Annotated in this window: 53 protein-coding genes and 1 other RNA gene (2 of these 54 only partly in view); 19 read left to right on the top strand and 35 right to left on the bottom strand. The window is 48.3% G+C overall.

The genetic code is table 11. From position 1 onward, the window contains the following. Positions 1-523: the 5' portion of a M24 family metallopeptidase gene (locus BFC18_RS08220; RefSeq protein ID WP_170826578.1), read on the bottom strand. The gene continues 764 nt to the left of window position 1, outside the view; 523 of the gene's 1,287 nt are visible here — the first part of the coding sequence; the start codon lies at positions 521-523; the stop codon falls past the left edge of the window. 143 nt (positions 524-666) lie between these two features. Between BFC18_RS08220 and BFC18_RS08215 the strand changes: the two genes are divergently transcribed. Beyond that, the gene (locus BFC18_RS08215; protein WP_211481019.1) at positions 667-930 is read left to right on the top strand and encodes a hypothetical protein; all 264 of its coding nucleotides are present in this window, start codon (positions 667-669) and stop codon (positions 928-930) included. Positions 931-970: 40 nt separating this feature from the next. Here the strand turns inward: BFC18_RS08215 and BFC18_RS08210 are convergent, their stop codons facing one another. From BFC18_RS08210 to BFC18_RS08195, 4 genes are read right to left on the bottom strand one after another with little or no spacing between them, the layout of a single operon-like run. After that, positions 971-2,143 carry an FAD-dependent monooxygenase gene (locus tag BFC18_RS08210; RefSeq protein ID WP_083272972.1) on the bottom strand — a complete coding sequence of 391 codons (1,173 nt, stop codon included), beginning with the start codon at positions 2,141-2,143 and terminating at the stop codon, positions 971-973. Positions 2,144-2,153: 10 nt separating this feature from the next. After that, positions 2,154-3,350: a 2-octaprenyl-6-methoxyphenyl hydroxylase gene (gene ubiH / locus BFC18_RS08205; RefSeq protein WP_070125068.1), complete on the bottom strand. Its 1,197-nt coding sequence runs from the start codon at positions 3,348-3,350 to the stop codon at positions 2,154-2,156. A 3-nt stretch (positions 3,351-3,353) separates the two neighbouring features. Beyond that, positions 3,354-4,664: a Xaa-Pro aminopeptidase gene (gene pepP / locus BFC18_RS08200; RefSeq protein ID WP_070125067.1), complete on the bottom strand. Its 1,311-nt coding sequence runs from the start codon at positions 4,662-4,664 to the stop codon at positions 3,354-3,356. 2 nt (positions 4,665-4,666) lie between these two features. Continuing rightward, on the bottom strand, positions 4,667-5,233 hold the full coding sequence (locus tag BFC18_RS08195; protein ID WP_083272975.1) for a UPF0149 family protein: 567 nt from the start codon (positions 5,231-5,233) through the stop codon (positions 4,667-4,669). 331 nt (positions 5,234-5,564) lie between these two features. Between BFC18_RS08195 and ssrS the strand changes: the two genes are divergently transcribed. The 9 genes from ssrS (at position 5,565) to BFC18_RS08150 (ending at position 14,180) form a co-directional block, all read left to right on the top strand. After that, positions 5,565-5,747: non-coding RNA, 6S RNA (gene ssrS / locus BFC18_RS08190), on the top strand. Between the two features lie 21 nt (positions 5,748-5,768). Then, entirely contained in the window at positions 5,769-6,668 is a 900-nt protein-coding gene (locus BFC18_RS08185) for a ribokinase (RefSeq protein ID WP_070125065.1), read from the top strand. Positions 6,669-6,683: 15 nt separating this feature from the next. Further along, positions 6,684-7,625: a nucleoside hydrolase gene (locus tag BFC18_RS08180; protein WP_070125064.1), complete on the top strand. Its 942-nt coding sequence runs from the start codon at positions 6,684-6,686 to the stop codon at positions 7,623-7,625. Positions 7,626-7,703: 78 nt separating this feature from the next. Next, complete coding sequence (locus BFC18_RS08175; protein WP_070125063.1) at positions 7,704-9,308, top strand: GAF domain-containing protein; 1,605 nt, start codon at positions 7,704-7,706, stop codon at positions 9,306-9,308. Beyond that, positions 9,289-9,897: a 5-formyltetrahydrofolate cyclo-ligase gene (locus tag BFC18_RS08170; RefSeq protein ID WP_070125062.1), complete on the top strand. Its 609-nt coding sequence runs from the start codon at positions 9,289-9,291 to the stop codon at positions 9,895-9,897. Before BFC18_RS08175 ends, BFC18_RS08170 begins: the two co-directional genes overlap by 20 nt. A gap of 119 nt (positions 9,898-10,016) precedes the next feature. Beyond that, the gene (rpiA, locus tag BFC18_RS08165; RefSeq protein WP_070125061.1) at positions 10,017-10,673 is read left to right on the top strand and encodes a ribose-5-phosphate isomerase RpiA; all 657 of its coding nucleotides are present in this window, start codon (positions 10,017-10,019) and stop codon (positions 10,671-10,673) included. A gap of 143 nt (positions 10,674-10,816) precedes the next feature. Continuing rightward, positions 10,817-12,046, top strand: a complete 1,230-nt coding sequence (serA, locus tag BFC18_RS08160; RefSeq protein WP_070125060.1) for a phosphoglycerate dehydrogenase — start codon at positions 10,817-10,819, stop codon at positions 12,044-12,046. Positions 12,047-12,253: 207 nt separating this feature from the next. Further along, positions 12,254-13,375, top strand: coding sequence for a porin (locus BFC18_RS08155; RefSeq protein ID WP_070125059.1), 1,122 nt, complete (start codon positions 12,254-12,256; stop codon positions 13,373-13,375). A gap of 1 nt (position 13,376) precedes the next feature. After that, a complete protein-coding gene (locus BFC18_RS08150) occupies positions 13,377-14,180 on the top strand; it encodes a substrate-binding periplasmic protein (protein WP_070125058.1) in 804 nt (267 codons plus the stop codon). Positions 14,181-14,254: 74 nt separating this feature from the next. Here the strand turns inward: BFC18_RS08150 and BFC18_RS08145 are convergent, their stop codons facing one another. From BFC18_RS08145 to ampD, 12 genes are all read right to left on the bottom strand, one after another. Beyond that, complete coding sequence (locus BFC18_RS08145; RefSeq protein ID WP_070125057.1) at positions 14,255-14,998, bottom strand: DUF481 domain-containing protein; 744 nt, start codon at positions 14,996-14,998, stop codon at positions 14,255-14,257. Positions 14,999-15,176: 178 nt separating this feature from the next. Beyond that, positions 15,177-15,998, bottom strand: coding sequence for a DUF481 domain-containing protein (locus BFC18_RS08140; RefSeq protein WP_070125056.1), 822 nt, complete (start codon positions 15,996-15,998; stop codon positions 15,177-15,179). A gap of 60 nt (positions 15,999-16,058) precedes the next feature. Then, positions 16,059-16,877, bottom strand: a complete 819-nt coding sequence (locus BFC18_RS08135; protein ID WP_070125055.1) for an HDOD domain-containing protein — start codon at positions 16,875-16,877, stop codon at positions 16,059-16,061. A 75-nt stretch (positions 16,878-16,952) separates the two neighbouring features. Further along, positions 16,953-17,234, bottom strand: coding sequence for a DUF1289 domain-containing protein (locus tag BFC18_RS08130; RefSeq protein ID WP_070125054.1), 282 nt, complete (start codon positions 17,232-17,234; stop codon positions 16,953-16,955). A 113-nt stretch (positions 17,235-17,347) separates the two neighbouring features. Continuing rightward, entirely contained in the window at positions 17,348-18,058 is a 711-nt protein-coding gene (locus tag BFC18_RS08125; RefSeq protein WP_070125053.1) for an SIMPL domain-containing protein, read from the bottom strand. Between the two features lie 80 nt (positions 18,059-18,138). Beyond that, positions 18,139-18,636, bottom strand: coding sequence for a hypothetical protein (locus tag BFC18_RS08120; RefSeq protein WP_070125052.1), 498 nt, complete (start codon positions 18,634-18,636; stop codon positions 18,139-18,141). Between the two features lie 121 nt (positions 18,637-18,757). Further along, entirely contained in the window at positions 18,758-20,176 is a 1,419-nt protein-coding gene (gene lpdA / locus BFC18_RS08115; protein ID WP_070125051.1) for a dihydrolipoyl dehydrogenase, read from the bottom strand. A 143-nt stretch (positions 20,177-20,319) separates the two neighbouring features. Beyond that, positions 20,320-22,317, bottom strand: a complete 1,998-nt coding sequence (aceF, locus tag BFC18_RS08110; RefSeq protein ID WP_070125050.1) for a pyruvate dehydrogenase complex dihydrolipoyllysine-residue acetyltransferase — start codon at positions 22,315-22,317, stop codon at positions 20,320-20,322. Between the two features lie 20 nt (positions 22,318-22,337). After that, on the bottom strand, positions 22,338-25,004 hold the full coding sequence (gene aceE, locus BFC18_RS08105) for a pyruvate dehydrogenase (acetyl-transferring), homodimeric type (RefSeq protein ID WP_070125049.1): 2,667 nt from the start codon (positions 25,002-25,004) through the stop codon (positions 22,338-22,340). Positions 25,005-25,169: 165 nt separating this feature from the next. Continuing rightward, on the bottom strand, positions 25,170-25,928 hold the full coding sequence (locus BFC18_RS08100; protein WP_070125048.1) for a GntR family transcriptional regulator: 759 nt from the start codon (positions 25,926-25,928) through the stop codon (positions 25,170-25,172). A 380-nt stretch (positions 25,929-26,308) separates the two neighbouring features. Then, positions 26,309-27,175, bottom strand: a complete 867-nt coding sequence (ampE, locus tag BFC18_RS08095) for a regulatory signaling modulator protein AmpE (protein WP_070125047.1) — start codon at positions 27,173-27,175, stop codon at positions 26,309-26,311. 25 nt (positions 27,176-27,200) lie between these two features. Further along, positions 27,201-27,746 (bottom strand): 1,6-anhydro-N-acetylmuramyl-L-alanine amidase AmpD, encoded by a 546-nt coding sequence (ampD, locus tag BFC18_RS08090; RefSeq protein WP_070125046.1) that lies wholly within the window; start codon positions 27,744-27,746, stop codon positions 27,201-27,203. 99 nt (positions 27,747-27,845) lie between these two features. Here ampD and BFC18_RS08085 point away from each other — a divergent pair, with 99 nt between their 5' ends. From BFC18_RS08085 to BFC18_RS08045, 9 genes are all read left to right on the top strand, one after another. Beyond that, positions 27,846-28,352: a retropepsin-like aspartic protease family protein gene (locus tag BFC18_RS08085; protein ID WP_070125096.1), complete on the top strand. Its 507-nt coding sequence runs from the start codon at positions 27,846-27,848 to the stop codon at positions 28,350-28,352. Positions 28,353-28,370: 18 nt separating this feature from the next. Further along, positions 28,371-29,228 (top strand): carboxylating nicotinate-nucleotide diphosphorylase, encoded by an 858-nt coding sequence (gene nadC / locus BFC18_RS08080; RefSeq protein ID WP_070125045.1) that lies wholly within the window; start codon positions 28,371-28,373, stop codon positions 29,226-29,228. Between the two features lie 242 nt (positions 29,229-29,470). Continuing rightward, positions 29,471-29,899, top strand: a complete 429-nt coding sequence (locus tag BFC18_RS08075) for a pilin (RefSeq protein ID WP_070125044.1) — start codon at positions 29,471-29,473, stop codon at positions 29,897-29,899. Positions 29,900-29,960: 61 nt separating this feature from the next. Further along, entirely contained in the window at positions 29,961-31,169 is a 1,209-nt protein-coding gene (locus BFC18_RS08070; RefSeq protein WP_070125043.1) for a type II secretion system F family protein, read from the top strand. 109 nt (positions 31,170-31,278) lie between these two features. Further along, positions 31,279-32,160, top strand: a complete 882-nt coding sequence (locus tag BFC18_RS08065) for a prepilin peptidase (RefSeq protein ID WP_070125042.1) — start codon at positions 31,279-31,281, stop codon at positions 32,158-32,160. Then, a complete protein-coding gene (coaE, locus tag BFC18_RS08060; RefSeq protein ID WP_070125040.1) occupies positions 32,157-32,774 on the top strand; it encodes a dephospho-CoA kinase in 618 nt (205 codons plus the stop codon). The genes BFC18_RS08065 and coaE overlap by 4 nt, the downstream gene beginning before the upstream one ends. A 146-nt stretch (positions 32,775-32,920) precedes the next feature. Further along, positions 32,921-33,673, top strand: a complete 753-nt coding sequence (zapD, locus tag BFC18_RS08055) for a cell division protein ZapD (RefSeq protein ID WP_070125039.1) — start codon at positions 32,921-32,923, stop codon at positions 33,671-33,673. Positions 33,674-33,724: 51 nt separating this feature from the next. Beyond that, complete coding sequence (gene yacG, locus BFC18_RS08050; protein ID WP_070125038.1) at positions 33,725-33,955, top strand: DNA gyrase inhibitor YacG; 231 nt, start codon at positions 33,725-33,727, stop codon at positions 33,953-33,955. 78 nt (positions 33,956-34,033) lie between these two features. Further along, on the top strand, positions 34,034-34,906 hold the full coding sequence (locus BFC18_RS08045; RefSeq protein ID WP_070125037.1) for an aspartoacylase: 873 nt from the start codon (positions 34,034-34,036) through the stop codon (positions 34,904-34,906). A 75-nt stretch (positions 34,907-34,981) separates the two neighbouring features. Here the strand turns inward: BFC18_RS08045 and BFC18_RS08040 are convergent, their stop codons facing one another. The 18 genes from BFC18_RS08040 to lpxC form a co-directional block, all read right to left on the bottom strand. Continuing rightward, positions 34,982-36,247, bottom strand: a complete 1,266-nt coding sequence (locus BFC18_RS08040; RefSeq protein WP_070125036.1) for a hypothetical protein — start codon at positions 36,245-36,247, stop codon at positions 34,982-34,984. Between the two features lie 45 nt (positions 36,248-36,292). Continuing rightward, positions 36,293-36,940, bottom strand: coding sequence for a HEAT repeat domain-containing protein (locus BFC18_RS08035; protein WP_070125034.1), 648 nt, complete (start codon positions 36,938-36,940; stop codon positions 36,293-36,295). Between the two features lie 546 nt (positions 36,941-37,486). After that, a complete protein-coding gene (locus BFC18_RS08030) occupies positions 37,487-38,776 on the bottom strand; it encodes a methyl-accepting chemotaxis protein (protein WP_070125033.1) in 1,290 nt (429 codons plus the stop codon). Positions 38,777-38,784: 8 nt separating this feature from the next. Next, the gene (locus tag BFC18_RS08025) at positions 38,785-39,147 is read right to left on the bottom strand and encodes a response regulator (protein ID WP_070125032.1); all 363 of its coding nucleotides are present in this window, start codon (positions 39,145-39,147) and stop codon (positions 38,785-38,787) included. Positions 39,148-39,161: 14 nt separating this feature from the next. Further along, positions 39,162-39,905 carry a ParA family protein gene (locus BFC18_RS08020; protein ID WP_070125029.1) on the bottom strand — a complete coding sequence of 248 codons (744 nt, stop codon included), beginning with the start codon at positions 39,903-39,905 and terminating at the stop codon, positions 39,162-39,164. Continuing rightward, a complete protein-coding gene (locus BFC18_RS08015) occupies positions 39,902-40,165 on the bottom strand; it encodes a hypothetical protein (RefSeq protein WP_070125027.1) in 264 nt (87 codons plus the stop codon). The genes BFC18_RS08020 and BFC18_RS08015 overlap by 4 nt, the downstream gene beginning before the upstream one ends. Next, the gene (locus BFC18_RS08010) at positions 40,156-42,870 is read right to left on the bottom strand and encodes a chemotaxis protein CheA (RefSeq protein ID WP_070125025.1); all 2,715 of its coding nucleotides are present in this window, start codon (positions 42,868-42,870) and stop codon (positions 40,156-40,158) included. Before BFC18_RS08010 ends, BFC18_RS08015 begins: the two co-directional genes overlap by 10 nt. A gap of 1 nt (position 42,871) precedes the next feature. Further along, positions 42,872-43,240, bottom strand: coding sequence for a response regulator (locus BFC18_RS08005; protein WP_070125023.1), 369 nt, complete (start codon positions 43,238-43,240; stop codon positions 42,872-42,874). Then, positions 43,237-44,109, bottom strand: coding sequence for a CheR family methyltransferase (locus tag BFC18_RS08000; protein ID WP_070125021.1), 873 nt, complete (start codon positions 44,107-44,109; stop codon positions 43,237-43,239). The genes BFC18_RS08005 and BFC18_RS08000 overlap by 4 nt, the downstream gene beginning before the upstream one ends. Then, complete coding sequence (locus BFC18_RS07995; protein ID WP_070125019.1) at positions 44,106-44,735, bottom strand: HEAT repeat domain-containing protein; 630 nt, start codon at positions 44,733-44,735, stop codon at positions 44,106-44,108. Before BFC18_RS07995 ends, BFC18_RS08000 begins: the two co-directional genes overlap by 4 nt. A gap of 9 nt (positions 44,736-44,744) precedes the next feature. Next, positions 44,745-45,800 carry a chemotaxis-specific protein-glutamate methyltransferase CheB gene (cheB, locus tag BFC18_RS07990; RefSeq protein ID WP_070125018.1) on the bottom strand — a complete coding sequence of 352 codons (1,056 nt, stop codon included), beginning with the start codon at positions 45,798-45,800 and terminating at the stop codon, positions 44,745-44,747. A 7-nt stretch (positions 45,801-45,807) separates the two neighbouring features. Further along, entirely contained in the window at positions 45,808-47,337 is a 1,530-nt protein-coding gene (locus BFC18_RS07985; protein ID WP_070125016.1) for a chemotaxis protein CheW, read from the bottom strand. 36 nt (positions 47,338-47,373) lie between these two features. Continuing rightward, a complete protein-coding gene (locus BFC18_RS07980) occupies positions 47,374-49,284 on the bottom strand; it encodes a methyl-accepting chemotaxis protein (RefSeq protein ID WP_070125014.1) in 1,911 nt (636 codons plus the stop codon). Between the two features lie 407 nt (positions 49,285-49,691). Further along, positions 49,692-50,075, bottom strand: a complete 384-nt coding sequence (gene mutT / locus BFC18_RS07975; protein WP_070125012.1) for an 8-oxo-dGTP diphosphatase MutT — start codon at positions 50,073-50,075, stop codon at positions 49,692-49,694. After that, positions 50,075-52,789 carry a preprotein translocase subunit SecA gene (gene secA / locus BFC18_RS07970; RefSeq protein ID WP_070125010.1) on the bottom strand — a complete coding sequence of 905 codons (2,715 nt, stop codon included), beginning with the start codon at positions 52,787-52,789 and terminating at the stop codon, positions 50,075-50,077. Before secA ends, mutT begins: the two co-directional genes overlap by 1 nt. A gap of 152 nt (positions 52,790-52,941) precedes the next feature. Beyond that, positions 52,942-53,823: a peptidoglycan DD-metalloendopeptidase family protein gene (locus BFC18_RS07965; RefSeq protein ID WP_070125008.1), complete on the bottom strand. Its 882-nt coding sequence runs from the start codon at positions 53,821-53,823 to the stop codon at positions 52,942-52,944. 129 nt (positions 53,824-53,952) lie between these two features. Beyond that, positions 53,953-57,024 (bottom strand): ligand-binding sensor domain-containing diguanylate cyclase, encoded by a 3,072-nt coding sequence (locus BFC18_RS07960; RefSeq protein ID WP_170826577.1) that lies wholly within the window; start codon positions 57,022-57,024, stop codon positions 53,953-53,955. A gap of 222 nt (positions 57,025-57,246) precedes the next feature. Continuing rightward, positions 57,247-57,671 carry the final stretch of a UDP-3-O-acyl-N-acetylglucosamine deacetylase gene (lpxC, locus tag BFC18_RS07955; protein ID WP_070125004.1) on the bottom strand. It continues 487 nt past the right edge of the window, so only the last 425 of its 912 coding nucleotides appear in the window; the start codon falls outside the window, past its right edge; it ends in the stop codon at positions 57,247-57,249.

Raw genomic sequence — 57,671 nt, 5'->3', positions numbered from 1 at the left:
TTGTCATTAGCGACATCAGACCATTCAGTACGAAGTAACGGACGGTATTTTCAAAACCGATTTTGCCCTTATCAAGCTTGCGGGCTTTCAGTGCTTCGTTTACCTGAACAAACGGACTTTCGTGCTCCTGCCACACCCGCACCTCGGCATCGATGGCCAGAGATTCTTTCACGCTAGGGGCTTCAAAAAATGGGGTGACAACGGCAGGTTGACCTTCTTGGGGGATAACCAGCGCGGTGAGACGTTCACTGCGCCACCACTGCATGCCACTGAAATAAGTCATAGATGCACCGGGCTCGATAACGAGCGCACTCAGCCCCTGCTTTACCATGAGTTGCTGGGCTTTTTTAATCCGCCCTTCATGCTCTGCTTTGCTAATTGGCTTTACGTTGCCGGTGATGGGTTGCAGTGCGTTAGATTGTTGCCCGGAGGTGGATACAGATGCGTTTGATGCCAGCGCTGAACCCATGGCAGTCATGGCACCGAAACCGGCGGTAAGTTTCATAAATGCGCGTTTGTTCATTGGAATTCCCTTTTTGATTTTTATACTTTTGTCTAAATTACCTGATATTTCCACGCAGTATACTGGATGTCTTCTATTGTCGACGAAGCGCGAGTCTTTAGCGTTCAGTTTTGTCACAAACACCAAACGCGTAACGAAAATTATTGTCTCAGGCAATTACCATGGAAAACAAACTGGAAAGCAATCTGAAAGAGGTTAACTCTATTTTGCTGTCTGCCCTGTCCCGCTATTGTGACAGCAAGCGCTTGTTGATCAAGAGCATAGAGGATGCTTATGATCGTATGCTGGTTGCGGAACTGTACGACAGCTCTGTACTTACCATAAAGCTTATTTCTGAGCTTGAGGCTGAGTACGAAATTTTTCACCCTCAAACCCAGAAACGAACGATGGAAGTCGCTGGGGTTTAATATCCTTTCAGTGCTCGAATTACTGTTCGGTGGCGCCCTGCTACCATCCCATTGCCTGCGCCAACCACTGACGCTTTAGTCCCGGTAGGGAATCGGTCACCACCAGTCCGGCTCCACGAATTAGTTTTTTCAGTGGATTATCACCCGCAAACAATGTTTTAAAACCGTCCATGGCGGCAATCACGGCAGCGGCATCGGCTTTTCTTGCACGTTCGAAACTACGTAACTGTGCCACATCGGTAAAATCCACATCTTGCTGTACACACGTTTTCAATGTGTCAGCCAATGCGAAAGCGTCGCGCATTCCCAGGTTCACGCCTTGCCCAGCAAGGGGATGGATAGTATGTGCAGCATCACCAATGATCACCACACCGGGTTTCACCCATTGTCTGGCATAACGCATGGTTAGCGGAAAAGACATGCGTTCACTGTCGAGGGTTAATACGCCCAACACACTGTCGCTGGTCGCCGTAAGGCGATGGCTGAATGTGTCATTATCCAGAGCGAGAATGTCTTGCGCCACTTCGTTACGTTGAGACCACACAATGGACACTTCATTAGGGTTCGCCAACGGCAACAAGGCCAATGGCCCGTCGGGCGTGAAAACTTGTCTGGCACATTGGCCATGGGGCTTCTCGGTGCGAATGGTGGCGACAATGGCAGTGTGGCCATAATCTTTAAATGCCAGCGGAAACTGGGCTTGTTGACGAATGTAGGAATTGGCGCCATCGGCCCCCACCAGCAATCGACAGGCAATCACTTCGTCGTTGTTCAGCATCAGCATGGTTTCACGCTGGCCGGTGAGCACTTTGTCTATTTTCGCCTCGATCAATTTTACCGAGGCTTGCTGCGCTACTTTTTCTGCCAGGGCGTTGGTGAGTAATTGATTCTCAATGATATGACCAAGCTGCGGCGCGGGGAGATCGTCGTGGCTGAAATCGATACGACCGAAGCTATCTTTATCCCACACGCTCATGGTTTTGTAAGGGCTTAAACGGTTGGTCGGCATGCGTTGCCACACACCCATGTCGGTTAATACTTGCTGATTCGCGCCGTTTATTGCACTTACGCGCAATGTGGGGGCTTCCGGCATCGCTTGTTCGAAAGGCTGATTGCTGATCACGGCCACATTAAGGCCACTGCTGTCTAATGCCGACGCGAGACTTAATCCCACCATGCCGCCACCAACAATGGCGATATCCACATTTTCCACTTAGTTCTCCTTAAGCGCCAGGCGCAAATCCAGTGGTTTGTCTGACAAACGCCTGCTTCAACGACGGACAATTATCCATGGCGACCAGTCCCACATTCCGAAGCCCGGTAAGGCCACGGTTATTATTTGAAAATAAACGCACTAACCCATCAGTAAGCGTAATGGTGGCTTGTTTGTCTTTACTTCGGCTTTGCTGATATTCCCGCAAAACAGAAAACGCGCCGGGGTCGTCGGCTTTTGCCAAGGTTTTCACTAAGCCTATTGCATCCCGTAAGCCAAGGTTGAAACCTTGCCCGGCAATGGGATGAAGGGATTGCGCCGCATTACCACACACCACCGCTCGGTGCGTTACGGGCGTCGTCACTTGTTTAAGTACCAGCGGATAAGCGCTACGTTCACCGACTTGCGTGATAGCGCCCTGTCGCCAGCCAAAAGCTTGCTGCAATAATCGTTTAAAGTCGTTATCGCCAAGCGACATAACGTTATCCACCTTTTCAGGCGGCACTGTCCATACCACAGAAAAACCCTGATCATTTTCTTGTCCGCTCGCCAGCCCAGGGTCATAAGGTAAAAAAGCCAGTGGCCCCTGTGAAGTGAAACGTTCGTAAGCTTTATGATTGTGCGGTTTCTGAGTTAACGCGTTTACAATGACGGCAGTTTGGCCGTAATCGTCTTCCTGGCGTTCAAAACCAAGCTGTTCATCCAGCCCGGAACGCCCGCCGTCTGCCAGCACCACTAATCGGGCCGATACTTGTTGCCCATCGCTAAGAGACAATAAAACGCCATCCTGCTTTCGTTCTACTGTATCCACTGTGAGCGGGCAAAGCAGCGTAAAGTCATCGGTGTCGGGAGCAATTTGAAGCGCCGCACCCAGTTGATGTAATGACACTACTTTGCCAAAGTGATCAACATGAAAATCGGACGCATTGAGCTGGCACAAACCCGCAGCCCCTTTATCCGATACCTGAATATGACGGATAGGCACGGCTCCGGCATGATTAACGTCGATACCTAAACTGCTGAGCTCATCAACGGTGCGTTTCGCCAAGGCGATAACACGGGCGTCGAAGCCAGGATGATGGGCCGACGCTGAATATTGATTGGCTTCGACAAGTGCCACGGAAAAAGAAGTATGGGCAAGCAAACCACGGGCGATAACATGACCCACGGCCCCGCCACCCACAATTACGATATCTGTCTGGATCACCAGTTAAGACTTCCTCATTAATGCTTCAATCTGGTCGATTTCTTTTGGTACATCGGACGTGATTACGTCTGCCCCGGTAGCCGTGATCACCAGGTTATCTTCGATTCGCACGCCTATGCCGCGATACTGCGCATCCACATCAGCATCTGGGGCGATGTAAATACCTGGCTCGATAGTGATCACCATGCCTGGCTGCAGGGGCCGTTCTTCACCATCCAGACGATAATCACCTACATCGTGCACATCCAGGCCGAGATAATGCCCAATGCCGTGCATGAAAAATTCGCGATACGACAACGCCTCAAGATTTTCTGCTACCGAACCAGATAACAGCCCCAGTTTAATCAGCCCTTCGGTGATCACTTCGGCCGCCACATTACCGGCTTCAGTAAGGGTCATTCTTGGTCCGATGCGGTCAAGAATGGCCATTTGTGCATCTAACACCAGTTGGTAAATTTCCCGCTGGGGCTGCGTAAATGTACCCGATACCGGAAAAGTACGCGTGATGTCGCCAGCGTAGCCGAAGTATTCTGCGCCGGCATCGATCAGGATCAAGTCGCCGTCTTTTACTTCATCGGCGTTTTCGGTGTAGTGCAAGATACAGGCGTTGTCGCCACTGCCTACGATGGTGCCGTAAGCCGGACTTCGCGCGCCAGACATAGCAAATTCGTGATGCAGTTCAGCTTCAAGCTGATACTCAAAGCAGCCAGGATGGGCAAATTTCATGGCGCGGCAATGTGCGCGGGCCGATATTTTGCCTGCAGCCTTCATTAACGCGACTTCACAGGAAGATTTAAACAGGCGCATCTCATGAATGAGTGGCAGGATGTCGTGTAGTGCACCCGGAGCGAGATTTTCTTTAGGCGCGGCTGCGAGTGTTGTACAAGCGCGCTGTATTTCTGTACTTGCCGCCATATTGCCGAACGGGAAATACACATGGTCGTGTCCGCCCAGCCATTCTTTCAACACATGGGGCAATTCGTCTGAAACAAACGCTTCGTCGAGAGAAAATTCAGATAACCCAGCATCAGCACCCAGCCTTCTGCCCTGCCAGATTTCAGCCTGTTTATCTTTAGGGCGGAATACCATGGCCCGGTACGGGTCGGAGAATTGGCTATGATTCGATAACAGCAGCCAGGCGTCAGGTTCGGCAAACCCGGTGAGGTACCAGAAATCGCTGTCCTGCCGGAATGTGTATTCGGTGTCGCGACTGCGGGTCACTAAACTCGCCGCAGGAATAACACAAACACTTTCCGGCTCGCACAATGCAAGCAGACGATGCTGTCGAGCTATAAATTCCTGCGGACTAATCATAATTAATGTACCGATGGTTTATCTTTTTGATCTTCAATGAGTGACTGACCCAGCTCATTGAAACACAGCAGTGCGGAAATCTTCACGTATTCCACCACTTCAAAAAGTGCTCGCTCAGATTCTTCATCTTCTGTCATGGGTTCTTCCATGCGCGCGATGTCAGAGAAGTCCTGCAACGCTTCTTTTACATCTTCAGAGCATTGCATCATGTCTTGCTGATACAAACCAAAGCCCAGCATAAAGCCCTGTACCCAATTAATCAGGCCCAAACCGCGATCATTAATAGGCGCTTTATCGTCGGGCAGCATCAGACTGAGGGTAAATTCAGCTTCGACCAACTGCTGACATAAGCTATTAAATACATCGGTGAGCATATTTTCCAGCTCCGGCGGGAACGCCGCGCCCTGGTTCAGCGTGTCTTTTAACACATCCAGCCATTTGCGTTCCGATACCGGCATGCCGCCGCTTAACATACCGCAAAGAATGCCCTGCAGCTCAGCGCCGTCGGCGATAACATCATATTGCGACAGCGTGTTAGTCACGCGGTCATAATCAAGTTGCTTTTCCACGAAAAAATTCCATTGGTTAATTGCCGCCATGCTAACAAAAAGGCGTATTAAAACCCAGTTTAACCCATTTTCGTGCTCAGCGATTGCGCACTTGAATCAATGCCTCTTTCAACCGCAACCGGAATGCTTTAGGATCGCTCCTGTTGATGATACAAACCTGTTTAATTAAGCATCAAGCTTAACCAAATGGTCAGGATGCGAACCCCTTACCACAACAGGCTTTGAGCCAATAATTCAGTGTTTTTTTACAAAGTAATGTAAACTTATGCAGGTGATCCGCTTCACGAAGCCTGTCGTTTGATATACTCTGTTGCGCTGTTTTTATAATCTATGTCTTCTGGAATGTTCGCCAGTTCATTCATGTCCCTGGCCGATGCTTTAAACCTAGGAAGATGACATTGTTGCTATTGTGCAAGCTCGGCGCGTACCGAGAAGCCTACGGCAATGACGAGTCTTCCGCCCTGAATCTTTCGGTTCACGGGCGAACGATGAACAGCGGCATTCTGGAAGGCGCCCTCTTTCGACGGAAGTAGAAATGGCAGTTATCAATTTTGGTTCAATAAACATCGATCACGTCTACCATGTAGAGCATTTCGTACGCCCGGGTGAAACCCTGGCCTCCACAAAATACAGTCAGTTACTGGGTGGCAAAGGTGCCAATCAGTCTATTGCACTGGCCTGCGCTGGCGCAGATGTGAAGCACGTAGGTGCTATTCACCAGTCTGATGCCGCTTTTAAACAAACGCTTATTCGCCACGGTGTGGATTGTCAGTATATGGCTTGCGGTGAAACACCGTCTGGTCACGCGATTATCCAAGTCACGCCTAGCGGCGAAAACGCCATTGTGTTGTTTGGTGGCGCCAATCAAACCATTACCGATGCCACCGTACGTAAAGCGTTAAGCGATACCACGTCTGCTGACTGGGTACTGACTCAGAACGAAACCAGCAGCATTGCAGACATTCTTTCACAGGCAAAAGAGAAAGGTCTGAAAGTGGCGTTTAACCCCGCCCCTATGAGCGAGTCGGTTAAGTCGCTGCCATTGGAATGCGTTGATTTACTCATAGTTAATGAAACGGAAGCCGCAGCGATTACCGGACAAGATGAGTTTGAAGACATCATCAGCTGGTTTAAAGAGAACTGGAAACAGGGCGAAGTGATCCTGACCATGGGTAAAGACGGTGTGATGATGCTGCGTAAGAGCGGCGACATCATCAAAGTGGATGCTTTCACCGTAGATGCGGTTGATACCACTGCCGCAGGCGACTGTTTTATCGGCTATTTTTTGTCGGCCTACAGTAATCACACCGATGCTAAACAGGCACTCGTTCGTGGCTGTGCGGCATCAGCCATAGCGGTTACCCGTGAAGGCGCAGCGCAATCTATTCCACAACAAAAAGAAGTCGATCGTTTTCTGGCTAAGCATGCCCGATAGTTCACAAGGATAATTATGACTCACAAAATTATTCTCGATACCGATCCGGGTATCGATGATGCAATGGCGATATTTTTCGCCTTCCAACACCCTGAAATTGAAGTGCTGGGCCTGACCACCGTATTCGGAAACGTACCGGTAACCATGTCTGCCCGCAACGCGCTTACCCTGTGTGAACTGGCTGGTGAAGATATTCCAGTAACGCAAGGCGTAGGTATGCCATGGGTTGGTCCCGAATCGGGCTATGCCCACTTCGTGCACGGTGACGACGGCTTTGGTAATACTTTCCCGGAAGCGTCGAAGCGCGAACTGGACCCACGCAGCTCTGCACAATTTATTGTCGACATGGCGCGCCAGTATCCTGGTGAAATTACCCTCGTTGCGATTGGCCCACTGGGTAACCTGGCATTAGCACTGCGTCTTGAGCCTGAATTACCCAAACTCATTAAAGGCGTAAGCATTATGGGTGGTGCGGCGTTTGTGCCTGGCAACGTAACCCCGGTAGCTGAAGCGAACATTTGGAACGATGCCCATGCCGCAGCAATTGTTTTTGCTGCCGACTGGAAAGTCACGATGTTTGGTCTGGATGTCACGCTGAAAACGCCATTCACGCCAGCATTTTTGGATGAGCTGGAAGCCCGCAACGACAAACTGGGCGGCTTTGTGAAAAAAGTATCGCAGTTTTATGTGGACTTCTATTCAGCCAACCGCGACGAGCGAGTGTGTTTCTTCCACGACTCGTTCCCGCTCGCTCACCTGGTTCACCCTGAGTACTTTGCTATTACCAGCGGTCACGCCCGTGTAGGTACCGGCGAACTGGATCGCGGGCAAACCGTTATCGCACCGGCTGGCTCTACGCCAAGCCCGCTTTGGAATGAAGCGAACATGGTGGACGTGGCCGTGGATGTTGACCACGAAAAACTGGAACAATTGTTCATCAGCACCTACGCTTTATAAGCTAAGGGGCGATATTTCCATTTTGAAAAGCGCCTCCGGGCGCTTTTTTTTGTGACTTAAGGACAATCACGAGGATTTATGATCCAGCCCCCATTACCGGAAAATGAAGAGGCTCGCCTGGCCGAATTACTCAGTTACGGTGTTCTCGACACCCAAAGCGAAGACCTCCTTGACGATATTACCAGCCTGGCTTCGGAGATCTGCGAAACGCCAATCGCACTTATCAGCCTGGTGGACCCAGACCGTCAGTGGTTTAAATCTAAAGTCGGTTTAGATGTCGACGAGACCCATCGCAATATTTCATTCTGCGGCCACGCGATTTTGAAAGATGAACTGATGGAAGTGAACGATACCCTGCTCGACAAGCGCTTCCATGATAACCCGCTGGTTACCGGCGAACCTAACATTCGCTTTTACGCAGGCACACCGCTTGTTACGCCAACAGGCTACCCGCTGGGCACACTTTGCGCCATTGACCGAGAGCCTCGCACCCTCACCGACTTGCAACGCAATGCACTTGCGACATTAGGGCGTAGTGTTATTGCACACCTGGAACTACGTAAACAAAACCATGTACTGAAACAGGTGAATACCCTTAAAGCCCGATACCTGAGCGATATTAGCCACCGCTTTAAAACCCCGCTGAAATCGATTTGCACATTCAGCAATTTGTTGCAGGAAGAATCTCGTGCATCGGCATTACCACCGTTATTCCGCCATTCACTGGGACTTATTGAACAAAGTGGCCTCGGCCTGATGCGGGCGGTCAACAGTATTCTTGCTACCGAAGCTGTCGCTGGGGGCGTTGAACACGCCGCAACGGACTACACCCCCACCCGGCCTTTTTTCCATCATATTTTTCATAGTCTGGAAGGATTGGCCAAACAGAAGAACATGACGTTTCGCGGTAAGCTCGATGGTAATGTGCCTGAAAGCTTGTTGTTGGATGAAACCCAACTGGGCAAAGTCATCATGAAAGTCACGGGTAATGCATTGCAATATTCGCAAAAGAACATGCCCATTGAGATGAGTGTGCATTACTACCACAATGAATTGATCATTACCGTTAGAGACAACGGTCACGGTATGTCTGATGAGCAGTTGCTCGCTTTTGTGTCGAACCGACAGAATGGGGCGCTACCTAAGCTTGTTGAATCAATGCGCGGTAAGCTTAAAGTAAAGTCCGCACCGGGCGCGGGCACCTTGGTGACTTTCTCCGTTACCGTAGAGCCTGTTCACACGAAACCGGCACCAGGCAACAATGAAGAATTGGATGCTGCATCTTCAGATCCAATACAGAAGATAATGCCGCTACTCATGAAATCGCCACGCATTCTTTTTGTAGAGCAAGACGAAGCACATCAACAGGAAATGGTGACAACCCTGGCAGACGTCCGTTTGCAAGCCGACCTTGCCGACAACGAGCAACAAGCCATGGCGCTGATAGATGCACAACCCTACGATTTAGTAATCATGTCGGCGTCTACCTGTAGTCACGCAACACTGGAAAAGGTACGCAAGCATCATCCCTGCACTCCCCTCGTTGCTGTAAGTGACGAGTTATTTGTGGATGAAACCAACCGGATACCTGCCGATTACGTCACCGCCCGGCCGTTGAATGGTGATACACTATCGCCAATCTTAAGCTTTTACCTTATAGCAGATGGCAAGTTTACCCAGTGAAGGATTATCCCGAGGCGATTTACGCAAGCGCTTACGCACCCAGCGCAATAGCCTGACACCGGAAGCACAGCATGACGCAGCCCACATGCTCGCAGAACAGCTCACCAAGCTACCAGAATGGCAGCGGGCGAATACAGTGGCGGCATACCTGGAGAACGACGGTGAGGTCGGTTTACAGGCGGTGATAAATTCAGCAAATCAGGCAGACAAAATCCTCAGTCTGCCTGTTATCCACCCTTTTAACCGCCAGCATTTGTTATTTCTGCGCTACCACCAAAACACCGTACTCACCCGAAACCGCTTCAATATTCAGGAACCGGTTTTGCGGTGCCCAGACGTGGTGCCTTTTTCCCACCACCAGCTTATTTTAATGCCGCTAGTGGGCTTCGACGCTGATGGGAATCGTTTGGGCATGGGCGGAGGCTTTTACGACAGGGTGTTAGCGCCTTACCGACACCGAGAGAACCGCCCCCTCCTTATTGGTACGGCCCACGATTGCCAACACGTTGATCATCTGCCCATCGAACCCTGGGATTTCCCCCTTGATATGGTGATAACGCCGTCACACGTGTTCAGACCAGCGCGATAATCTTTCACACGCTTTTGGCCCTTGCTCGCCAGGGCTTTCAGTGATGTGCAGATTCAGAACAAAAATAAACAGGTTGCGCATTTTTCGGTTAAACTTCAGCAAAACTTTGGAGAAACCCTATGGATCAGAACGCAAAGAAAAAAGCGGTGGCCGAGGCGGCCGTAAAATACATTAAGGCTGACACCATTGTTGGCGTTGGCACAGGCTCAACAGTTAACTTTTTTATCGATGCACTGGCAGAGATTAAACATACCATCGTTGGTGCTGTTTCAAGTTCAGACGCATCTACCGAACGCCTAAAGGCCCACGGTATTGAAGTGTTTTCGCTGAACGAAGTGGATGCGCTGGATGTGTATGTAGATGGCGCTGATGAAATCACCGAACACAAACATATGATTAAAGGTGGCGGTGCGGCGCTGACCCGTGAAAAAATTGTTGCAGCGGTAGCAAAAACCTTTGTCTGTATTGTGGATGACAGCAAACAGGTTCCCGTACTGGGCAACTTCCCGCTGCCTGTGGAAGTGATTCCAATGGCCCGTTCTTACGTGGCCCGCGAGCTAGTTAAACTGGGCGGCGACCCGGTTTATCGTGAAGGCGTAATTACCGATAACGGGAACGTTATTTTAGACGTACATAATTTGTCTATTGTTAACCCACGTGAACTGGAAACGACTATCAACGGGCTTGTCGGCGTGGTCACCAACGGCATTTTTGCGAATCGCGGCGCCGATGTTGTGCTGGTCGCCACTGAAAATGGCGTACTCACGCTGGATTAATAAATCACAGTCGTTCATCGGAAGACGCTAAAAATTGGCGTTTTCCGACTAAATAGCACTTTTAACCACCAACGATATCTGTTATTTTGCCCGTATAGACGTCCAGATGTCTTTTTGCAACCAACTAACCGAGATGTGAGGCAATGAGTAAAGTATCCCTACCTAAGGACAAAATCCGTATTCTGCTACTGGAAGGCGTTCACCAGAGCGCGGTGGAAACCCTGGCTAACAATGGTTACACCAACGTGGAGTATCTTAAGACCTCCCTGTCCGAAGAAGATCTCATCGAGAAAGTAAAAGACGTACATTTCATCGGCATTCGTTCTCGCACTCAAATCACCGAAGCCGTGGTTGAAGCAGCACAAAAGCTGGTTGCTGTTGGCTGTTTCTGTATCGGTACCAACCAGGTTGATCTGGAAGCCACACAAATTCGTGGTATTCCGGTATTCAACGCACCGTTCTCCAACACCCGTTCTGTTGCTGAGCTGGTACTGGGTCAATTAATTCTGTTGCTGCGTGGCGTACCTGCTCGTAATGCAAAAGCGCACCGTGGTGAATGGCAGAAAAATGCCGAAGGCTCTTACGAAGCGCGCGGCAAAACGCTGGGTATTATTGGTTACGGCCACATTGGTACACAGCTGAGCATTCTGGCTGAACACTTAGGTATGCGCGTACAGTTTTACGATATCGAAGACAAGCTGGTGCTGGGTAACTCGGTACAAATCAAGTCTCTTGATACACTGCTGGAAACGTCTGACGTAATTTCTCTGCACGTGCCAGAAACCGACTCTACCAAAGACATGATTGGTAAAGATCAGTTCGCGAAAATGAAGAAAGGTGCCATCTTCATTAACGCATCCCGTGGAACCGTTGTCGACATCGACGCCCTGGTAGACACCCTGGAAGCAGATCACCTTGGTGGTGCGGCAGTTGACGTGTTCCCCGTTGAGCCGAAGTCTAACAACGAAGAATTTGAATCGCCACTGCGTAAATTCGATAACGTTATCCTGACTCCACACGTTGGTGGTAGCACGCAAGAAGCGCAGGAAAACATCGGTATTGAAGTGGCGGGTAAACTGGCGAAATACTCTGATAACGGCTCAACCCTGTCTGCGGTTAACTTCCCTGAAGTTTCTCTGCCAGATCACCCGGGCCGTTCACGTCTGCTGCACATCCACGAGAACCGTCCGGGCGTGCTGAATCAAATAAACCAGACGTTCGCTGCAAAAGGTATCAATATCGCAGCACAATACCTGCAAACTGTTGCTGACATCGGTTATGTGGTAGTAGATGTTGAAGCTAACAAAGCGGAAGAAGGTTTACAGGAACTGCAACACATCGCGGGTACCATTAAAACCCGTTTGCTGCACTGATCTTTCAGTTAGCCCATTCCCCTTGAAATCCGGTCTGTTGACCGGATTTTTTTGATCTATTCAACGTCATTCTGACCGCTCTCCTCCCAGCGGGTGTGATCTTTCGCGAATTCCACAGAGTACTTTCATCAATAGTAATAAAACCTATTGCCAAGTAAATGCTGCACGATTTGCTTTGCAGATATACACCTTTAGCAAGGACTGCGAATGCTAAAACACACGTCTCTGTATTTTTCTCTCAGTGCGATCACCTTGTCTGCCTGGCCGGTGATGGCTGCCGATGACATGCCGTTCAACTTAGGTGGACACATTCGGGTTAACTATGGTCATCGCGATTGGCAAGCCCCTGCCATACGTGATGGTTTTGAATTCGAATCGTTAAAACTCACCATCGACGGCGAATTCGACGACTTCTCATATAAAGCGGATTATCGCTGGTATGAAAACACCGATTTCAATACTGTGCGTTATGCTGATTTAACCTACCACTACGATGAATACCTCGATGTCACCGCTGGTATCACGAAGGTGCCCTTCGGTTTACAGCCCTTTGCATCAAACAGCTTTTGGTTCTCGGGCAACTACTACCTGGGCTTCGAGGATGATTATGATGCTGGTGTAGTGGCGAAGTACGAACGCAGAAACTGGACCGTTCAAGCGGCCTACTTTCTCAATGATGAATATAACGACGCAGCCAAATTTGGACGCTATTCCTTCGATGTGGCAGACGATGCAGAGTATCGCAATCAGGAAGATGGACAGTATAATCTTCGCGTGAATTACGCCGCACACATCATTCCTCGCACCACAACCGATGTGGGAGTGTCATTCCAACAAGGCGATATTTTTAATTTCGATACCCAGGACGAAGGTGATATGACCGCGTATGCCGTTCACCTTCGTCATAGCCAAGACCCAATAAAAATTGAACTGCAATATCTCGACTACGATTACGACCTCGCTGCCCCAGAGGGACAGTTAACCGACCGGTTAGCCATGTCTTCCTTCGAGGCACCTTTCTTAATGGCCAGTGCGGGTAAATCGTATATGGCAAACCTGGTCTACACGCTCCCCGTAAGCTTCCGCTCGGTGTCTGACATTAAGTGCTACAGTGAATATACCCTCATTGAACCCGACGTGGAAAATGGCCGTGACAGCACGCAGTGGGTTAACGGTTGCAGCTTTGGCTGGTCGAAGCTATTTGTTTATGTTGATAGCATTCAGGGAAAGAACATGTGGTTTTCTGGCGGCTCGGGCATTGGGCTCGACTTTGCAGACGACCCGCAAAGCACTCACCGATTAAATATCAGTATGGGGATCTATTTCTAACATGCTTAAATCACTACTCATTAAGGCAAGCTTACTGACATTGGCTTTCATGCCTGCCCTCTCACAAGCTCACACGTGGATGACAATTCGCATCGCCACTACCGAATACGCGCCCTATACATCTTCTGAGATGGAACATGAGGGCTATATGAATCACATTATCAGCGAAGCCTTTCTGGAAACTGGCGTTGAAGTAGAATTCGTATCCTTAAGCTGGGATGAAGCGTTAGAAGGTGCATTAAGCGGTAAGTTTGATGCGGTGTCTTACGGCAATTATGTTCGAGAGCGGGAAGATGAATTCTGGCACAGCGAACCGATAACCTCTGAAAACCTGGTGTTTTACGCGAATAAGGCGTCTGGCCCGCGGATGTGGTCTGCCTTGTCTGACATGAAAGACTTTAAAATGGGGATCACCGAAGACTACCTGTACAACAACGAATTGGCTGCTTACATCAAAGAAGGTAAAAATGTGGTTGAAGCAAAAACCGATGTAGACAACTTTAATGCTCTCATCGACGGCGACATTGATGTATTTCCTATCGATGAGCTAACAGGCTGGTATTTGCTGGAGCGGGACTTCAACGATGCAGAACGTGACGAAATCAGCGCTATCGAACCTATTCTTTCCACGGTAACCACGCACTTGTTGGTGCCCAACGGCCGGGATAATCGCTTAGTGCTGGAGCTTTTTAATAAAGGTCTGCAAGAGCTTAAACGTGACGGTTCTTTGGACAAATTTAAGCGATTACTGCGAGAAGGCTATTATCAAGATCCGAAAAAGCCCGTGGATTTTGACAGACGCTAAAACGAAATTTCAGGCATGAAAAAGCCCGGTTAACCTAGCAAGGTTACCGGGCTGTTTGCTATTGCTACAACAACTTAGAAGAAGCTGTAAACCAGTGTTACTGCAGTGGCAGTATCCAGCTTTTCAACACCTTCGTTAACCGTAGAGTTGTGGTCAAGCTTAACCGACAACTTCATAGAAAGGTTACCGCTAATGGTTGCTGAAAGCGCTGATTCCGCACGAGATTTAGTATTCTCGCTACCCACCTCGGTACTGACCGTTTGGGTAAATTTAGCGGTATCAGAAATCAACCATTCGAAGGCACCAGAAGCACGAACGATGAAGCTGTTCTGTTCTACGTCTTCCTGTGTTTCAGCCCACGAATAACCCGGACCCACTGAGTATTCAAGAGAGGTTGTATCGGTTTCCCAAAGCTTTTGGTTCCAACCCGCAGCCACTGTTGACTGATAGTTGTAACTGCTGAAGCGGTCGTCTTCGTACGAAGCAAATCCGAACAGACGGTAATCAGGGTTTTCCAGTTTGTAGTTACCCTGGCCTGATGCGAAGAACTTCTGCGCAGACGTGCGGTTTACTTCTTCCTCATCAACCTCTACGGTTTCCTCTTTGTACAACCCTTCCAGCGTATAGTCGTTGCTCCATTTCTCTAACTCCTGGTGGCCCACTAACGACGCGTTAATTGACGTAGTTTCAGTGTTACCTGAAGTAAAGATAAAACCCAGTCCACCTTCAAGTGTGAACGGTTTAACGTCATCCTGTGCCATTACTGAAGTGGAGCCAAGAGCGCTGAGCAGAGCAACTGCTAAAACTTGCTTTTTCATTTGTATTCCTAATATAGGTTTCCATCACGCCGGTTTGTTGTACTTCTCTATCAACCTTTTAAATCCGACTTAGCGTAAATCATCCGTGATAGTGATTGTTCCCCGTCCCAAAGCGAAGTGCCGTTCCGATGGCACTGCTAATAGCGCGCTGTCGTTCAGCGACGTCTTTTATTATTTTTTAAAAAAATCGGTAAACGATTGATACCGAAGTTTCTGTGTTTAGCCCTTCCACATCTTCCAAAGGAGACGTTTCATAGGCCAAGTTGAAAGAAAACTTCATTGCCAGAGAATCAAACAAGTTTGCAGACAACGCGGTAGTTGAACGGGTTTTGATGTTCTCCGCTCCCACCTCAGCACTCAGGAACTGTCGTAACTGGGCACCGGTATTCCACATATATTGATACTCGCATGAAGCCCGGGCGATAAACCCGTTATTCACATTAGATTCAGTGCCATCTTCAACAGAAACGAAGGCATAGCCCGGACCCACGCTGTAAACAAAAGAGCTTTCGTCTTCGTTCCACATACGTTGCGACCAACCAGCTGCCAGTGACGCCCGATAATCGTAACCGTTAAAACGGTCATTCTCATAATCAGCGTACATGAAAGTACGTTGTCCCGGCGTCATAAGTTTATAATCAAATTGCGCAGCGCCAAAAAAACGCTGAGCGGTGACTTCGCTGGTTTCTTCGCCGTCATCATTTTCAGTTTTACTTTGCTTATAAAGTAATTCTGCGGCGTAATTGTTGTTCCAACGCGCGGTTTCATGTTCAGAGCGCAAAGCGGCTTTCAATGAATTCGCGTTGGTATTACCGGTTGCGGCCAGCAAACCTAGTTCACCACCGAGGGTAAAACGCGGCTGTCCACCATCACCGATTTCGCCGAAATCGGTGTGATACAACGTTTGGATCAGGTTTCTATCGGCAGCCTGAGCCGTACACAGGCAGCCCGAAAAGCAGGCAGCCGCCAGAAGAAACCGGGTTATAAACGGATTTAACATGTTATATTTTTTTTATTTAGCGCACTTGTTAAGAACCGTCCCTGGCGATTGATCATATTCTTACAGGATTAATGCAGATACCTTGAAGGTTTCTTGATCCGCGAATGCGATTGCATTACCCAGGGTCTCTCCCTGAACCACTAATTTATTAGCTATCTCAGGTGTGACAAGTTCAATCTCACCGTAATCTGCGTGCAGATTTTGACGAATTGTAACCCGCATTGAAGCGGCCAACAAACCAATATCCACATCTTCAGCTTGTTTATTACTTATGTGAACATTTTTTACCGGGTAATAAAGCGGCAAAGGCAGCTGCCAACGTTCCATAATCTCACCTGAGCATGCCGCAAAGGTAAATCCAAAATGGGTTTGCTGCTTCTCCCATGGCAACAGCGAACTGTCATCTGCGCAGTATTTCAGATAACGCCCGGGATCTTTCTTTGCCACCACTAACTCACCAAAATGCGCCAAAATTCCCAGGGCAAAAAACCGCTCATCCCCTCTCAATCCGGTGTGTCTGGCCAGATACTTTGCCAACATGCCGTTGTACACCGATACCTGCCAATGATTGGCCAGATTAATGTGTTCACTGTTGAAATGACTGAAAGCAGAATTGGCCGTTTCAGCAATAACCAGATTGTACAAGGCTTCACCACCAATAACGTTAACAGCCTTGGTGATAGAATCGATTTGAGACGGAAAACGAAAAAGCGCACTGTTCGCTAACCGGAGAATCTTAGCGGTTAATGATGGATCAATTGCAATCAATTGCCCCACGTCATGCATGTCAGAACGCGCATCATCTAAGACTTCTCTGATTTTTACGCAGACAGTGGGGAATGTGAAGGACTGAGAAGCAAACTTTACATACTTTTCCATAAACGATGCACTTACCTGATTTGTTATTCTGATGCGTTTGCGATTCAACGTCGATTCAGACGCTGTACATGGGTGCTAGTCGCCTTCGGGGAACAAAGACTGTTGCTCTGGCGTATCTACACCGCCTGCGTTACCTGCATCATTAGATTGACGCAGGGCCAACGCTTTGCGACGCTGACAAGCACGAATGATAGTGCGTTTGGCAGCATCGTCTATTTTCAGCCAGTACAAGCGCTCATCCCGGCTGCGATAGCAACCTAAACAATAACCCTTTGGCCCAGACTGGCATACACCCACGCAAGGACTGGGTACCGCAAAGATTTCTAGTTGATCAGGGTGATGTGCTTTTACCGCCATCTTTTACCTATTTGACTCATCAACACGCTTCTCTGCCAGTTCGTTGTGAAACAGTGTAGACGCTAAGCTGCCCGCACCGCAATCAGATGCGGTCTTTATCTGTATATAAGGATTCAGTCGACCAGCGTATAATCGATGGTAGATACTACTCTTACTTTTTTGATATACGGCTGATGACCATCTCTTGGCGAAATACTGAACTGCCCCTGATTTGCCCGCTTAATTTTCCCCAGCTGACTATTTGAATCATGGGCAAACTTCTCTGCCACTTCCCGGGCATTTAGCGTAGCTTCTTCAATCATATCCGGTTTTACTTCATTCAGACGGCTGAATACGTATTCAGGTTTGGCATCCCATTGTTGATTAGCGAACGCCACGCCTTGTTTCAGCAAGTCGGTAATATCCGGCATCACTGAACGCACCAACTCTACGTTTTCGGAATAAACGGTCACGGTCTGGATGGCGCTGTAGCGAAATTCCACCTTACTGTCACCACCATATTGCTGCGCCAGTTTATCGGTGATTTCTGGCTGATTAACAGTGATGTCTTCTGGTTTTATGCCCCGCTCTGTTAGGAATCGGGTCACCATGGCTGAATGCATCTCCAGAGTGTCGTACATATCGGATAAGTCATTACTGGCTTCATTAAACTGTATGGGCCAAATCACGTGATCTGCGGGATACTCCCGCTCTGACAACCCTTTTACCGTAATCACCCTGTCCCAGGTTTTAAAACCTATTATTGCACTGGCTATCTGTGCGCCCATTAACCCGAAAGCAATTACGAGCCCGGCGCCGATAATACTTGCTGACGCTTTGTTCATCGTTGAATCCTATATACATCCATCAATTGCAATCATCATACAAACGAATAAAGGCTTTGCTACGATGGAATTATGGCGAATTATGTCGATGCCTCGGGCTGCTTTGGATCATCAAAATACCTTTCTCGCTCATGGATAACGATCCAGCCATCGATGTAGATACTCTTTGGACGTCTGACATCGTAAATAATGCCTTGTTCAAACCAATCAACCACTTTCTCTGATGCGATGCTCAGTGTGCCGTCGCGGTAGAAATTTCGCAGTAAAAGCGGCCGGTCGAACTGCATGTGCGTGCGTGGCGATACAGGCTTAGTAAAGGCAATATTGCCCACTTTAAAAGTGATATTCTCTTCACCGGTATTCAGCACTTTCATGGGAATGTAGCGGAAGCGCTTATCGGACTCAGGGTCGATAGCCTGATAGTCGATAAACACGAAATCGCTTTTGCGCAGCTCGTGGATAAGCGCCTGAGCCTGCCAGGACTGATACTGAAGGTAAAGTAGGTACGCGAGTAACAGGCCAGCAATGACCAGAATGTCATTGTAAAGTTTTATGAGCCTCCATGCTTTTGCCCCCATTATTACCCTCCGACGTTTTTCTTCACATTACACGCCGTCTATTTATTAAACAACCCTGACTTTTACGCAGGCATAAAAAAACGAGGCCGAAGCCTCGTTTCTATTTAACCGTTAAAAGCGCTTATTTCTTTTTCGCTTTCGGGTTAGGCAGGTCAGTGATGCTGCCTTCGAAGATTTCACACGCCAGACCGATTGACTCGTTCAGTGTTGGGTGAGCATGGATAGTCAGACCTACGTCTTCTGCATCGGCGCCCATCTCGATAGCCAGACCGATTTCGCCCAGCATTTCACCGGCGTTAGTACCAACCATTGCGCCACCGATAACACGTGCAGTGTCTTTATCGAAGATCATTTTGGTCATACCGTTAGTTGCGTCAGACGCGATAGCACGACCAGAAGCAGCCCATGGGAATGTGGCAGTTTCGTAGTTGATGCCCTGCTCTTTCGCTTCTTTCTCAGTCAGACCAACCCAGGCAACTTCTGGCTCAGTGTAAGCGACTGAAGGAATGCAACGTGGGTCGAAGTAGTGTTTCTTACCAGCAATAACTTCTGCAGCAACATGACCTTCGTGAACCGCTTTGTGCGCCAGCATAGGCTGACCAACCAGGTCACCGATTGCGAAGATATGGTCAACGTTGGTTTTCATTTGCTTGTCTACGTTGATAAAGCCACGCTCATCAACATTTACACCAGCAACGTCTGCGCCTACCAGTTTACCGTTAGGGCGACGACCAACAGCTACCAGTACTTTGTCGTAACGTACGGCTTCAGCAGGCGCATTCTTGCCTTCGAAAGTGACATACAGGCCATCATCTTTTGCTTCAACCGCGGTCACTTTGGTTTCCAGCATGATGTTGAACTTGTCTTTATAGTCTTTCATGAAGACTTTCATGATGTCTTTGTCAGCAGCAGGGATCAGTTGGTCAAGGAACTCAACCACATCGATTTTCGCACCCAGTGCTTCGTAAACTGTACCCATTTCCAGACCGATGATACCACCGCCCAGAACCAGCATTTTTTCTGGAACATCTTTCATTTCCAGTGCGCCGGTAGAGTCGATTACGCGGTCATCTTCAGGGATGAAAGGCAGAGATACTGGCTCTGAACCTGCAGCGATGATCGCTTTTTCGAAAGTAATGGTGGTCTTGCCATCTTTACCTTCTACTTCCAGGGTGTTTGCGCCGGTGAATTTACCGTAACCCTGAACGTGATTAACTTTACGCATTTTAGACATGCCAGCCAGACCTTTTGTCAGCTGACCAACAACGCCGTCTTTATAAGCGCGGATTTTGTCCAGATCGATTTCAGGCTCGCCAAACGTTACACCGTGAGATGACAGGTGTTTAGCTTCCTTGATCACTTTAGCAACATGCAGCAGGGCTTTTGAAGGGATACAGCCTACGTTCAAACATACCCCACCCAACGTTTCACGGGCGTCTACGATAACGGTTTCAATACCTAAATCAGCAGCGCGGAAAGCGGCGGAATAACCACCAGGTCCTGCGCCCAATACTACTAACTGCGTTTTTATTTCGCTCATTGTGACCTCAAATCTGTCCAAATATTTGATAACTATGTGTTACGGATTGTAACTAGGGCTGTTAATGCCTGTAAAGCCGATACGGCTTTATGATCATAAAAATCACGAAGGGGAGGTATTTATTCCCTCCCCTTCACTTTTTTCTACAGCAGCATCTGGCGCATATCTTCCAGAACTGCTTTTAAGTGTACAGCAAAGCGTGCTGCCACCGCGCCGTCAATAACACGATGGTCGTATGACAGTGATAACGGCACCATCAAACGCGGTTCAAACTCTTTACCATTCCACTTAGGTTTAATGTCGCTCTTCGACACACCCAGGATAGCAACGTCAGGCGCATTCACGATTGGCGTAAATGCCGTACCACCGATACCGCCAAGGCTAGAGATGGTGAAACAGCTACCTTGCATATCTGCAGCTTTCAGTTTGCCATCACGCGCCTTCACGCTGATTTCCATTAACTCTTTGGAAATCTCCATGATGCCTTTCTTATCAACATCACGGACTACCGGTACTACCAGGCCTCCCGGAGTATCTACCGCTATACCGATATGGTAGTACTTTTTCTGAATTAAAGACTCACCGTCGGCAGAAAGTGAAGTATTGAATACCGGGTACGCTTTCAGCGCATCGGCAACGGCCTTCATCATAAATACCAGAGGTGTGATTTTAACGCCCAGCTTACGCTTATCAGCAATCACGTTCTGCTGCTTACGGAAATCTTCCAAATCAGTAATATCGGCTTCTTCAAACTGTGTAACGTGTGGAATGGTTACCCAGTTGCGGTGCAGATTAGGACCGGAAATTTTCTGAATACGCGTTAACGGCTTCTCTTCAATTTCACCAAACTTGGAGAAATCAACTTTAGGCTGCGGGATAACCTGCAGGCCACCGCCATTATTACCAGAAGCTACCGCACCCGCAGTAGCTTTAGGACGCGCCAGTTCATGCTTCACGTATGACTGGATGTCTTCTTTCAGAATACGCCCTTTACGGCCGGTCGCGTCAACCTGTGTGAGGTCAACACCAAATTCACGGGCCAGACGACGTACAGACGGAGACGCATGTACTTTACCTGTCTTAGGCTTGTTGCCTGCAGACGGGTGATGTGGAACCGGCGGCGCTTTCTGCTGAGGCGCTTGCGCGGCCGGAGCCGGTGCTGCTGCAGCAGGCTTGCTTTCTGCTTTAGGCGCAGCGGGTTTCGCCGCACCTTTCACTTTCAGCATGATAACCGGTGTACCTTGAGATGCTTTGTCACCTTGCTTGATAAGCAGTTTGGTAACCGTACCCGCTTTAGGTGCAGGCACATCCATGGTCGCTTTGTCAGTTTCCAGGGTGATCAGGCCATCTTCCGCTTCTACGGTATCGCCTTCAGCAACCAGAATTTCGATAACGTCTACATCAGTATCGCCACCGATATCAGGCACCTGAACTTCAATTTCTTCCTCTGCGGCTTCTTCTGCTGGCGCTTCTTCAGCAGCCGGCGCAGATTCTGCTGTTGGTGCAGCTGCAGCAGGCGCTGATTCCTGTGCCGGCGCAGCAGCTTCACCACCGCCAACTTCCAGCGTCAGAACCAGTGAACCTTCAGAAACCTTGTCGCCCTCTTTTACTTTCAGGCTAACCACTTTACCTGCCTGCGGCGAAGGTACGTCCATGGTTGCTTTGTCAGTTTCAAGCGTGATCAAGCCGTCTTCGGCTTCTACGGTATCGCCTTCAGCAACCAGAATTTCGATAACGTCTACGTCTGCAGCGTCACCGATATCCGGTACAGTAACTTCGATTACCGAAGTACCACCCGACGCTGCAGGTGCAGCGGCAGGTTGTGGAGCTTCTTCTTTTGGCGCTTCCGCTTTTGGTGCTTCAGCAGGCTTTTCTTCAGCTGCTGGCGCACTGTCAGAAGCACCCGCCGCTTCCAGTTTCGCCAGCAAATCGCCTTCAGAGATCTTATCGCCAACTTTAACACTCAGCTCAGATACCTTACCGGCAAACGGTGCTGGAATATCCATGCTGGCTTTGTCGCTTTCTACGGTAACCAGTGCATCTTCCGCTTCTACGGAATCACCCACTGCTACGCAAATTTCGATTACTTCTACCGAATCTTCACCCAGATCCGGTACCAGTACGTCTTTAATATCTGCCATGTTCGTTAGTCTCCCTTAGCTTATGCGTAAAGTGGGTTAACTTTCTCGGCATCAATACCCAGATCTGTCATCGCTTTTGACAGTGTCTTGGCATCAACAGAACCCGCCTTGTACAGTTCATACAATGCAGCGTAAGTCACGTATGCAGCGTCTACTTCGAAGTGACGACGCAGATTCGCACGGCTGTCGGAACGACCGAAACCATCAGTACCCAGTACACGGTAAGCGCCTGGTACGAAGTCACGTACTTGCTCGCCGTAGTTCTTGATGTAGTCAGTTGCAGTGATAGTCGGGCCGTCGTTACCTTCGCTGAGTACTTCAGTGATGTAAGGTACTTTCGCTGTCGCTTCAGGGTGCAGCATGTTGTGACGGTCACAGTTTTGACCATCGCGTGCCAGTTCGTTGAATGACGTTACGCTGTAAACTTCTGCTTCTACGCCGTAGTCAGACGCCAGTTTCGCAGCCGCTTCGCGCACTTGCTCAAGGATGGTACCCGAGCTCAGCAATTTCACTTTCTTATCGCTGCTGCCCACAGTATCCAGCTTGTAGATACCTTTAACGATACCTTCTTCAACGCCCTTAGGCATTTCAGGCTGCTTGTAGTTTTCGTTCATTACTGTCAGGTAGTAGAACACGTCTTCCTGATCTTCCAGCATGCGACGCAGACCGTCTTGAACGATAACAGCAACTTCGTAACCGTAAGTTGGGTCGTAGCTCACACAGTTCGGGATCAATGCCGCCTGAGTATGAGAGTGACCATCTTGGTGCTGCAGACCTTCGCCGTTCAGCGTTGTACGACCAGCAGTACCACCCACCAGGAAACCACGGGTACGTGAATCGCCGGCTGCCCAAGCCAGGTCGCCAACACGTTGGAAACCAAACATTGAGTAGTAGATGTAGAATGGAACCATTGGCAGGTCGTTAGTGCTGTAAGAAGTACCCGCTGCTAACCACGATGCCATTGCACCCAGTTCGTTGATACCTTCCTGCAGTACCTGACCTTTCTTGTCTTCACGGTAGTAAGCAACTTGATCAGAATCTTGTGGCTCGTATTTCTGACCTTGTGAAGAATAAATACCTACCTGACGGAACAGACCTTCCATACCGAAAGTACGGGCTTCATCTGGAATGATAGGTACGATGCGCTTACCGATTTGCTTGTCTTTAAGCAGTGCAGTCAGTACACGTACGAACGCCATTGTGGTAGAGATTTCACGGTCGCCAGAACCTTTAGTGATCGCGTCGAACGCTTTCATTGCTGGCGCTGGTAAATCTTCAGACGCTTTCGCACGACGCACCGGCATGTAACCATGCAGGGCTTCACGACGGGCGCGCAGATACTTCATCTCTTCGCTGTCTTCTTCGAACTTGTAGTACGGCAGATCAGCTAATGCTTCGTCAGATACAGGGATGTTGAAACGATCGCGATACTGCTTAACCGCTTCTTTGTCCATTTTCTTAACCTGGTGGGCAATGTTCTTACCTTCACCAGATGCACCCATACCGTAACCTTTAACCGTCTTGGCCAGGATTACCTGTGGACGACCTTTAGTCTTAGTTGCACGATCGTATGCCGCGTAAACTTTAACTGGATCGTGACCACCACGGTTCAGACGCCAGATGTCTTCATCTGACATGTTAGAAACCATTTCTTTCAGCTCAGGGTATTTACCGAAGAACTTCTCACGAGTATACGCGCCGCCTTTGGCTTTACAGTTCTGGTATTCACCGTCGATGGTCTCGTTCATCAGATCAAGCAGTTTGCCTGACGTGTCACGAGCCAACAGCGGATCCCAGTAGCGACCCCAGATAACTTTGATCACTTCCCAGCCTGCGCCACGGAAAGTACCTTCCAGTTCCTGAATAATTTTTGCGTTACCACGTACAGGGCCGTCAAGACGCTGCAGGTTACAGTTGATAACGAAAGTCAGGTTGTCCAGGCCTTCGCGAGCAGCAAGACCGATAGCACCTAAGCTTTCTGGCTCATCACACTCACCGTCACCCATGTAGCACCATACGCGCTGCTCTGAACAGTCTTTGATTCCGCGATCAGTCAGATACTTCAGGAAGCGAGCAAGATAAATCGCCTGCATTGGACCTAAGCCCATAGAAACCGTCGGGAACTGCCAGAAATCAGGCATTAATTTAGGGTGCGGGTAAGAAGACAGACCTTTGCCGTCTACTTCCTGACGGAAACCGTCCAGTTGTTCTTCGGTCAGACGACCTTCAATGTATGCACGGCTGTAGATACCAGGTGCCACGTGGCCCTGATAGAATACGAAGTCACCGCCGTCTTTTTCATTTGGTGCACGGTAGAAGTGGTTGAAGCCCACATCATACAGCATGGCAGAAGACGCGAAGCTTGAAATGTGACCGCCCAGCTCTAAGTCTTTCTTAGAACCACGCAGAACCATCATCAGGGCATTCCAACGCAGGGCGTTACGGATTTTGCCTTCAATAGTCTGGTCACCAGGCATGGTAGGTTCTTGCCCCGGTGGAATCGTGTTGATGTAAGCCGTGGTTGCGTCGTACGGCAAGTGGGCACCATTTCTGCGTGCTTTCTCAATCAGTGATTCTAATAAAAAGTGCGCTCTTTCAACGCCTTCTTCTTCTAATACTGACTCTAACGACTCCAGCCATTCTTGTGTTTCTTGTGGATCCACATCTTGGTGCATCATTTCAGTCATGGTGCCATCCTATTGTTGCTGATAGTAAAAATCATCCCGCATGGCGAATCCATGGAGGATGAAAGACTAAACTAGGTTGTACTTTGAGCAGGCCTAAGCGGCTCACCCTTTTTCTTTTCTTACCTACTGCTAACCGGCAAGGTATTTTTACTTTAAGGCCAGGCCTTATATCTCCAGACGTCGCAACGCTCGCTGAACGCGACTGTCGCGTTGATTGATGTCGAGGAGAGTTTTTTCAATTAGCGCCAGGTGAGCATTACATGCCTGCCGGGCCGCTTCAGGATCTCGCGCAACAATGGCGGCAAGGATAACCTTACGTTGTTGCGCGACTTCCCGGTAGACAGCCTCCTCGCCACTTTCGTGTAGAGCAAGCATGTCAAAGTTTCGTTCGATATTGTCAACCAACATGTCTTTCATGGTGCTCATAACGTGCAATAACACCATGTTGTGTGAAGCGCGGGCCATGATCATGTAGAACGCGGTTACCGCTTCGGCCATGTCACGTTTGCTTCCACCCGGTTTCAGCGCAGGTAAATTATCCAGCGCTTCCTGAAGGGCTTTATAGTCATCAGGCTGGCCCCGTAGCGCTGCGTAGTAAGCAGCCATACCTTCCAGCGCGTGACGAAACTCCAACAAATCAAATTGGGTTTCAGGACGACGACTGATAAGGGCCATAAGAGGGTCGGTAATGGCGGCATTGAGATTGCGGCTTACGAAAGTGCCACCACCTTGTTTGCGTTCAACCAGACCACGGGCTTGAAGGTTACCGATTGCTTCACGAAGTGAGGGACGGGATACATCAAACTGGATAGCCAGTTCACGTTCTGGCGGTAGCTGTTGCCCAGCCAACAGACTGCCATCAAGAATCATCGATTCGAGTTGTTCAGTAATGACATCTGATAATTTTTTCCGGCCGTCACGCATACCGTTGCGGTTCCTCGCTTACGAAATTAGACGGCCAATATGTAAACAAAGTTACATGTCACCGCCACATTGGTAATACCATTTTACCTATCTAGTTTAGGATAGATCGAAATGTAGGTAAATAGTCACTCATCGAAAGTAACTTACATTTAACCTTTTCATTGAGCTAAATATTGAAATTGTTGAAATTTTTTTACAGTCCAATCTGGTCTGATGAGTAAAATAAAGATGATTTTATGAACGGAACAGGTTGATTTAACAACCATTTTTGTGCAGGTGCAGCATAAATAAAAACGGCGTTTTCATCATGAAAACGCCGCGCTTTACACTGTAACAGTAGTAACCCGATTAGCAGGCTTCAATGGTCTACCACTGCATGGTTATGCTAACCAACCGCCTAAAGTGAGGAGTGAGGTAACAACCAGTAAAAAGATGATATTACGCTTTGCTAACCGCACGCCTGCCTGTACATGAGCGAGCGCCGCGGCTTTTGAATAGCCTAAGCTTCCCTCATCGTCTATCACTTCTGCTTCACGGGCCACAGACCAGAGCACATCAGCGGTGTCGTTAGTGGTATTTGTGAGCGTCTCAAGCCATACCCCTGCCGCTTTAGAGAAATGACCCACAATCAAATAACCCAGTGTAGTTGCGCGGGCAGGTAGCCATTCCAGAGCAAATAACAGGCGATGCGTCACTCGTGCAGCAGCATGTTGATGCTCGCGGTAATATTGATGAGCTTCTCTCACACACATATAGAATAGTGCACCCGGCGCGCCAAAGAAGATAAAGAACAATATTACAGCACCGAAATAGCGGAAATTCGCAAGCAGTAACAAACGCTGCATGCGGGTACCGTCGTCAGGGGTCGATTTTTTATCGCGTTTGCCAAGCAGTCCAAGATGTAGTTGCCTTTCATACAGATCGCACGCTTCAGCATCTTCACGATGAGCAGCCTGGATCCAGAATTTATAAATATCCCGGAAACGGGTACAACTGATCGTAATGAACAGCACGATTGTTTGCTCTATAAAGGTAAGAAAACCACCTAAAACGTAAGTTTCTAACAGTGCCAGTACAAGTGCAGGCACGAATAAGTACAACCAAATACGGCGAGAAGCCTCATCCTGTTGTGCTGAAATGTTAAATTTACGCAGACCTGCACGAACCCAAACAGCAGACTGCCAGTACTTCGTTCGAGTAACCATTCTGTCCAGCGCTAACGCGAGTAATAAACTAATCAGAATCACTTCATTATTCCCTTATTAAGGATGCTCATTTTTTACTGCCAAAAGACAGCGCCTTTCTGTATCGGCACCAATCAAAAAATTCACCGGGATCTGTCTTTCTGCCAAATGCAATATCACTATGGCCAATGATACGGCCTGCGGTAATTAACGGAAAGCTATCTATTATCTTTTGTGTGACACCGATCAGGCTTTGATACTGTGCATCGGTAAACGGTTCAGTATCACACCCTTCCATTTCTATACCAATGGCATAATCATTACATCTGCTACGCCCCTGGAACACAGAAAGACCAGCATGCCATGCCCTTTTTGTCAGCGGTACGAATTGTTCAACCTCACCGGTGCGATAGACAACGCAGTGAGCAGACACCTTAATACCCGCTAAGTCGTGGTAACTGGGATGTGCATTACAATCAATAGTGCCCGTGAACAACCTTTTTATATCCCCGGTGCCATATTGGCCTGCCGGTAGCGATATATTGTGGATCACCAGTAACGACACCTGCTCGTTGTCAGGTCGTTCGTCATAAAAAGGTGAAGGTGTAAACTGGCAATCTGCAATTAAGTCCATATAAAAAGGGTTCGATACTTATTTATAATCAAGTTTGACACCTGCGGCAGCGTTACTCAAGTGAGCAAACCTCCACTGCAGAAACAAAAAGAGGCTGAAATGAGTAGTAATCAGAGTGCTGGCAAATGGATGTATGTTCTGGCCTGGGTCTGTGGGCTGGGTTTACTGACGTTTGTATTTTCGGATTTGCTCGACAGACAGGAAAATCCCAATCGTGAGCCGGAATCCGTGCGACTGGATAACCAAACAGAAGTCCGGTTGAAGCAAAATCGAGCTGGCCATTATGTTACCAATGGGTTTATTAATGGCGAAGAAGTCACCTTTTTAGTCGATACCGGCGCTACCGATGTTGCCATCCCCGCTTACCTGCAGGAAAAACTAGGACTGACCGCCACGGGTTCCGGCATGGCACAAACGGCAAATGGTGTGGTTCGCGTGGCCCGCACAAGTATAGATACACTTCGCATTGGCGACATTGTGCTACATGATGTGCGTGCAAACCTTAATCCCGGTATGAATGATAACCAGATCCTCCTTGGAATGAGTGTTTTGAGGCAGCTTGAGTTTACTCAGCGCGGAGAATGGTTAATATTGCGTACACTTTAATATAAGCAGAGTTTCAGTATGACGACACCGACTTTGGACGACATAAGACAGCAGGTCACGCAGGCCCTGGCAGAAGACTTAGGCGGCAGCGCCGACGCCAGTCAAGACATTACCGCAAACCTGATTAGCGCCGATACCCAGGCCACCGCGACGATTATTACCCGCGAAGACTGCATTGTTTGTGGTATGGAATGGGTGAAAGCGGCTTTTTCTCTCATCGATGAAAGCATTGAAGTCAACATTCTTATCGATGACGGCCAACAAGCCAAAGCCGATGATGTGCTGGTTTCGCTGGCAGGCCCTGCGCGCGGTATCCTCACTGCAGAGCGAACGGCATTGAACTTTTTGCAAACCCTGTCTGCTACGGCGACGGTATCACATTATTATGCGTCGATACTTGCCCCCTACCCAACCAAGATTTTGGACACCCGTAAAACCTTACCTGGCCTGAGACTCGCGCAAAAGTATGCAGTGGCCTGTGGCGGGGGTAAAAACCACCGGATCGGATTGTTTGATGCCTTTCTCATTAAAGAAAACCATATCTTCGCCTGCGACTCTATTGAAAAAGCGGTGGCAACGGCGAAACAAAATCATCCAGACAAGCCTGTGGAAGTTGAAGTAGAGAACCTTCAGGAATTAAAAGAAGCACTCGAAGCCGGTGCCGACATTATTATGCTGGATAATTTTAGTAATGATCAGATCCGAAGCGCAGTCGACATTACGAAAGGGCAAAGTAAACTCGAAGTTTCTGGCAATATCACGGATGAAAGATTGCAATCTTTAGGAAAATTAGGTGTTGACTTTATATCTTCAGGGGCTTTAACCAAAAACGTAATGGCTGTGGATTTGTCGTTACGAGTGGCAATGAAAGATTAAAAACTGCTTTAAGATCAGCTAAGTGGGTACTTTAACTTTCTCCCCTAAAGGTATCCACGCTCATCCCCTTACCGCCGTACTTCCTATCCATATGTATATTTCTGAATACTTGTCAGTTGGCTTGCTCCGCCTATACTGAGCATCAAGTACCGGGGACGTTCAATAAACGACTCAGGTATAAATCGTAACTTTGAATGACCCAATTTAATTTCGCGCATTATACGCAAACCCGGAGATATACCATGACTAAATTTAACGCAAAAAACCAGAAAGGCTTTACCTTAATCGAACTGATGATCGTTGTTGCTATCATCGGTATCCTGGCTGCAGTAGCGCTGCCAGCTTATCAGACTTACACTTCTAAAGCGAAGTTCTCTGAAGTTATTCTGGCGACCTCTGGTCATAAAACAGCTATCGAAGTCTGCGCACAAGCCACTGGCGCGATTTCAAACTGTGCACCTTCAACTAACGGTGTTCCAGCTGACCTGGGCGCAAGCGGCCACTTAGCAAGCCTGGCATGGGATGAGTCTGTACCTTCACTGACTGCAACTGCAGCGGCTGCCAATGGTCTGAATAGCCAAACTTACGTTCTGACTCCAACACTGGCAAACGGCAAGATCACGTGGGCAGTAGCAGCTGCTAGTACTTGTATCGCTGACGCACTATGTTAATCGACTGATTTTCTAAAAGGCCCGAGCTCTGCTTGGGCTTTTTCATTGGAAGGGGATTGTAATGGCAAAAGTCGCAACTACCTTTGTTTGGCAAGGAAAAGATAAGCAAGGTAGCAGCCGTAAAGGCGAAATCTCGGCTCTCACTTTGTCTGAAGCCAAAAGTTTGTTGAGACGACAGGGCATATCGGCGCATAAAGTCAGTAAACAGAGCAAACCGCTGTTTGGTGGCGAGAAAAAAGTTAATGCGGCAGATATCTCTGTGGTTACCCGTCAGATTGCTACCATGTTAGGTGCTGGCGTAACCCTCATTCAGTCTTTGGATATGATTGCCCAGGGCCACGATAAGTCGTCCATGCGCAAGTTACTGTCTGAAATTGCTACTGAAGTAAAATCCGGTAATCCCCTGTCCAGTGCATTAAGAAAACACCCGCTCTATTTTGATGATCTTTATTGCGATCTGGTGAAAACCGGTGAACAGTCTGGTGCACTTGAAACCATTTTTGATCGCATTGCGGTTTATAAAGAAAAAGCCGAAGCACTCAAATCCAAAATTAAAAAAGCCATGTTCTACCCCATTGCGGTAGTCGTCGTGGCGTTTATCGTTACCACCATCCTACTGGTTTTTGTTGTTCCACAGTTCGAAGAAATATTCAGTAGTTTTGGTGCCGAACTACCAGCCTTTACCCAATTTGTCCTTGGCATTTCTAAATTTGTACAGAATTACGGCATATTTATCGGTGCTGGTATTGCCGCGGCTATCTTTCTTTTCATTCGTGCGCACAGAAAATCTCAGGCACTCAGAGATAAAGTGGATGCTGCCGTACTAAAAGCTCCTGTGGTTGGCGACATTCTGAAAAAAGCCTCGGTTGCCCGTTTTGCCCGAACCTTATCGACCACCTTTTCAGCCGGTGTTCCCTTAATCGGCGCACTGGATTCCGCCGCAGGTGCGTCGGGTAACGCTATCTACCGCGATGCGATTTTATTCATTAAGAAAGAAGTCGCTGGTGGTTTACAAATGAATACCGCCATGCGCGCAACGAACGTATTCCCTGACATGGTGACACAAATGGTCGCCATTGGTGAGGAGTCAGGTGCCGTTGATGAAATGCTGGCAAAAATTGCGTCTATTTATGAAGCTGAAGTTGATGATATGGTTGACGGACTCACCAGTCTACTGGAACCGATCATCATGGCGGTTCTGGGTGTGGTAATTGGTGGTTTGATCATCGCCATGTATCTGCCAATCTTCCAGATGGGTAGCGTGGTTTAATCGAGGCAGTGTATCGCCCCGTTAAAATATTCATTGAGGCAAGACGGCTTTTCAGGCAGTCTTGCCACAAGCCATCCGGTCTACTCTAACCCACAGAAAAGCAAGAACTATGGACGCAATCTTTACCCTGCTGCAGCAAAGCACACCACTTTTTCTTACCACTATTTTTATTTTTAGCCTGCTGGTTGGCAGTTTTCTGAATGTGGTGATTTATCGTCTTCCAATTATGATGGAACGAAGCTGGAAAGCAGAGTACCAAAGTTACTTCCACCCTGACGATGCCGCTTCGGGCGAGCAGGCACCGTTTAACCTGGTAAAGCCGGATAGCACCTGCCCTCACTGCAAACATAAAATTCGCGCCTGGGAAAACATTCCACTTATTAGTTACGCCATGCTCGGCGGCAAATGTGCCGGTTGTAAAGCGCCGATTTCTATCCGCTACCCATTGGTAGAACTCTTTACCGCGCTGGTGTGCACCTTTACTGCCTGGCACTTCGGTGCAACCGCACAGGGCTTATGGGCCGTACTTATCGTGTTTGTGTTGATCGCGCTACTCTTTATAGATTTAGACAAAATGCTGCTGCCAGACCAGCTGACTCTGCCCTTAATGTGGTTGGGACTCATTTTAAGCACCCTGAATGTGTTTGTGGGTACTACCGATGCCATTATTGGTGCTGCTGCCGGTTACTTAAGTTTATGGTCGGTTTACTGGCTATTTAAATTGCTGACCGGTAAAGAAGGCATGGGCTATGGCGACTTCAAATTACTGGCGGCGCTGGGCGCGTTCACGGGTTGGCAAGGACTACCTATCATTATTTTGCTCTCATCCGTGGTAGGTGCCGTTGCAGGCATTGCACTTATGATGGCCCAGCGCTCAGGTAAATCATTGGCGATACCATTTGGCCCCTATCTCGCGGTTGCGGGCTACCTCACGCTGCTTTATAAAGCGGAAATTATAGATGCCTATTTAGCTTGGGCATTCGGCGCATGAGTAAGCCTTTTGTTGTTGGTCTTACTGGTGGGATTGGTAGCGGTAAATCTGCGGTTAGCGATTTATTTGCACAACAGGGCATCGATATTGTGGATGCCGATGTCGTCGCCCGCCAGGTTGTCGAACCGGGAACGCCTGCGCTTCAGGCAATTATCGACCACTTCGGCGAGGCGATTGTTACCGACAGTGGTACCCTGAACAGGCCCGCTTTACGCAAACGGGTGTTCGACAACGATCTTGATAAACAGTGGCTGAATGCCCTGCTCCACCCAGCTATTCGCGCGGAAATGCAAACCCAACTTGAGGTAGCCACCAGCCCCTACGTGGTTTTTTCTGTTCCGCTGCTTATTGAAAATGGTCTCGACAGTATGGCCGATACGGTACTGGTTGTAGATTGTAGTGAAGAGACGCAACTTGCCAGGGCGACACGCCGCGATGGCAGCAATATCGAAACAATAAAAAGCATTATGGCTTCTCAAGCCTCCCGTCAGCAACGGCTGGAAAAAGCACAGTATGTCATCGACAACAATGGCGAACTTTCTGCCTTGCCCCCACAGGTAAAATCTCTGCATCAGCAATATATGCAACAATCCGCGCAAAAAAGTGCCCGCTAACCCTCCGATCCCAGCTTAAAGCTTGATATTTTTGTACTTTTGCGCTGTAGTGCAAGGGTCTGGTGATCTTCGCTGTTCGATAACGGTACACATAGACCAGTTTCTTACAACCACGCTTACCAGTTTCAACCATGCAGAGAGGGCCCATGACGACCACCATTTACGAATTTCCACTTAAAGAAAAAGTGCGGAATTACCTGCGTATCGAGCATTTGTTAGCGCAGTTGAAAACCGGTGCGTCTGTGCAAAACCCTGCATTGCAGATTTATTTCTTTGAACAGCTGTTCACCCTGATGGACTTACTTGACCGCCTGGATTTGCGTACCGATTTGGTAAAAGATCTCGACGTTCATGAGCGCAATCTGGTGCACTGGTCACAGCATCCCAACATCGATACCAACGCGCTGGAGCAATCTTTAAAGTTGATCATTCAACTAAAAGGTAAATTGAAAGAGGAACGCAAGTTCGGCACTGCACTGAAAGACGATAAATTTCTCGCCTCTATCCGTCAGCGTTTCAGCATCCCTGGCGGTACATGTAGTTTTGATTTGCCCAACCTACACTACTGGTTGAACCGACCGCAAGACGACATCCATGAATCAATAAAAAATTGGTTGTTATCGCTGAAACTGCTCGAAGAAACCGTCTCTGTATTACTTTCATTTTTGCGTGAACGAGGACAATTTAAACCCTTCGAAGCCAGCAACGGCTTTTACCAAGGCGTGGCCGATGACAAATGCGGTTTGATGCGAATTCGCTGCGACAGTAATCAAGGTTATTACCCCACTTTTAGCGGCAACAAATACCGCTACGCCATTCGTTTCATGCTGTTTGAAAGTGCCGCGGGACAATCGCCCTCGGTAGAGAACACAGTGTCTTTTGCTATGGCGTCCTGTTAAACTCCAAACACGTTTTATCCGCATTATTTTGTAGCGCAAAGGTGAATACTTGTGAAAGTGAAATGTCCTATTTGCAGTGCTGACGTGGAATGGTCGGAAAAAAGTGAACACCGCCCTTTTTGCTCAAAAAAATGTCAGCTTATCGACCTTGGCGAATGGGCGGTTGAAGACCGCTCAATCCCCGGCCCTAAACAACATTCTGATACACCTCCGGGTCTTCCGGACATTGAAGACATAGAAGCAATGCTGAGCCAGCAGCAGGACGACTTTTTCAAGCTTTGATCGCCCTGCCCTGTCCGGCTGATTTCCTGGGAAGCCGACAACGCACTTCCCTTCTACAGATGAGGTCACCAACCCATTATGCTTAATACCATTACTTTGACGGGTGGCACACACGGCAATGAAACCAGTGGCATCCAGCTTATTCGCGACTGGCTAAAATTCGGCCTGCCTTCCCGTTTTTCTTCCCTTAATGTCGATTGCTCACTGGCGAATACAGCTGCGATAGCGGCAAACGTACGTTTCTTAGATGAAGATCTAAATCGCCAGTTTACTACTGAGCGTCTTGCGGGAGACAATCCGGCACGTGAAGCGGTTCTGGCCAAGGAACTGAACCAGAAATTCGGTCCTAAAGGCAATACACGTACAGATTTCTTTATTGATATTCATAACACCACCAGCAACATGGGCGCCACTCTGATTATACTGGAAAATGATGATTTCAATGTGAAGCTGGCACGTTTCGTAAAGCAAGCCATGCCTGAAGCCAACATTCTTGTTGAAGACGAAAAAGCATTTGCTGATCACGGCTATCTTTGCACAGTGGGCAAAAAAGGGGTGATGATAGAAGTCGGCGCACAACCTCAGGGTGTGCTGCGGGAAGATGTCTATCAGTTAACGCTCACCATGGCGGAAGCCATCCTGGATTTTTGTGTGGCCTGGAACAATCAGGACGCCGCTCTGAATGAACTACCGTCTTGTGAAGCTTTCCGTCTTGGCTATGAACTCAAATTCCCCCTCGATGAAGACGGCATGCGAAAAGCCATGATCCACCACAGCATTCAGGATCAGGATTTCATCCCACTCTTGCCTGGCGCCCCCATGTTCCGCGGATTCGATGGTTCTGATTATGTGTGGGATGGAGAAAAAGAAACCTATCCTCACTTTGTGAATGAAGCGGCGTACCACAAACTCGACGTGGCATTTTCGACGTCAGATCGTATCGAGTTCTAATTTTCAGATTAAATTATAAAGGTCACCTTACCGAACAACATTGTTCTGCTTTGGCGAAGTGACCTTCGAATGATTTCAATTACGGATTAAATGCCGTCGTATTGCTTCCGCCAGTGCACACTGAATATGCGCCAGCGCGCTCACGTCTTGTTCATTTGCCAACATCAATTCTGTCAGCCATTTCTGCTTTTCAAGCAATGCCTTTGTTTCCTGTCGCCACGCAATGTGAGATTGTTCTGTTGATACTGGCGTAACCGGCTCACCATCAATCGCGTTAACCGCCATCAGTTTTGCCCGTTCTGCCTCTGCGGGTTCAGGGTTAAAAGAAAGCAGATACAAGAATCGTTCAAGTGAAGCCGGGTCAAGGGCCAATTGTTCGATCCCTGCATAAACCACTTTCAGCGGTGCGCAATCTTCATATTCACTGAAAAGTAGGCCGCTGGCGCACGCAACCTGCTGGGCATCTTCCAGCGCTAACATATCGTTGAGGTATTCCGCTTTTTCAGTAAGCAATGCCTCTCTGATGATGTGGTTACAAAAAGGAAAAAGCTGGTAAACAGACACTGTTGCCACTTCCACTTGCTCATACAGCGGCGAAAGATAGTTAACCAGTTCGTCCTCGTCGCCAATGGTGAAAATAAACATATCCAAATGACAGAGGAACACATCTTCTGGCCCCTCGATATAAGGTTTCGCTTTTATGCGCTGACCAATAAATCCTGGGCAGGCGCTGGCAACGGCGTACGGATCTTCGCCACGAAAGAAACAATCTGGATCAGGCCGATAAATTACAATTTGCAAGGGTTTATCGTGAGCAAGGGAAGTAAAAAGCGCGTCGCACAGAAGTTTGTTATGACATCCGGCCAGCCATGCGTTAAGAAAATCAGGTAATGGCTCTACATGATTTTCTGCAGCACTATCCAAATTATCGAGGCTTGCGCGGGCAGCATTTCTGACGGGTTCTAAAGCTTCATCAGCTTGCCCGCACAAAGCTTCAGCCTGCTGAAGAAAAGTGGGTTCGTCGAAATCTGGCCCGTCGCATTGCTCAAGAAACAGTTGCAGCCTATCAAATACCTGACAAAGCACATCATGGACCTCGTCGGTATAAAGTAATTCGCCGTTTTGTAGCGCTTTTAGCACCTCTGTAGCGAACTGTGTAAGCGTATTCATGACGTCGGATGACAGTAGCGCTGACAGCGTGGTAAGGGTTTCTGTATGTTTAATGACTGACGAGGAGGCTGTCAGCGATGGGTTATCAGATTCCAATGTTGACAGGCACTGTCGTGCCTGGGCGAGGTTGCGCATTGCCTGTGCAATAATGCTCGTCTTGAGTTCGCCCATGTTTACCCCTTAGCCTACATCCGCTAATCTGAAACGGATAAGACATTATTCACCTTTGATTCCCAGCAGCCAGGCTTTACTAATTAAAGACTGCCGCGTGTAAGCCACTGCAAATTGAATATAGTCGCTATAGTGGAATCGTGCTGCTACGCGATTAAGTAATGGTAGCGTTAGGCTGTTACCTGTCTCACATAGCGCCTCAATGGCCCGACCCACGACTTGCTCACTCTGATCTTCCAGCACGATACTGTGCAACCAATAGCACGCTTCATCCCGTTCACAGAACAACACCAGTTCGATGGCTAGTTTACGCACTTCAACATCATCGTGATAAAGCATAGGACTCACATAGTCGATGAGCAAAAGCGGCTGAAGTTTTACAACTTGAATAGCGGCCCGGCGCATTTGCATACTCTCTGAGTTTAGTTGCTCAAACAAAACAGCGGTAACTTCTCCACGACATATTTTTTTCCCTTGTGGAAATAATAGTTGTTTTACCGCCTCAGCATCGTCCACATCGCATTCAGGTAAACCGGCAATGGCTTCGCTCAATTGATTGAGTAAATCATCTTCCGCCCATTCTTTTACGGATTCGCAGGACTGACGAAGCTGTGTTAACAACTGCTCCAGTTCTTCGTTGACTTTCTGAAATTCGTCGTGCTTTGGTATTGCGCGTTTTGAATTCTGACTCATGAAGTCCTCCTACTACCGTAATAATGGTGAAACGTATTGCAAAAGTCTGGCAGCTCTCCAAAACCCGGAAGAGAAGCTGCCAGCCTTTGCACGACTTAAGCATGAGCCACTTTGGGCGGAAATAATGTATTAATTGAGATAACATTGTATGAAATGCATTCTGGTTTTATTTCGCAAAACTACCGCTTACCTTGCCAGCACAAAACAGTCACAAATGTCACCAATTACACATCTGCAGTAAAAATAGACACTTATCGCTGGGTTTTTTGCCCGTAGAATATCCGGTGATATGTCAATTAACCTTTAGAGAATGCGAAATATTCATCACACTTTTTTGCTAGTTGAAGGGGTGACAAAGGTGAGTTTATAAAAGGAAACGGTCGCTTGATGTAGAAGTCCATGCTACTGCGAGTAGCGGCTCGTTGAGATGCCAACAGTGCAATGGTAATAAAGACGAGAGTGTGGCTGATTGAAACAGCGACCGGCATGCAGCACGGTCGCATTGTTTGTCTGAATATTGCCTAGATAAAAAGCGTAGTGTCTGGATTAGAAGAGTTCTATTTTTGGCTCACGGGTCTCTTCAACGACCTCGCGCTTTTCACCATCAGAATTCGCCAAGTCAAAATGTATACGACGCTGATCTTCCATCACATACTTTTCAAACATTTCAGCGGTACTCAGGTTGAACGAGTCATCAAAGGCTTTGCGTCCATCGATGTACTCTGAAAACTGTCCGAAAAGACTCACCAGGGCCTCGTGTTCCAGTTTTACGTTTTCAGCTCGCTGCCGGATAATGTCCTGAAACTGAATCTTTCCTATCGCCCCACTCACTTTACCTGCAATATCTTTCGCCACACCACTAAAGCAACTCAGCATACGTGGGCTAAACTCTTCCAACCTACGATAATGATCTGTCATATTGGCCAAAGAACCGGAGAATGAAGTCAAAAGATCGCAGGTTTCCTGGCTCTGATTGGTAGATAATAACTTTTCACCATGCACCCTGGCAGTTTCCATCGCTGAGCGAATGCCTGTTTCAATTTTCTCTGCGGCTTCAGAAGATTGTGAAGACAAGGTTCTTACCTGTTCTGCCACCACGGCGAACCCGCGACCATAGTCACCGGCTCGGGCAGCTTCAATAGCTGCATTGAGTGCAAGCAAGTTTGTTTGGAAAGCGATATTTTTTACAAGCTCAGTCAGCTCTTTCAGTTTATCAATTTCACCGAGCACTTCCTGAATCGCCGCAGTATGTGCCTTGTCGTGCTCTTGCTGGCTGTGTATTAGCTGGGTAATTTCTTCTAGCCGCTGGTTCGCATCTTCAAGTTCTGCAGCACTTTCCTCTTTGAACGAGGCCGTATTGCGCTGAGACATTTCGATACTGTCGATGCCGTTGTGAATTACTTCTTCAATCTGATACAACGCACTCATCAGGTCGACAGAAGCCTCTTCCGTGATATTGGAAATACCATCGATCTGACCGCCTAAGATTGCAGCATATTCATCCACCTGTTTATGGGTGGTGTGCAACTGCGCAGACGTCATATCGAGGTAATCATTTGCTTCTGCAAGCGCCTGTTCAAGTTCGGCATTATTAGAATTTTCACTGGTAAGTAATTGCTTACCAATCCAGAAAGCACTGGTTACGAGACTACAAACAACAGCAACACCTACTGAGAATTGCGCGCTGGTGAACACGTTTACCGCCACCACACCAGACAACGCAAATACGGCTCCCAGTACTGAGAGTAATACTGCTTGCACAGTTGGGTTATTGAGTCGCTGTGAACGACGTAACCGCGCAATTACTTCAAGCCCTGTTTCTCGCAAATTAATCATAAAGCCTCCTACGGCACCAATTGTTTTACAACGGCTATCAATTGATCAGGTTCGACCGGTTTTACCAGCCATCCAGTGGCGCCAGCGCGTTTGGCTTCCTCACGCTTAGTTTGTTGAGATTCAGTGGTTAACATAAGAATAGGCGTGAACCGAAACTTGCTGTTTTTCTTAATCTCTTTGATTAACTCAATGCCATTCATACCTGGCATGTTTAAATCTGTGATAATTAATTTAGGTGTAGCAGTCTGTAACATTGTGAGTGCGACTTCGGCGTTCTCAGACTTAATAACATCATAGCCCGCACGTTTAAGTAGCATTTCCATACTCATCAGCATAGTGGCTGAATCGTCTACCAAATGGATGGTCTTCATTGATCACCTCTTTTCTATGAGAATAGTCTGTCACAAAGGCAACGGTAGTCTTCTGCCCCGGCGGATAGCGGTGCATATTCAAACACCGGCAAATGCACCGCAAATGCCTCTGCCACTTTAACGTTGCGGCGTATTGCAGGAAGAATTCTCCCCGCACCGAATTTTTGTTGCCAAAGCCCCAGCGTCTGCCGGTGAATTCGCAATTTGCCGTCAACCATCACAGGTAAAATATCGATGGTTGTGGCTCTGAAATGTTTATTTTGAATCGCCTTCATGCAAGCGTTCAGTAGCTTGTTCACGCCATCTGATGCCAGTGGCGTAGGTTCAGCCGGTATGACAATTTTGTTTGCCCCCGCCAGAGCTGAAAGTAAGCGCGGGCCAAGGGTCGGCGGTGTATCCACCAGAATAATATCGAACTGATTTGTGCTACTGATGGCGTCGAACATAGAACTGAATCTGTCGAGTTTGTAGGCTGACTCATCAAATGCACTATTGGTATGGGCTAAAACGAGTTGAATGTTATCGCTGTAACAGAAAACGCCTTTGAATTCTTCGAAGCTACTTAGCCAATCTGGCATGGTTAATTGGTTGCTCTGGGCATCGCCCGCACTGAAACCAAATTCAACATGGCCCTGATTATCCAAATCGATGACCAGCACCCTCGCGCCACGCTCACTTAATGCATAGGCCAGGTTCACCACGGTGGTGGTTTTCGCTGTGCCGCCTTTTCGATTCGCAACTACCAACACATCACTCATGGGTTCGTCTCTTCATCGTACAATTTGCTATCAATGGCCACTTTTAACCAGTGCCAGTCCTGATCATCTGCAGGCCACACCGAAACCGATATGCCATGCTTAATCATCACCTGATAAATCGCAGTATGTGCGTGGGTCAGACTTTTCAGATTGAGTTGTCGTTTAGGATTTTCCGCTAACCAGGCATCGAGTTCTTCTGCAAGATCCACCTCACAGTTTCCGTCCAGAACAGCAACTTTTTGTTTGTAGATTATCGGCATGACAGTAACTCCGGTACATTAACGATTAGCAAAACACGTCCGTCGCCAAGTAAAGCAGTACCGCTGAAGTGGGAGTAACCAGCCATCACACCTTCCAGAGGCTTCTGAATTACATCAATACCTTCATGAAACTTATCGATAACTAACCCCATATCACCATTTCCGGTATTTACTACAAGGATAGACTGCTCTTCGACATTTTGCGTTTGTAATTCGAAACCTAAATATTCGCGCAGGTCGTGAAGGGGGACCAACTTGTCCCGGATAACCAGAACCTGATGATTTTTGATTTGCTGAATTTCATCAGGACGCACTTTCACCGTTTCCACAACGCTGTCCATACTTACACCGAACATTTGCTCATTCACTTCGAACATCATGACCCGGTTCACAGACATGGTTTGCGGCAACACCAGACGAAACTGTGTGCCCTTGCCCACTTCAGACTGCATTTCGATATGACCGCCGGCCTGCGTCACCATGGTTTTAACGGCATCCATACCCACGCCACGACCCGATAAATCTGAAACTTGCTCGGAGGTAGAGAAACCGGGCGCAAAAATGAGCTGCAGGGCTTCTTCATCGTTAATCGATTCGAGTTGCGATTCAGTAATAACGCCTTTCTGGTAGGCCAGCATTTTTATTTTTGCCGGGTCGATCCCTTTACCATCATCGCGGATCTCAATAACGACGTTATCGTCTTGTGGCGTTGCAATTAGCTGTATACAGCCAGATTCATTTTTGCCTGCTGCGAGCCTGTCGGCGGGCGCCTCAATACCGTGGTCAATGCTGTTTCTCAACAAGTGAATGAGCGGTTCCGACAGCGATTCGATGAGATTTTTATCGAACTCGGTATCTTCCCCCTGCATTTCCAGCTCGATTTTCTTATTCAGCTTGCGGGCTAAATCTCTCACCAAACGAGGATATCGTTGGAACACATGCGATACCGGAACCATGCGAATCTGTAGAACCGCACTTTGTAGTTCTTCGGTTAGACGATTCACAATAGTGAAATGGGATTTAATTTGTTTGCTTAGCTTACGACTGCCGCCATCTTCCTCAGCTTGTCTTGCCAAATAAGGTAACGAGTTTTTTGCTACCGTCAGTTCGCCCACCAGATCCATCAGGTAATCAATTTTTTCCTGATTCACTTTTAATGTGCGAGGTACCTGACGCTCTGCAGGCTTCGCCGACGTTTCACTGACAGGTTCAGGTTTAGCCTCTGCCGGCTCAGCCTGCGTCGCTTCAGCGACAGGTTTATTCGCACTGGCACTGACATCATCAATGGCCGCAGCCTGTTCGCTGGCCACGGGCGCTTCTGTATCGGCAACAGCAGGCGCTTGAATGTCGGTTGCATCTGGCGCTTCCTGACTGTCGTTCTGCTCGCCCTCACTGGCGATGACGCGCAAGAGATCTTCCGGGGTTCTGTCGACAATATCAAGGTTGAGGATACGGCTCACAATCAAGTTTATCGATGCCAACGCTCCCTGATTTCCTCGACCATCGATCAGCCTAATTAATACCGTTTCCTGCTGCTTAAGCATGGCCAGAGCATTTTCAGACAGCCCTTCACTTTCTGCAGGCTGCGTGGGGGCAGCTTCAGCAATGGATTCCTCGCTAACGTCATCAGCAACCGGCGTTTCTTCGGTCTGTGCAGTGTCAGGCGTTGCAAACAAGCACTGACAGAATGCGCTGAGCATTGCTGGGTTTTCAGTGAGCCGCTCGATACCCGCGCAGAATTGCCATACCGCTGAATCAGGATTCGTGGATGCACAAACAAAATTACAGATCCTGGCGATTTGTTCAGGCCCTTCATTTTCTAATGCCTGCGCCAGTGTCTCTACTTCTTCTTCATTCAGAATTTGGCTTATTAGTGGCGCACATTGCTGATACACCTGCTCGGCACTGATTTGGGTATGCTCATACTGCCCTTCATAATAAGCAAAGTGTGACGACAGCGAATCCCAGTCGGCACTACTTAGCAGCAGGATATCCAGATGACACAGGAAGACATCTTCAGGGCCTTCAACGTGCGATTTACGCGTGATGGTATGGGTAATAAACCCCGGTGTCGCCAGACTGACATTGAATGGGTCTTCTCCACGGAAAAAACAGTCCGCATCCGGCGTGTAATGAAAATAATGTAGCCTGGTAGATTCCTGCGATTTAAAAAACAGTGTAAGCCGGGCCGTATCCGACATTGATGACAACCAGTTGGCGGCAGTTTCCGGTAACGCGGCGACTGGCGCTGCGATGCCCGCAGGAGCTTCAACAGCATTCTCCACAGGCTGAGTAGCCTCATTGCCAGAAGGGGCGTCTGTGGTGTTCATAAAGTTTCTTAACCGACCGGCCAACTCAGCAGATACGCCCTCCCATTGGGAGAGTTGATGTGTACCGGCCTCGAGTTCGTCAAAGAAAGTACTGATTTGATCGAAACTTTCGAGTAATACATCACCTAATTCATCGGAGAACGGGATCTCCGAGGCACGCAAACAGTCGAGCAAATCTTCAGAAGCATGGGCTAAGCGTGTCAGAGGTTTAATATCGAATAAATCAGACGAACCTTTGATCGTGTGAATATCACGAAAAATCGTATCAACAGCCTTCGCATCGTACCCGTTGGTTTGCAACGTGATCAGTTCCTGACTGGCCGACTCCAGGTTTTCCCGGGACTCTCCGATAAACGTATCTAACAGCTCGCTCATACTATTCTTCTCCCAGCATCAGAGACACCATGTCATTTAACGTGGTGCCGTCTACCGGCTTTGTCATGTAAAAATTAGCCCCGCAATCAAACGCTTTGGTGGCATCACCAGCCTGCGACTCCGTACTGATCATGATAATCGGTACCTGATTGAGCGCGTCGTCACGACGGATTTCCTGACAGAGTCTGTAGCCATCCATTTTGGGCATGTTCACGTCTACCATAAACAGATCGATTTGCTTACCCATGGCTTTTTCGAGCGCTTCGACGCCGTTTTCAGCTTCTTCTACCTGACGTTGTGCACTGGCAACAATCATTCTGTGGTAAGTTCTGACGGTGTTTGCATCATCCACTATCATGATAGTTTTCATCTGAACGCTCCCTCATTAGTGGGCTTTTGATAAACGATAACATCGCCAAATTTTTTCACTTTAAACAGCGAGCAAATGCGGCTCATTGATTCACTGTGACCTAAGAAAATATAGCCACCGGGCTTTAATGCGTCATACAGCACCTGTGCTGCTCTGCGTCGCGAATCATCATCAAAATAGATCAGCAGGTTGCGGCAATAAATCAGGTCGAATGAGCGGAAGCGGCCAGGTACTTCTGCACCGAGAATATTTGCCAGGCAAAGAGTGACCGAGTCTTTAATGTCACTGCAAAGATGGAACTCGTTACCATGCTGGGTAAAATAGCGCTGACGCATGGTGAGAGGGATATTCTGCACTGAACGCTTAGAGTAGATGCCTCGCTTAGCATGCTCTAAAACGCTGGTATCGATATCCGATGACACAATTTCGACATCGCGATGTTCCAAACCTTTCCAGTACTCCAGTAAGTAGATGGCAATAGAATACGGTTCTTCACCCGTACTTGAGGGTACTGACCATATCCTTAAATCTTCGCCAGCCGGGCGCATATCATCCAGTTCGTCCATCAAATGGCGGCACATGGTTTCAAACTGATAATCTTCGCGGAAAAAATAGGTTTCGTTCACCGTCATCGCGTTGACTAAGCTTTGCAGTTCGTCCCCTGATGCCTGAAAACGCATAAATGTGAAGTAGCTTTTAAACAGCGTATGACCCGTTTGTTTCATACGCTCTTTTAAGCGTTTATCGACGAAGTAACGTTTTGAATCTTCGAAATAAATACCGGTTTTCCGGTAAAACATCGAACGAAAACGGTCGAAATCGGCGTCAGATATTTCCCCAGCCGCCGCTGCGGCTCCAATGCTGGTCATATTTCGTCTCCTGCAACGGCATGACGAACACATTGGATCGCAAACTGGATATAGGCTTCGTTCGAAAAGCGCGCCGAGACCTTTTCAAGCACATCGAGGGTTTCGCTGTTACCAATTTCTGAAAGCTTGTCGATTGCGGTGCCGACCACGTTGATGTTTTTGTCGTTCAACACAACGTCGTGTAACCATAACGCGGCATCTGGATGACGAATCGCGCCAATGACGTCCACAGCAAAAATGCGTACATCACTGTCTTCGTCATTCAACAGCTCATTCACATGGCTGGCAAATAACACAGGTTTGTTTTGCAGCAACTCTATGGCGCCATTGCGAACCTGCGCATCTTCAGACTTCAGCTTAATCAAGACCTCACCGGCAACCTCTTCGTCACACATGTCTTCGATTGCACTGAATAACGCTTCGAGTACCATAGGCTCATGCTCAACATCGATGCGATCCAGTAAAGCCCTGCGCGCCTCAAGATTGTTTGAAAGATCACGGGCGGCCCAGCGCCGTACATCAGCAGCTTCGTTTTGCAGATCGTCAATAAGAGACGTGAGATCTCTGCTGCTTTGACGGCGATCTGCCTGAGCGGCAGATTCACCTCGGCTTTTTCTGAGTCCCATGGCGTACTCCTATTGCTTACACAAATGATTAATACGTTGCGCGATGGCGTGACTGTCAAGTACATGACTGGCGCACCCCGCCTGAATAAGTTCTTTCGGCATACCAAATACGGTTGCAGTTGCCTCACTCTCTGCAATGGTCACAGCGCCTCTGCTGTAGGCCTTAGACATGGCAGCCACGCCATCGCACCCCATGCCGGTAAGCTGTACGCACAGCATGTTTTTGGCGTCGAAACAGCCCAGGGCCGACTCCACCATGCGATCCACGCTGGGATGCCAGAGAAAATTCGGACTGGCCGGGATGGGTCTGACAAACACCGTGTTCTGGTTTTTAACGAACGACAGGTCTGCATCCCCTTTTGCGATATATACTTTGCCGGTTTCTAATGGCATACGGCTGCTGACTTCCACCACTTCAAGAGGGCATAAATCATTCAACCTTTTCGCCAGTGCAGCAGTAAACGCTTTTGGCATATGCTGTGCCACAACTACCGGGCAGGGAAAGCTGGCCGGCAACTGAGACAAAATCTGCTCAAGTTTGCGTGGTCCACCGGTGGATACACCAATCATCACCACCTGAACCTTGCCGCTTTTTACCGGCGCTGCCGTTGCTTTTACCGCTGCCGTTTGCTGTGGCGTGTGCACGGGCTTTGACGGTGCAGCCGTTCGCCGAACATTTGCAGTAAGCGCTTCTATTTTGCAAATCAGCTCATCTTCAATGTCACTAATATCCGCGCTTACTGTTCCACCGGGCTTTAAGATAAAGTCTGCCGCTCCCAGCGCCAGCGCTTCCAGTGTCACTAATGCACCTTTCTGCGTTAACGATGACAGCATCAGCACCGGACACTGATGAAACTTTCTTAGCAGGCTGAGACAGGTCAAACCATCCATCACCGGCATGTTGATATCTAGAGTAATCACATCAGGTTTAAAAGCCGCTGATTTCATCAGTGCTTCCTCGCCATCGCGGGCTGAGTCAACCTGATAGCCCCGTGCAGTGAAAACCTGTGTGAACAGTTTCCGCATCAAGGCAGAGTCATCTACCACTAATACTTTGACTGCCATCTTCCCGTTAACCTCCGTTTACTTTTGCAATATCGTTGTCGTTCAGCAGTACCGACGGCTCGATGAGCTGAATGATGCGTTGCTCTTTATTGAGCTTGATAAGCTTGTTTAACAGCTCGGTTTGCTCATCAGACAGTGAAGGCGCATCTTCGATAGAATCGGTAATGACAGTTTTAACTTCTGCCACGCCGTCCACAATAAAGCCGGTTTTTTGCTTATTGCGGGTTAGCACCACAATGCGCTGGCGGTCAGTGGCTTCCGCTTTGGGTAATCCCAATCGCGTGCGTAAATCAATCACAGGCAGTACCGTGCCGCGCAGATTGACAATGCCTTGCAGATAGTCCGGTGTATTGGGCACACTTTCCAACTTGTCGGGAATGCGTGTTATTTCCTGGGTATCTTCGATGCTGACCCCGTACTCTTGTCCTGCAATGGAGAAGATCACGTATTGAGCATAATCTTCTTCGGTCAGCACCCCTTCGTCCTGATTAGCCATATCAGAAACCTCATCTTGTAAATCAACCTGGCTCAGCGCCTGGCTTAGCGAGCGTTGGAAAACGCTGTGCAAGTTAACGATAGAAATGAGCCGCTTGGTGCCTTCCACACGGTACACTGCTTCCAGCGCACCATCGGTATATCCGTCGTTACACATAGACGGAACAGGCTCCAGCGCCGACGGTGATATACTCACCACATTGCTGACTTTTGCTACCACAAAGCCCACAGCAGACTGGCTGCTGTCGCTGCAGTTAACAATGATGATGCGAGTAGCATCGTTCATTTCGCAGGGCTGCATGCCAAGGTTCATGGCCAGATCGACGATGGGAATAATTCTTCCCCGCAGATTTACCAGACCAAGTACCGAAGGATTACTGTCGGGTAAGGCAGATATGTCGTCGGGAACGCGCACAATCTCACCCACATCATGGAGATAAAAAGCAAATTCTTGTCCGGCTATGGAAAAACAAACCAGTTGTTGCAAATCATCTTCGGCTTCGCTGTTGTTGTCTTGCGAACCGGTACGGTTTTGCTGCAGTTGCAGGCCAGAACCGTCTTTTTTATGGCTAACGGTTAACTGTGACTGCACCAGGTTTTCAACATTGAGGATCTGCTCCAGCGGTTCGTTCTTTTGCTTAATTAACCCTTGCAGGTAATCATAAGAAATTGACGAATCGCCTTGTTTGTCATTAACCACGGTGTCTTTCGGTACACTGTAAACACGGTTTACTTTGTCGACCAGAAAGCCCGTCATACCGAGTGTTGACTCCACAACGACAACACGGGATGTTTCAGTTTGTTCCGCTGAACACGACAACAAAATAGCCCGTAAATCGTAAACCGGCAGTACGTTACCCCGCAGGTTTGCCAGTCCCATCATCTGGTGGGGCCCCAGCGGAACCCCAACCATCACGGGTACACGTATAATTTCGCCAACAGACTGCATCGGAAATGCAAATTTCTCTTTTCCAATCTGGAAAGAAACAAACTGCAGCTCGGTGTCTGTCGCGGTAATTTCCTGAGTTTCCATTTCTTGCATGGTCTCACCTCACCTTTAACTCTGAATCAACCGGCTTTAGCTGTTTTGCATTTCATCAGCGACAGAGGAGATTTCCTCAATAGAGCGGGCCAGGATTTCTACACCTTTGGTCTGCTGCTCTGCGGCAGACAATGCCTGCTGACAGTTACTGCTGGCCTGTTCATTCGCTGCGGCAATTTGCTCCAGGCCCTTCTGCGCCTGGGCTACAGCGGCTGCAATTTCTTCACCGGCTTGCTGCATTTCCTTGTTGTAAGAAAGCACTTCTGCTATATCGGTTGCTATACCGGCGATGTCTTCAGTGGTTTGCTTCGCTTTTTGCACTTCACGGTAGGCACTTTCTGCCACGTTGGTCAGGTCAGTTTTTACATTTTGTGTCTGATCCTGGATGGCTTTGATGAGATCTTTGATTTGTTCAACATTCTCAGCGGCCTCATCGGCAAGGCTTTGAATATCGGCAGACACCACGGCAAAACCTTTTCCATATTCACCCGCCCGGGCTGCTTCCACAGCACCGTTAACGGCAAGCATGCTGGTTTTCACTGACACGGTGGTGATGGTATCGATAACTTTGTCGATAGTGCGGGTCATTGATTCCATATCAGTAATGGCTGATACGTTCAATTTGCTGGTTTCCAGTGCGGTATTGATGCCTTCCACCATTTCTTCAATAAGTGCGCGGTTCTCTTTCAGCAGTTCTGTTATCGCCCCGCCACGGGTAAGCGCGTTTTCAGACTGAGCAGAGGCTTCCGCCACACCATCGCGGAGGGTGTCGATATTACTCACCGCCTGATCAACCGCTGATGCTGCCTGTTGCGCACCGTTGTTAATCTGATTCAGAGCCGTGGATATTTCTGTGGTTGAGCGGCTGATTTCCTCCATGCTTGCAGATAACTCTTCTGCCGAGGACGCAACTTCTTCCGCGCTTTTATTGATGTCGGTGCTGTTTTTCAGCTCTTCAGTAATAATTTCCAGAGACTGGGCAGCCTGCTCAGCTTGTGACAGAGCGCTACTTTGCTCTGAAATGTTACTGGACACTTCCTGGGCAGCAGAAGACTGTTCGTCAGCAGCACAGGAAATGGCTTCAGACCCTGCCTGGATTTCTTTAGCGGCATTATCCATTTCGCGGATTTTGGTCTGCAGTGATTCAGAGCCGTTAGCAATGATCTGCATATCTTCTTTGATTTTGGTCAGTTGACTGGTTACCGCTTCGCCTTTTGTCACTTCTTCCAACGCGGCTTGCGATGATTGTTTTACTGCGTCAGAAACCTGATTTGACTGCTGCTGAATTTGCTCGATTTGCATGGCGATGTCGGCAGCGCTCTTGTCCGATACTTCAGCCAGAGCACGCACCGTATCAGCCACTACTGCAAAGCCTTTACCGTGCTTACCGGCGCGTCCGGCTTCGATTGCTGCATTTAGTGCAAGTAAGTTGGTCTGGTCGGCAATGCGGGTTACCTGCTTAACAGCCTCACCAATATTAGACGCTTGCTGTTCCAATTCGCTCATCATGACTACAGAGCGTGACTGATGTTCAGAAGCTGTTTTTACACTATCCATCATATTGCCGAGGTTGCCCATTACACGGTCTACGAAGGTCTGTAACAAATTGGTTTTGTCCAGCGTCAGGCCGGATAAGGTAAGCTGAGATTTAAGTGATGAAGAAATCTGAGTAATCGCCGCCAGACTTTCCTGACTCGCACTGCTGGACTCCTCAGCACCGGCAGCAATTTCATTGATGGCAGTACCCAACTGATCGGTCGCGCTGGCAGACTGACTGATGCCACTGGCCAGTTCAGCCGTCGCAGTCGCTACCCGTTCGGCAGCTTGTTGTTGTCTGGCGAGCGTGCGGGCTTTTTTTCGCTGCTCTTCTGCTTCTCTGCGTAGTTTCGCGTCAACTCTTACGGCTGGTGTGGCCGGGCTGGCCTCAGTGCTTTTTTTCAGTGCCATGGAAAACCTCGGAATTTACTATGAATGAACGATTGCTTAACAGCGCGTTTAGTAAAGGTTTAGAGCATCAGAAAAATATTTAGGTATAAAACAGAATACGCAGGTATAGGCGGGAATCTATAGCGTGCATGACGACACAAGGAAGGCACCTTTGTCATCTTATGCATAAATGTCACCAATAGGAGATTTGGCAAGTTATGTCAGTTACTTATCTTACGTTATAAAGCAAATTATGGTTGCTAAACGCTGTCAATCTAGTCTTTTGGCGTAGCGTTACAAAAAAGACCTAACTTTTTTACTATTTATTTCAACATTACATAGATGTAATGAAATTTATTACTTTAAATACGAAAAACCCCGGACTGGAAGGCCGGGGTTTTAGATTAAAGCACTTTATTCGCCAGAAATTACTTTATGAGTTTTTCAATGATAGCGACGTTTGCAGCAGGAAAGTCTTCTGCTACCAGGGCGCTAAGCTTTACCCATTTCCCTTCCTGACCTTCTAGCCCCTCAGGCTCACCGGTAAATTCTGACACCGTATGCACATCAAGAAGTACGCGCTTATCGCCATAATCATGACTGATAACCATCAAAGGCAAACTGGCGGCAACCAGAATGCCTATCTCTTCTTTAAGCTCTCGGGCAAGGGCTTGCGTTACCGTTTCGCCCTTATCGACTTTACCGCCAGGAAATTCCCACTTGCCGCCTTGGTGCTTGTCGTCAGGGCGTTTACAGATATAAACCTGTTCCTGCTTCAGGACAACGCCCACTGCAACATGGATCTCTTTCATTAAGACAGCTTACCGTGACACTGCTTATATTTCTTACCTGAACCACAAGGACAAGGATCGTTACGGCCCACTTTTGGTCCCTGACGCATTTCAGAACGCATTGTTGCTTCACCAGATGCTTCAGGCTCTTGCTCAGGCGCAGCAGTATGCTCGAAATTCTTCGGCACATCATCAGCCTGACGGCGTTGCTCTTCCACCTTTTCAACGTCAGATTCAGCTTTAACCTGTACACGGCTAAGAATGGTAATCACTTCAACCTTAAGATTTTCCAGCATGGCAGAGAACAATTCAAACGCTTCACGCTTGTATTCTTGTTTCGGATTCTTCTGCGCATAACCACGCAGGTGAATCCCCTGACGCAGGTGATCCATCGCTGCCAGATGCTCTTTCCAGCTGCTATCGAGGTTTTGCAACATAATGGCTTTTTCAAATTGACGCAGTACGTCTGGGCCAACCATGTCTTCTTTCGCTTTGTAGGCACCTTCGACTTCAGTCAGAATACGTTCACGAAGGCTGTCTTCATATAACTTGTCGTCGTCATCCAGCCACTTCTGAACTGGTAGATCTACCTTAAAGTCAGCCTTCAGACGTTCTTCCAGCGCAGGCACATCCCACATTTCTTCCAGTGATTGCGGCGGAATATATTCATCTACCACGCTGTTCACGACATCGGTGCGGATTGCCTGAATAGTTTCGCTGATATCCCCTTCGTCCAGCAGTTCATTACGCTGTTCATAAATCACCTTACGCTGGTCGTTCGCTACATCATCATATTCCAGCAGCTGCTTACGAATGTCGAAGTTACGGCCTTCCACTTTACGTTGGGCATTTTCGATAGCACGAGTTACCCACGGGTGTTCAATGGCTTCGCCATGTTCCATACCCAAACGCTTCATCATGCCCGCCATTTTCTCGGAAGCGAAAATACGCATCAGCGCATCGTCCAGAGACAGGTAAAAACGGCTTGAACCCGGATCGCCCTGACGACCCGCACGACCACGAAGCTGGTTATCGATACGACGTGACTCGTGACGCTCGGTACCGATGATGTGCAAACCGCCCGCATCAAGTACCTGTTTATGCAACTCTTCCCATTCCGCTTTCAGCTTTTGGATCTGTGCTTCAGTCGGGTTTTCAATTTTTTCCGCTTCCGCTTTCCAGTTACCACCCAACACGATATCGGTACCACGACCGGCCATGTTAGTCGCGATAGTCACGGCACCAGGCTTACCCGCCTGTGCGATGATGTCAGCTTCCTGAGCGTGGAATTTTGCATTCAGTACTTTGTGCGGCACTTTTTCTTTTTTCAGGAAACGTGACAGCAGTTCTGAATTTTCAATGGATACGGTACCCACCAGTACCGGTTGACCTTTCTTCACGGCAACTCGAATATCGGCCACAATGGCATCGTATTTTTCTTGCGCGGTGAGGTAAATAAGGTCGGCCATATCTTTACGGGCCATTGGACGGTTAGTTGGAATAACCACGGTTTCCAGACCATAAATCGACTGGAATTCGAAAGCTTCGGTATCGGCTGTACCCGTCATACCCGCAAGTTTGTCATACAGTCGGAAGTAATTCTGGAAGGTAATCGATGCCAGAGTCTGGTTTTCGTTCTGGATCTTCACGCCTTCTTTGGCTTCTACAGCCTGGTGCAAACCTTCAGACCAACGACGGCCTTCCATGGTACGGCCCGTGTGCTCATCAACAATGACGATCTGATCGTCTTTCACGATGTAATCTACATCTTTCTGGAACAGCTTGTGAGCACGTAGTGCCGCATTAATGTGATGGAGCAGGGAAATGTTGCCGGCAGCGAACAGCGATTCGCCTTCTGGCAGGATTCCGTTTTTCTGCAGAATTTCTTCCACACGAATCTGACCACGTTCAGTCAGGTGGATTTGACGGGCTTTTTCGTCAACGGTGTAATCACCGTCACCTTCCTGCCCTTCTTCATCTTCCTTTTCCTGCTGTACCAGCTCAGGAATAACGGTGTTGATGGCTTTATACAGCTGTGAGCTGTCTTCGGCGGCACCGGAGATAATGAGCGGTGTACGGGCTTCGTCGATAAGGATGGAGTCAACTTCATCCACTACCGCATAGTGCAGCGGACGCTGTACGCGATCCTGAGGGCTGAACGCCATGTTGTCACGTAAGTAGTCGAAACCGAATTCGTTGTTGGTGCCGTAGGTCACATCAGCATTATAGGCAGCGCGCTTCATTTCTGCCGACATACCTGGCACGTTACAGCCCACTGTCATGCCAAGGAATTCGAACAGCTCACGGGACCAATCAGCATCACGGCGAGCCAGATAATCGTTCACCGTAATAACATGCACACCCTTTGAAGAAAGCGCATTGAGATAAGTAGGCAGCGTTGCAGTAAGGGTTTTACCTTCGCCCGTACGCATTTCTGAAATTTTGCCATCGTGCAGCACCATACCACCTAGCATCTGCACGTCGAAGTGACGCATGCCGTAAACCCGTTTGCTGGCTTCGCGTACGGTAGCAAAGGCATCGTTGAGGATATCATCGGTAGATTCGCCTTTTTCCAGACGCGCTCTGAGCTCAGCAGTTTTGGCTTTTAACTGCTCATCGGATAACGCTTCGTATTCCTTTTCCAGCGCATTGATGGCATCGACATTCTTTTTTAGTTTTTTTAATAGTCGGTCATTACGGCTACCGAATACTTTCTTCAGGATGCTTGCAAACATTAGGTTGATGATTCCACTACTTTTTTACGAGTTCCGGCAGCCCGGATTAGCCCGTCGATTTAAAATAAATGCCCCCGTGCACATCATGTGCATGACCGACACCCTAAATAATGTTGGAGGCCTGGCAAATGCAGACCTATTCTGGCTGCTACCTAACGTCGTTTGGTGACGTACGGTAGAGGATCGATTTGTTGCCCGTGTCTTATTACTTCGTAGTGAACATGCGCCCCGGTTGAGCGGCCTGTACTGCCCATAATGGCAATCGGTTGGCCTTTTGTTACCACGTCACCAACAGAAACTGACAACGCGTTGTTGTGCCCATAGCGCGTGACTATGCCATCGCCGTGGTCTATTTCTACCAGTAAGCCGTAACCATGACGCTCTCCCGCCCAGGTAATAATACCCGCTGCAGTAGAAACCACGTCATCACCAGTTTTACCCGCGAAATCCAGGCCTTTGTGCATTGCTGGACTGCCGGTAAAGGGATCTTTGCGCATGCCGTAATAAGAAGACAACCATCCCGACTGTATAGGTCGGCCAGATAATTGACTCTGCTCATGGATATGATGCCCCCGGACCAGACTTTCAAGCATTGCCAGCTGTTGTTTTTTTGCTGTAACGGACTGCTGAAGCGTTGCGATCTGATTTAGGAGGGGGTCGTTATCCACGTTTATCGGCGTAGAGTCTGGGTTGAAAGCCTCTAAATCTTCAGCTTTCATCCCGAATTCGGCGGCAATTAATTTGCCCTGTTCATCAAGTTGGGTCACCGTTGCGTCCATCTCAGCAAGACGCGCAGCCAACACTTGCAGCTGCAAGCGGGTGCTTTCTGCCAATTCGCTAATTTCAACATTTTCAGCTTCGTTGGCAGCTTGTGCGAGTTTGATTCGGGCGATGTCTTCAGACACAGAATCAGTGGAACGGCTAGACACTAACATCAGTAAAGAAGACAGCACAGTAAAGCTCACCAGTGTACGTACACTGATGCTTCTGCGGTATCTCTTTTGTTTTCCGATAAAGGAAATGGTTAGTTTCATTTTAAGCCCATGATGAAAATCCGTGTTAGTTTAACGCTGTTAAGACAAATGAACAAACCACAATCAGATACTCAGCTGTTTTTTTTGATACCTTGGTGATAGAAAGTCGCGCAAATTCGGTTTTTGCTGTTAATCACTGGATGCTCCCTTGTCCGCCGACAGCACTTTTAACGCATCAATCACGTGGGCAGAGCCGCGCATTGTAAGCGCATCTTCCGTCAATAACGCATCGGGAGCCTGGTGAATGACTGCATCTGCAATGGCATCGTGAGCATGATCGTCTGGTGAGAGTAACAGCCAACCGTCTTTACCCTGTCGTTTCACCAAATACATGGCTTTATCTGCCAGCACCAGTGTGTGCTGCCATACCCATTTATGATGTTGAACAGGCGCATGAAAGCAAATGCCCACAGAACAGGTTGGCGGTGATTTGGCAATAGGGGCTGGCCACGGTGCTTGTTGCATTGCCGCTGTCATTCCAGTGATAAATTCGGCAGGAGAAGCATTACCGTTAAGGATGATAAGAAACTCTTCTCCACCCCAGCGAATTAAATGATCGTTGTAAGCTACGCGCTGCTGCAAGACCTTGCTGAACGTCATCAGCACTTCATCACCCACCGCATGGCCATAGGTGTCATTGAGTGCTTTAAAATTATCAATGTCGAGCAATACGGCATAGACACCTTGCTGCCGCTCCGCTCGATCAAGGATAGTCTTGATATTGCAATCGTGATAGCGGCGGTTGTTCAAACCGGTAAGCGCATCACTCAGACTGGCTTTTTTCAGCTGCGAATTTGCTTCAGCAAGCTGTTGATTCGCCGCATCTAACTCACGGGTGCGCGATTGAACCACATCTTCCAGTCGTTGTTTTGCACGCTGTAAACGTATGGTTCGGACATAGAAAAATCCCCACAGCACAAACATACCAGCAATTAAGAACAGGAATCGCATCCACGGTTGTTCATACCAGAAAGGCGTAATACTGAACTGGAAAGTCGCGCCTTCACTCCATTGATTCTGCTCTTTTAGCCTGCTTTGCACTTCAAAGGTGTAATTTCCTTTTGGCAGGTTGGTGTAGAAAGCTTCCCGTCTTCCGCCTACGTTAGTCCATTCTGGATCGTATCCCACCAGCCGATAGCGAAAAGTCAGCGCACTATTTCGATAAAACAGCGGCGTGGTATATCTGAATTGCACGTTGCGAACACCAATGGGTAATTCGGGCTCACCAGAAAAATACTGCTTGTTGCGGGTTTTCAGAGACTCGACCACCGTTGATAGCGGGCGCTCACGGGTGAGAGCCTGTGTTAAGTCAAGTCCGGCAACGTTGTTAAGCGTAGGCAGATAGAGATAATTGTCTTCCAATATTCCCCTACCACTTCCGGCACCATTACAGCAGCGTATTCCATCAGCATCCGCTTCCTGGCCGTAGTCATCAATAATCAGTTTCGTATCTGGCCTACCTTCCGTAGTGAGTGACTGTTTACTCATTTGGTAAACACCGCGCAGTGTTGAAACGACCAACTTGTCGCTGTCTTCCGCCATAAACATCACGCCAGCGGCCGGTAATAAATCCGGTGTCATCCACCGCCAACCGTCAGCGTTTTTCACTGCAAAGCCCGACTGAAAGGTGCCAATGACGATGCGACCATCAGAAAGCTGACCTATATAAGATACCGAGGTCTCTGACAGTGTTTTATCATCGGTATATAATCGCGCTTTACCTTGAGTAAACTGATACACGCCTCGTGCGGTGCCTATCCACAATGTGTGTTTGTCATCGAAAAACACATAGCGAATATTCACTGTGCCTAGCTCAAATTCTGCAGTCATATTCTGCAACGCGTTATCTTTCCAACGAAACAAACCGCCCAGTGTAGCTATCCACACAGCACCATCGTCGCCTTCAGCAATGCTGTTGATTTGATGGTTGTCGAGCAGAGGAAAGGACTGCCTGATGCTAAAATCTGCATTCAGCAGCACCAAACCAGCCCGCGTTCCAACCCAGTATTGTTCATTACTGTCGGTAAATAACGAATACACTACTTTGTTGGGTAAACGGTGGTCAGCAACGACCTGGTTAAACTGCTTATTTGCATAGAGAAACAGCCCACGGTTAGTGCCTACCAAAATCCCGTTTTTGCTGTGAGTAAAAGTCCAAACATAGGACTCAGCGAGCCCTTCAGCCTCACCCAACCGGCGGGTGCCATCGAAGCGTAGGCGCTGAATCCCGTGGGTACGGCTGCCAAACCACAGGTCTCCCCATCGATCTTCGAAGCCGGTAACAAACCACGGCGCCGTTTTGCCATCGATTTCACTGATTTCTTCAACGAGCTGATCTTTAACAATTTGCAGTAAGCGCTGATTTCCAGCCACCCAGAGGTTGCCATAGCTGTCTGCAAAGGTGAGCTCTATGCTGTCTGATATTTTTAATGCGTTAAGCTTGTATGACGAAAGTTGTTGATAATCATCAAGCTGCATTAAGCCTGAAGTGGTACCAAGAACAAGGCGGTTTTCGTAGAGGGCCATGCTAGTGATATGTGTTCTATCTTCGAGCGATGCGAGGTCGATTTCCTGTACGACACGGGCGTCACCTATGGAAAGTAAGCGTTCATCGGTTGCTACCCAGAGTTCATTAGATTTTACCGTCAGCGCATTAACCTTAGTGATTGGTAACTTTGTCACCGCTTCATCACTATGCGACTTGGATTTATCCGCGTGCGAAACATCAATACGATACAAGGCATCACCGCCCGCATAAATAGCGCCCTCAAACCATACGATATCGTCAATTCTGCCGAGCGGGCTATCAGCAAATGTGATTTCCCGAATATGGTTATCGGTACAAATAGTGATAAGGCGATCGGTAGTGCCCACCCACACCACACCGTCAGGCGCGACAAACACTTTTCTTAATAGGGGATCGGCAAATAACGGAGAAATACTGCCGTCAAAAACCTCGAAATGGTTGCCGTCAAAACGGGCTAATCCACCTTCAGTAGCAACCCAAATATAGCCGCGGGGATCTTCAGCAATGCTAATTGCGGAAATTTGCGGTAAGTGACTCCGGGTATCCCACAAACGCTGATGATACTCACTGAAAGCAACCACCTTGTCGGAGTTGATTGGTGAAGCCGATACAAATTGTAATGAAATGAGGAAGTAGCTAGCAGTACAAGCTAATAAGATTTCACTGCGTCGCACCACAACCCTGTGGAATGTTACAAAACAAGCCAGCCAGAACTCCATAAGCTGCTGTATATCCCTATAATTATGAAGCAGTAAGATAGGCTTATAATCTTAATAAATCAGATTTAAGCTTTAAAGTTAAGGTGTTATACACCCCCGCTTCCTGATCATACCTAACCAGAAGAAACGAAGATTAAAAAAAAGCCGCTTTAATAAGCGGCTTTTAAAAATAGTAATTTATGCGATGACCGGTGCTGCATAGCGAATTGGCATCTCTTCCTGGTTTTCGTACGTCACGTATTCCCAGCAATCTTGCTGTTCCAGTACTGCGTTCAACAGTTTATTGTTGAGGCCGTGACCGGTTTTATACGCGGCTAACTCACCAATAATGCTATGACCGCCCATATATAGGTCGCCCACTGCATCCAGAACTTTATGCTTCAGGAATTCATCGTCATAGCGAAGACCTTCAGGGTTCAGAATACGGAAGTCGTCCAACGCAACGGCGTTTTCCATGCTGCCACCCAACGCTAAGTTGTTGGCATTCATGTATTCCAAATCACGCATGAAACCGAAAGTACGCGCACGGCTTACTTCGTCAACATAAGAGTTGCTGTCGAAGTCCATAACCATGTGCTGGTTTGTTTGGCTGATAACCGGGT

Origin of the sequence: Alteromonas confluentis (genome assembly GCF_001757105.1) — a bacterium.
In the GTDB taxonomy this organism is placed as follows: Bacteria; Pseudomonadota; Gammaproteobacteria; order Enterobacterales; family Alteromonadaceae; genus Alteromonas; species Alteromonas confluentis.
Note: the sequence above shows the minus strand (reverse complement) of the source record. Positions and strands in the feature narration are given on the sequence as shown.

Excerpts from the sequence above, each read along its gene's own strand:
- cheB (WP_070125018.1), bottom strand. The coding sequence starts at position 45,800 with ATGGCAGTCAAAGTATTAGTGGTAGATGACTCTGCCTTGATGCGGAAA.
- ampD (WP_070125046.1), bottom strand. The coding sequence starts at position 27,746 with ATGGACTTAATTGCAGATTGCCAGTTTACACCTTCACCTTTTTATGAC.
- BFC18_RS08100 (WP_070125048.1), bottom strand. The coding sequence starts at position 25,928 with ATGCGTGACGGCCGGAAAAAATTATCAGATGTCATTACTGAACAACTC.
- BFC18_RS08125 (WP_070125053.1), bottom strand. The coding sequence starts at position 18,058 with ATGAACAAAGCGTCAGCAAGTATTATCGGCGCCGGGCTCGTAATTGCT.
- BFC18_RS08070 (WP_070125043.1), top strand. The coding sequence starts at position 29,961 with ATGGCAAAAGTCGCAACTACCTTTGTTTGGCAAGGAAAAGATAAGCAA.
- BFC18_RS08035 (WP_070125034.1), bottom strand. The coding sequence starts at position 36,940 with ATGAGTCAGAATTCAAAACGCGCAATACCAAAGCACGACGAATTTCAG.
- lpdA (WP_070125051.1), bottom strand. The coding sequence starts at position 20,176 with ATGAGCGAAATAAAAACGCAGTTAGTAGTATTGGGCGCAGGACCTGGT.
- aceE (WP_070125049.1), bottom strand. The coding sequence starts at position 25,004 with ATGACTGAAATGATGCACCAAGATGTGGATCCACAAGAAACACAAGAA.
- BFC18_RS07980 (WP_070125014.1), bottom strand. The coding sequence starts at position 49,284 with ATGGCACTGAAAAAAAGCACTGAGGCCAGCCCGGCCACACCAGCCGTA.
- BFC18_RS08185 (WP_070125065.1), top strand. The coding sequence starts at position 5,769 with ATGGCAGTTATCAATTTTGGTTCAATAAACATCGATCACGTCTACCAT.
- BFC18_RS08025 (WP_070125032.1), bottom strand. The coding sequence starts at position 39,147 with ATGAAGACCATCCATTTGGTAGACGATTCAGCCACTATGCTGATGAGT.
- BFC18_RS07995 (WP_070125019.1), bottom strand. The coding sequence starts at position 44,735 with ATGGGACTCAGAAAAAGCCGAGGTGAATCTGCCGCTCAGGCAGATCGC.
- mutT (WP_070125012.1), bottom strand. The coding sequence starts at position 50,075 with ATGAAAGAGATCCATGTTGCAGTGGGCGTTGTCCTGAAGCAGGAACAG.
- BFC18_RS08065 (WP_070125042.1), top strand. The coding sequence starts at position 31,279 with ATGGACGCAATCTTTACCCTGCTGCAGCAAAGCACACCACTTTTTCTT.
- BFC18_RS08020 (WP_070125029.1), bottom strand. The coding sequence starts at position 39,905 with ATGAGTGATGTGTTGGTAGTTGCGAATCGAAAAGGCGGCACAGCGAAA.
- secA (WP_070125010.1), bottom strand. The coding sequence starts at position 52,789 with ATGTTTGCAAGCATCCTGAAGAAAGTATTCGGTAGCCGTAATGACCGA.
- rpiA (WP_070125061.1), top strand. The coding sequence starts at position 10,017 with ATGGATCAGAACGCAAAGAAAAAAGCGGTGGCCGAGGCGGCCGTAAAA.
- BFC18_RS08085 (WP_070125096.1), top strand. The coding sequence starts at position 27,846 with ATGAGTAGTAATCAGAGTGCTGGCAAATGGATGTATGTTCTGGCCTGG.
- BFC18_RS08155 (WP_070125059.1), top strand. The coding sequence starts at position 12,254 with ATGCTAAAACACACGTCTCTGTATTTTTCTCTCAGTGCGATCACCTTG.
- BFC18_RS08015 (WP_070125027.1), bottom strand. The coding sequence starts at position 40,165 with ATGCCGATAATCTACAAACAAAAAGTTGCTGTTCTGGACGGAAACTGT.
- BFC18_RS08150 (WP_070125058.1), top strand. The coding sequence starts at position 13,377 with ATGCTTAAATCACTACTCATTAAGGCAAGCTTACTGACATTGGCTTTC.
- BFC18_RS07985 (WP_070125016.1), bottom strand. The coding sequence starts at position 47,337 with ATGCAAGAAATGGAAACTCAGGAAATTACCGCGACAGACACCGAGCTG.
- BFC18_RS08075 (WP_070125044.1), top strand. The coding sequence starts at position 29,471 with ATGACTAAATTTAACGCAAAAAACCAGAAAGGCTTTACCTTAATCGAA.
- pepP (WP_070125067.1), bottom strand. The coding sequence starts at position 4,664 with ATGATTAGTCCGCAGGAATTTATAGCTCGACAGCATCGTCTGCTTGCA.
- BFC18_RS07965 (WP_070125008.1), bottom strand. The coding sequence starts at position 53,823 with ATGAAACTAACCATTTCCTTTATCGGAAAACAAAAGAGATACCGCAGA.
- BFC18_RS08010 (WP_070125025.1), bottom strand. The coding sequence starts at position 42,870 with ATGAGCGAGCTGTTAGATACGTTTATCGGAGAGTCCCGGGAAAACCTG.
- BFC18_RS08180 (WP_070125064.1), top strand. The coding sequence starts at position 6,684 with ATGACTCACAAAATTATTCTCGATACCGATCCGGGTATCGATGATGCA.
- nadC (WP_070125045.1), top strand. The coding sequence starts at position 28,371 with ATGACGACACCGACTTTGGACGACATAAGACAGCAGGTCACGCAGGCC.
- coaE (WP_070125040.1), top strand. The coding sequence starts at position 32,157 with ATGAGTAAGCCTTTTGTTGTTGGTCTTACTGGTGGGATTGGTAGCGGT.
- zapD (WP_070125039.1), top strand. The coding sequence starts at position 32,921 with ATGACGACCACCATTTACGAATTTCCACTTAAAGAAAAAGTGCGGAAT.
- BFC18_RS08145 (WP_070125057.1), bottom strand. The coding sequence starts at position 14,998 with ATGAAAAAGCAAGTTTTAGCAGTTGCTCTGCTCAGCGCTCTTGGCTCC.
- BFC18_RS08170 (WP_070125062.1), top strand. The coding sequence starts at position 9,289 with ATGGCAAGTTTACCCAGTGAAGGATTATCCCGAGGCGATTTACGCAAG.
- BFC18_RS08140 (WP_070125056.1), bottom strand. The coding sequence starts at position 15,998 with ATGTTAAATCCGTTTATAACCCGGTTTCTTCTGGCGGCTGCCTGCTTT.
- serA (WP_070125060.1), top strand. The coding sequence starts at position 10,817 with ATGAGTAAAGTATCCCTACCTAAGGACAAAATCCGTATTCTGCTACTG.
- BFC18_RS08120 (WP_070125052.1), bottom strand. The coding sequence starts at position 18,636 with ATGGGGGCAAAAGCATGGAGGCTCATAAAACTTTACAATGACATTCTG.
- BFC18_RS08045 (WP_070125037.1), top strand. The coding sequence starts at position 34,034 with ATGCTTAATACCATTACTTTGACGGGTGGCACACACGGCAATGAAACC.
- BFC18_RS08030 (WP_070125033.1), bottom strand. The coding sequence starts at position 38,776 with ATGATTAATTTGCGAGAAACAGGGCTTGAAGTAATTGCGCGGTTACGT.
- BFC18_RS08135 (WP_070125055.1), bottom strand. The coding sequence starts at position 16,877 with ATGGAAAAGTATGTAAAGTTTGCTTCTCAGTCCTTCACATTCCCCACT.
- BFC18_RS08000 (WP_070125021.1), bottom strand. The coding sequence starts at position 44,109 with ATGACCAGCATTGGAGCCGCAGCGGCGGCTGGGGAAATATCTGACGCC.
- aceF (WP_070125050.1), bottom strand. The coding sequence starts at position 22,317 with ATGGCAGATATTAAAGACGTACTGGTACCGGATCTGGGTGAAGATTCG.
- BFC18_RS08005 (WP_070125023.1), bottom strand. The coding sequence starts at position 43,240 with ATGAAAACTATCATGATAGTGGATGATGCAAACACCGTCAGAACTTAC.
- BFC18_RS08040 (WP_070125036.1), bottom strand. The coding sequence starts at position 36,247 with ATGGGCGAACTCAAGACGAGCATTATTGCACAGGCAATGCGCAACCTC.
- BFC18_RS08130 (WP_070125054.1), bottom strand. The coding sequence starts at position 17,234 with ATGGCGGTAAAAGCACATCACCCTGATCAACTAGAAATCTTTGCGGTA.
- BFC18_RS08175 (WP_070125063.1), top strand. The coding sequence starts at position 7,704 with ATGATCCAGCCCCCATTACCGGAAAATGAAGAGGCTCGCCTGGCCGAA.